This window comes from Acidobacteriota bacterium (assembly GCA_030949985.1).
Lineage (GTDB): Bacteria > Acidobacteriota > Polarisedimenticolia > J045 > J045 > JALTMS01.
This window is the reverse complement of record JAUZRX010000024.1, coordinates 1-55,179: the sequence shown is the minus strand read 5'-3', so window position 1 is coordinate 55,179 and position 55,179 is coordinate 1. Positions and strand designations below refer to the sequence as shown.

Sequence of the window (55,179 nt, the reverse complement as noted above, 5' to 3'; positions counted from 1 at the left end):
CCGAACCGCGGGGCAGATCGAAATTGACGACCAGGTCGATATCGGTCACGTCGATGCCCCGGGCGGCCACGTCCGTCGCCACCATCACGGGCACATCCCCCTTGCGAAAGGCATCGAGCGCCCGCTCCCGATTGTTCTGCGAATGGAGACTGGAAAGGGAGATCACTTCATGACCATGGCGGCGGAGACGCGCCGCCAGTTGGCTGGTCGCCTCGCGGGTCGCCGTGAAGATCAGGGCCTTCTTGCCGCGGTGCCTGTCCATCACCGCTGCCAGGGCCTTTTCCTTGTCGCGTTCCTGAACCCAGTACAGGCAGTGGTCCACCCCGGCCGCGACCCGGGTCTGGGCATCGATACGCACCACCTCCGGTTCATACATGAAACGGGAGGTCAGCTCCTCGATGGGAGGGGGCATGGTGGCGGAGAAGAGCATCGTTTGCCGCGAGAGCGGCAAGCGGGAGCAGATCTTCACCACGTCGTCGATGAAGCCCATGTCCAGCATGCGGTCGGCTTCGTCGAGCACGAGCCAGCGCAGGCGGCGGGGTCGCAGCCAGGCGGAGCTGAGAAAGTCCATCAACCGGCCCGGAGTCCCCACCACGACGTCAGGAAGTTCCCGCAGTTCGTTCTGCTGCCCCCCGAGGGAGGTGCCGCCGTAGAGGACAGCCGTCTTCACTCCCAGGGGTTCACCGATATCGCGCGCCACCGATCCCACTTGCTGAGCCAGTTCCCTGGTGGGGCAGATCACCATCGCCTGGACATCATCGCAGGGCTCGAGAGCATCGAAGATGGGCACCAGGAAGGCCAGGGTCTTCCCCGTCCCGGTCTGGGCCACGCCCGTGATGTCCCGCCCGGCGGTGGCGAGGGGGATGCAGCGGGCCTGGATCGGCGTGGGAGTCTCGAAGCCGGCCCGGGCGAGCACCTGTTTGAGCTCGTCTCGCAGCGGCATCTCGGCAAAGCTTGTCAAAGGGTTGTCTTCCATGGGGTTTTCCGAAAGCCGTGATGATAGCACCCGCGGCGGAACGGGGCCTGTAACCGGGTCAAAACTCCCCCTTCGCTCGAGACCAGCGCAACCGTCGCTGGAGTTGCTGGGAAGACTCGAACCCCTGGATCGTGAAGCTGTAGGTGATTCCCTCCTGGTCCCGCGGGAAGTCGGCGGGCAGGGGCGGCAAGACCGCCCGGATCAGGGCCGTGGCCGAAGCCCGGTCGAGAGTGGGCACGGGAGACGGCGCGAGAATCTCCACCTCGCTGACGTGACCGTCGCGATGGAAGACGAAGTGGATCGTTACCGTGCCGTCCAGGGTAGGCAGGCCGAGCAGGGTCTGGTCGCGCTGGAAACGCAAGACCCGGGCGTGCAGTTCCCTCAGCCAGGCCCGGTAAACAGCGAAATAGATCTTCGTGGAATACTCGGACCAGTTGTAGTCCTTGGAGTCGAACTTCAGGTCACCGAAATAGCCGCCGCTGATCTCGGCGTCGAAATCCAGGGGTCGACGGCGCGGCGCGGGACGATCCCGGCGCACCGGCGGGCGGGAAGGAAAAGGCAGCGCCTCGGGCGCAACGCGCTCGGGGGCGACTTCTTCCCGCTCCCGGGGCGTCGGCCCCTGGCCCTCCTCCAAGGGCTCGCTCGCGCTCTCGGCCTCGGCCGGCGAGTCGGCGGGTTCCACCACAGGCTCGGGCTGCTTCTCGGGCGGGGGCTCCTCCAGCGGTTCAGGAGCCTCTTCCACGGGAGGCTCCTGAACCGCCTCGGGAGGAGTCTCGACAGCCGGCGAGTCGATATCGGGCTCCGGCGGCTGCTCTTCAGCGCCCTCGAGCCGGTCCTCCCCTTCCCTGGGCTCCGGCGGGCCGTGAACCTCCGCCTCGGGTCCCGGCGGGCGATCCGGAGGACGGGGAAGATCGCCCTGGGAGTTCCAGCCGAGCAGGCTCGGGTCGGGATCGGGTGGAGGCGTCTGCGCGGGCTCGGCTTCGGCCGGCTCCGGCACCGCCGGCTCGGGTGCCGGGGGTGCGGGCTGGGGCGGGTCGGCAGGAGCTTCGAGGCTCAAGGGAACGATGATCTCCTCGGCCTCAGGATCGGCATCCACACCGAGCAGGAGCAGCAGCGCCAGCAGAAGATGGATCGACACCGAGATCAGCGCCGCCAGGGTCAGCCGCCGGAACTCGCCGTCCCGCCGGGGGCCCAAGCCGCGCGGCGATGCCTGCCAGGCCGCGCTGCTCACGAGGACTCCAGTGCGGTACGGCAAAGCTGGTGAAACTCGTGTCGCCACCGCTGCATGGGCGCTTCGACCCAGGCGGGATGCACGCGATTGGTCAGCAACACGACCACCCAACCGGCAGCCGGGGCGAGCCACACCGAGGTGCCGGTGAACCCCACGTGGCCGAAAGCGTCTTCCCCCAGGGGCGCTCCGGGACCGTCCTCCCCACACGCCGCTTCGAAGCCCAGGGTCCGCACGCCGCCCGGCCCGCTCGCGGCAGGCTCGGCCAGGCGGCGCCGGGCGGCGGCGGAGAGGAAATCACTGGACCAGCCAAGGGCGGAGGCCAGGCGAAACAGGGCGCTGGCAGTGGAGAACAGGCCGGCATTGCCCGCAGCTCCTCCCAGAAAGGCCGCGTTCCCATCGTGTACCTGGCCCCGGAGCACCTTCCGAGGTCCGGGGACGAGTTCATCGCTGCGGCAGCCGGGACCGGCGAGTGCCGCCTCCCGCAGCCGTCCCCGCTCGGTGGGAGCCACGCGGTCGATGAGCGCGCCGGGTAGCGGAGAAAAGGCGATCTCGTCGGCGTCGAGACCCAGCGGGCGGCGAATCTCCTCGTCCAGCAGGCGAGCGGCATCCTTCCCGGTGGCCCGACACAGGGCCACCAGCGCCAGGATGGGGCCGAGGCAGGAATAGAGCGCTCCACTCCCGGCAGGCCGGTCCGGCGGCAGCGCCGCGATGGTAGCCGCCACCTCCGCAGCTCCGGCCGGCGCCCTGTAGAGAGGCACCCACGCTGGAAGGCCCGCGTCGTGAGTGAGGAGGGAAGCCAGGGTGGGCGTCGCCCCGCCGTAGCCCGTCATCTCGTCGAGCCACGGGTCGAGGGGCTGATCGAGATCCACCTCGCCGCGGTCCGCAAGACGGGCGGCGACCACTGCCGTCAACACGCCCTTGGTCAAGCTGGCCAGGTCATAGAGCGCGTCCGGGCGTGCAGCGACGGACTCGGGCTCCCGCGCCATCGAGCCCACCGCCCCCAGGAAGGCCGGACTCCGGCCGGCGGGGCCAAAAGCATAGACCGCAGATGGAAAGGCGCCGGCGGCAACCTTCCGCTCGAGATAGTCGTGGACCGGAGGGCTGGGGCGGTCCGGCCCGCACGCAGGGCAGGAAGCCATCGAGCCCATCATCCTGCACGATCTCCGAATCTGCCACACGCGGCGGTCGCGGGATGCCGGTCGACGCCCCTCCGGCTCCCCCCAGCGCTCATCGGCCCGAGTTCCCACCTGGCTGGTATCGGCGAAGCTGGCTTTCGATGTCGTCGCGGATCTCGAGGGCCAGTTCGAGGGCCGCCAGGCCGTCCTCCCCCGGCACCGGTACCCGGTCACCGGCGGCCACCGCCTGGCAGAAGGCCGCCAGTTCCCGGCCCAGCGGTTCCCCGGGGGGCAGGGTCAGTTCTTCGCCGACGATGCGGGGGGGAGCGTCCGCTTCGCGCTGCACGCGGAAGGTGCTCGCCGTTCCGTTGACGGTGTCGCAGGCGTGAAAAGCCCCGATCTCGAAGACCCGGACCCGGCGAATCCGTTCCTGGCTGATGCGGGAGGCCGTCAGGTTGGCGGCCGCCCCGTCGGCGAAGCGGAGGCGTACCGATGCGATGTCGATGCGCTCGGTGAGAGCGGCCGTTCCGCTCGCATCGAAGCTCTGCACCTCGGCCCGGGAAAGCAGAACGCGGCACAGGTCGAGGTCGTGAATCATCAGGTCGAGAATCACGTCCACGTCCAGGCTGCGGGGCACGAAAGGCGCCAGGCGATGAATCTCGATGAAACGCGGGTCGCGGGTCTGCCCGAGCAGGGCCGAGACGGCGGGGTTGAAGCGCTCGGTATGCCCCACCATCAGCGGCACGCCCTGCCGACGCGCCAGGGCGACCAGGGACCGTCCCTCCGCGATGTCACCGGCGAGGGGCTTTTCCACCAGGGTCGCAACCCCCGCCGCCAGCAGAACCTCCGCCACCGGCTGGTGCGCGGTGGTCGGTGTGGCGACGGAGGCCAGATCGACCTCGGCGGCCAGGCTCGCCGCGTCGGGAAAGACGCGGCAGCCGTGGCGTGCCGCAATCTCCCCGGCCCGCCGCGGATCGCTGTCGACGATGCCCACCAGGCGAACACCTGGAATCTCGCCATAGATCCGCGCATGGTGTTGGCCCAGCGACCCCACACCCACGACACCTGCACGCAAGGAAACACTCATGGGCTCTGTCCCAGGCGAATCGGAATCACACCGCGACGACTCGAACGGATGAACTCGACCACTTGGCGCACTTCCGCGACGTCGCCGAATGCCTCCTCCACCTCGGCCAGCGCGTGCTCGCGCCGCGTCTCGGGGCGAAAGATCTTCCTCGTCGCTCTTTCGAGGGCCGAAATCGCCTCCCGTGCGAAACCCTTGCGCTTGAGGCCCACTCGGTTGATCCCATAGCACAGCGCCCGATTGCCCACGGTCAGGCAGTAGGGCAGCGCGTCCCGGGTGATGACCGAGTAGCCCCCGATGAAAGCGTGGGGCCCGATACGACAGAACTGATGCACACCGGTGTAGGCACCGATCGTCGCGTAATCGCCCACCTCCACGTGACCGGCCAGGGTCCCGGCGTTGGCGAAGATCACGTGGTCACCGATACGGCAATCGTGGGCCACGTGAGAGAGAACCATGAAGAAGCTGTCGTTGCCGATCCGGGTCAGTCCGCCACCGCCCACCGTGCCCCGGTGCACCTGGCAGCCCTCCCGGAAGACGTTGCGGTCGCCGATCTCCACCCGGGTCGGTTCCCCGGCGTATTTCAGGTCCTGCGGCGCGAAACCGATGGTCGTACCGGGAAAGACGCGATTGTCCTCACCGAGACGAACCTGGCCATCGATGGTCACATGGGGGCCGATCCAGCTCCCACGGCCGATCTCCACCTGGGGACCGATCACGCTGAAGGGGCCGACGGAGACCCCCTCCGCCAGTCGAGCGTCGGGATGCACCACCGCCGAAGGGTGGATGCCCTGGAGCCAGTCGATCACGGAGCCTTCTCCCGCGGGATCATGGCACACAGGAGCATCGCTTCCGCCGCCGTCTCCCCACCGACTCGAGCCACCCCCTTGACCTTGGCCATCCGGGGCCGGAGGCGCTGGACGACGACTTCCAACTCCAGCCGATCGCCGGGCACCACCGGACGCCGGAAGCGACACTCGTCGATACCGCTGAAGAGCAGCAGCTGCCGGGTCGGATCCTCGAGTTCGAGCATGATCAGCGCCCCGGCCGTCTGGGCCAGGGCCTCGACGATCAGCACTCCCGGCATGACGGGCGCGCCGGGAAAATGCCCCTGAAAAAAGGGCTCCCCGATGGTCACGTTCTTGATACCCACCGCCCTCTGGCGGCGCTCGACCTGCTCGACACGGTCGATCAGCAAAAAGGGATAACGATGGGGCAGAAGTTCGAGGATTCTGCCAATGTCCAAGGTGTCCGGCTCGCTCACGAGACCTCCCATGGAAGTAGCCCGCCCCGCGGGGCTCAAGTTTCCTTTCCCGGCGGCCGCGCCTCGACCAGGCGGCGCACCCTGGCCCAGAGCTCCGGCAGGCGGGCCTGGACCGCCATCATCCGCCGCCAGGCCGCGATGGGACGCGCCGGTATGCCCGCCACGACCTCGCCCCGGCCCACGGAGTGGAAAACCGCGGTCTTCGCCGCAACGGCGGCCCCCTCCGCGACTTCCACATGGTCGGCCAGACCCGACTGTCCACCGACCCGGACCCCTCGCCCCAGCCGGCTGCTGCCCGAGAGTCCCGACTGGGCGGCGATCATGGCGTCTTCGCCGACCTCGGCGTTGTGACCGACCTGGACCAGGTTGTCCAGCTTGGCCCGCGCGCCGATCACCGTCCGGCCGAACACCGCGCGATCGATGGTGGCGTTCGCACCGACCTCGGCACCGGCCCCCACCACGACGCGACCCAGGTGGGGCACACGGACGGCACGCCCCTGCTCGTCGTGAGCCTGGCCGAATCCCGGTGCGCCCAGCACCGCCCCGGCGAGAACCAGAGCATCATCACCGATGACGGTACCGGGATAAACCACGACCCGCGGGTGCAACTCGACCCGGGCCCCCAGTTCCACGTTCTCGAGGAGCACCACGCCGGCCCCCAGCCGGCAGCCGGAGCCCACCCGGCAGCCGGCGGCGACCACGACCAGCGGCCCGATCTCCACGTCTTCAGCGATCCGGGCCGCGGGATGCACCACCGCCGAAGGGTGGATGCCCGGCATCAACGCCGCCGCCGGTCGGATCAGCTCCACCGCGCGCGCGAAGTCAGCCTTGGGGCAGGGAGAGAGGATCAGGTTCCCCGACCCTGACGTCCCATCGTCTGGCACGATCACCGCCGCGGCCATCGAGCCGGGCAGTCGATCGCTCAGCCGCGGATCGTAGACCGCCGCCAGGTCCTGCTCGCCGGCGCCGGCCAGATCGGCGACCCCCGTGATGACACGGTCCGGGTCACCCCGCCATGACCTGCCGAGGGCCCCGGCCAGGCGGCCGAGGGTCCACCGCTCCCGGCCGCGCGGTCTCATGACGCCGAGTCGGCTCCCGACCCATCGACGATCTTGATCAGGTCTTCGGTGATGTCGGTCGTGTCGGCATGGTAGATGACCACGCCGATCGGAAGGATCAGGGTATAGCCCTTTTCCCTGCCGTACTTCCTGACCAGCCCCTCCAGCCGCGCCTGCCAATCGGCCTGGGCCTGCTCCACCGCAAGCTGGAACTCGCGCGTGGCGGACTTTTGCAGGCTCTCGAGCTCGATGGTCTTGCGGTCGATCTTCAGGCGCAACTCCCGCAGCTTGTCGTTGCTCACGCTGGCCGCCGTCGCCACCATGTTCTGCTGCATCGCCCTCAGTTCCTGCTGGACACGCTCCAGCTCGTCCTGCTTCTCCGTCTGAAGGGCGTTGAGCCGGGCCTGGATCTTGGCGCCTTCAGCGGTTTCGTTGAACACACGCTGGGCGTCGAACACGCCGATACGAAGGGTCTGGGCCTCCGCCGAGTGAACGCCGAAACCCAGCAGGGCCAGCAGAATCAGGGCCATCGACAGACGTCGCACCATCATCGGTATCTCCTTTTCCTGCACCAGGTAGCGCAAGGAGTGCTGCATCCACGCAGACGAAAACGAGGGGAAAATGGTGAAACGCCCGCATTCTAACGCGAATCGCCCCCGGCTGCCGCGCCCGGGGCCTTTCGTCGTGACCGCGACCCGCGGGGCGGGCCGGGAGCCGGCCCCGCGGCGATCGGCTCACGCGGAGGCGGGAACCCGCTCCGGCGGCGCACCTGCCGCCCCTTCCCGCCCGGGTGGCCGGGAAGGACGGGCTCGACTCCGCGTTGGGATCTCCGCGGGCCGCCTACGCGGTGGCCATGACGTTGCGGAACTCCAGGGTGTCGTCATCCCCGAGCAGCACCTCGATCTCGCCCATCCCCACCAGGTCTCCCTGGATCACCTTCTCGGAGATGGCGTCCTCGAACGCGCGCTGGATGGCCCGGCGCAAGGGTCGGGCGCCATAGGAGCGGTCGGCGCAGGTCGTGCGCACCAACCACTGGTAGACCTCCTCCCTCGGAGCGAGGCGAATGCCCTTGTCGGCGAGGGTGCGATTGAGCTGGCCCACCATCAACTTCGAGATCTCGAGCAACTCCTCGTCGGAGAGGGGATCGAAGACGATGATCTCATCGATACGATTGATGAACTCCGGGGGCAGGGCACGCCGCAGTTCGCTCATCACCATCTCGTTCCGGCCCTTACGCTCCTGGCTTTCCTCGCCGGAGCTGAAACCGAGTCGGCTCTTGTTGACCAGCGCGGCCGAACCCAGGTTGGAAGTCATGATGATGATCGTGTTCTTGAAATCGACCAGGTCGCCGTAGGAGTCGGTGACCTGCCCGTCATCGAGAACCTGCAACAGCAAGTTGAGGATGTCGGGGTGCGCTTTTTCAATCTCGTCGAGCAGCAACACCGAATAGGGCTGGCGCTTGATCCGCTCGGTCAGCTGCCCGCCCTCTTCGTGCCCCACGTATCCCGGAGGGGAGCCGATCATCTTGGCCACGGAGTGCTTTTCCATGTACTCCGACATGTCGAAACGAACCATCGCCCGCTCGTTGTCGAAGAGGAACTGGGCCAGGCTCTTGGCCAACTCGGTCTTTCCCACACCGGTCGGTCCGAGGAAGATGAAAGAACCGACAGGTCGGTTGGGGCTCTTGATGCCCGCCCGCGAACGCCGAATGGCCCGGGACAGCGCCTCGATGGCCTCGTGCTGCCCCACGACACGCTCGTGCAGGTGGTCTTCCATCTTGAGCAGGCGCTCCATCTCCTTCTCGGCGACTCGCGTAATGGGAACACCCGTCCACTTGGAGATGACTTCCTCCACGTCGCTACGCACCACGTCGATGACGGTCTTCGCTTCCTGCTCGGCCTTGCGGCGCAACGCCTCGGCCTCTTCACGAAGGGTGACCTCCTTGTCATGCCAGGTCACCGCCTCGTCGAAGTCCTTCCGGGAGAGAGCCGCCTTCATACCCTCCACCGCGTCCTTGATCTTTCGCTCCACGTCCCGCAAGGCCCGGTAGGAAGTCCGCTTGCGCAACTTGACCCAGGCACCGGCCTCGTCGATGACGTCGATCGCCTTGTCGGGCAGAAAGCGGTCGGTGATGTAGCGATTGGACTGGAAAACCGCCGCGCGAATCGATTCCTCGGTGTAGCTCACACCGTGGAAGCGCTCGTAACGCTCCTTGATGCCCTCGAGCACCTCGATCGTCTGTTCCTCGGTAGGCGGCTGGATCTTGATCGGCTGGAAGCGGCGCACAAGGGCACGATCCCGCTCGATATGCTTGTGGTAGTCGCGGGGAGTCGTCGATCCGATGCACTGCACCTCACCCCGGGAAAGGGCGGGCTTGAGGATGTTGGCAGCGTCGAGAGAACCTTCCGCGGAACCGGCGCCGATCAGCGAATGGATCTCGTCGATGAAGAGAATCACGTCCCGCGCATTGACCAGTTCCTGGATGATGCCCTTCAGGCGCTCTTCGAACTGACCGCGGTACTTGGTTCCCGCGACGACCAGGGACAGGTCCAGCGCGAGGATCCGGCGACCGGTCAGCGAGGGGGGAACCGACCCGTCGGCCACGCGGCCGGCCAGTCCCTCGACGATGGCGGTCTTGCCGACCCCCGGCTCACCGAGCAGTACCGGGTTGTTCTTCCGGCGGCGGGAGAGGACCTGAATCACGCGGTCGAGCTCGACCTCGCGCCCGATCAGGGGATCGAAACCGCCTTCGGCGGCGATACGCGTCATGTCCCGACTGAACTCGTCGAGGAAGGGGGTCTCCTTCTTCTTCCCTTCCGCTGCACCGTTCTTTTCGGCGCTCGTCGATGCCAGGCGCTTGGCCAGGTTGATGATGTCCTCACGCACGGTGTAGAGCCGCATGCCCCGCTCGCCGAGAATGCGGCCGGCGGGAGCGTCGTCCACACGGATCAAGCCCAACAGAACGTGTTCGACGTCCACCGTGGGGGACATCAGACCGCGGGCTTCCTCCTGGGCGCACTCGAGCACGCGCTTGGCCTCTTCGCTGAAGGGAATGTCGACCCCCCGGCCGCCCTGGAGTACCGCGCCTTCCTGGCTCTCGAGTTCGGCACGCAGGAGGTCCACCGAGATGTTGCTGCGGTGAAACAGCTCCCGGGTCAAGCCGTCGTCCTCCCGCAGGAGCCCGACGAGAATGTGCTCGGTCCCGATCACGGGGGCGCCCCGCTGGGTCGCCTCGTAACGGGCCAGGAAGAGGACACGCTTCGCCTTCTCGGTGAACTGCTCGATCATCGCCGCACCTTGTCTCGGGACGCCAGCCGTCCCATGGGGTCAGGAGGGTTCTTCGCTTCCGGCGAACGTGGTGATCTCCACGAGCCGGCCTCGTTCCAAACGTAGGGCACGGTGGCAGCGACGCGCCAGCCTTTCCGAGTGGGTCGCCACGACGAGGGAGAAGCCCAACTCCTGCTGCAACTGGAAGAGGGTGTCGAGGACGCGATCGCCGGTCCGGGGGTCGAGATTGCCCGTGGGCTCGTCGGCCAGCAGGAGCGGAGGCCCGGTGACCAGGGCCCGGGCCAGGGCCACCCGCTGCTGCTCGCCCCCGGAGAGCTGATCGGGGTGGTGCTCGGCCCGTTCAGCCAGGCCCAGCCGCCCGAGCAGATCCCGGGCCCGCCGGAGCGCGTCCGCGCGCCGCCAGCCCCGGATGAGGCCGGCGAGAGCCACATTCTCCGCCGCTGTAAACTCACCAAGCAGCCCATGAAACTGGAAGATGATCCCCACGGCCCCCCTGCGCCACCGGGCGCGGGACGCAGGATCCGAGGGTATCTCCTCCTGTCTGAACAAGAGAATACCCGAATCCGGCCGGTCGAGACCGCCGAGCAGGTTCAACAGCGTCGTCTTGCCGACCCCCGACTGGCCCTGAATCGCCACGGTCTCGCCTTGAAGCAAGCGGAAATCCAAATCTTGCAACACTTTCACGGGAGGTGCGGCCAACCCGCGGCGGCAATAGTCCTTGCACAGACCACGGGCCTCGACCAGGACCTCACTCACCGCGCAAGGCCTCCACCGGATCGAGCGAGGCGGCCCGCCAGGCCGGGTAGAGCGTCGAAAGCAAGGCAACGAGCACAGACACGAAGACCACGATCGCCACATCCTGGGGCCGCACGCTCAAGGCCACATAGGACAGGTAGTAGACATCCGGATCCAGGGGAATCAACTTGAAGCGATCGATCACCCAGCACGCGCCCACCCCCAAGACGGCCCCGGCCAGGGTTCCCACCAGCCCCGTACTCAGGCCCTGGAGGATGAAGATTCGCAGAACGCCCCCGGGAGTCGCCCCCATCGCTGCCAGGACGCCGATTTCCCTGACCTTTTGAATGACCGTCAAAACCAGCGTGCTGATCACGCCCAGGGCCGCGACCAGCACGATCAGGCCCACGGCGAAGAACATCAGCAGTTTCTCGAGCTTCATCGCCGAGAACAGGGCCCGGTTGTGGCGCAGGATATCGTCGACCCGGAAACCCTCTCCCAGGCGCTCCTGGGCCCGCGCTTCGATTTCCTCGAGTCGGCCCAGGTCTTCCACCCGCGCCGCGATCCAGCTCACGTCCTCGCCCATGCCCAGGATACGCTGGGCCTGGTGCAGCGAAATGAAGGCCCAGCCGGAGTCGTACTCGAAATAGTCGGTACGGAAGAAGCCGGCCACGCGAAACACCGACTGGCGCAGGCTCACGCCCCACGGTGTCAGCTTGGGCCGTGGCACCAGGAGCGTGACCGGGTCTCCGCGCAGCACCCCCAGTTCCAGCGCCAGTTCCTCTCCCAGGATCAGCGGCGGCCGCAGATCTTCCGCCTCGCTGCCCAGGTCGTGGAACGACCCCTCCACCATGGTCTGCTCCATATCGGTCACGCGCAGACCCGGCCCGGGATCGATCCCGTTGATGGTCACCCACCGCAATCGCCGGCCGGCCGCCATGATCAACCCCTTGGTGCTGACCACGGGAGCGGCGTCCACCACCCCCGGCACCGCCTTCAGCTCGGTGATCACCTGCCCGGCATTTTCGATCGCCCCCCTCCCCGGAGCCGGAAAGACCAGGAGCTGGGCGTTGGCCGCCAGTATTCGACTGATCATCGCTTCCTGAAAACCGGTGATCAGCGCCAGGGCCACGATCAGGGAGGCCACCCCGACCATGAAACCCAGTGCCGACAGCAGCCCGATCAGCGAGACGAAGCCCTGGCGACGCGTACGCAGGAAACGCCCGGCCACGAAGGGCGCATAGACGGATCGCGTCCTGGCGGCGCGGGCGGCCGAAGCGGCCACGCTCACCGGACCCTTCGGGCGACCCACTGTCCGTGGGGCAGCCCCCCCTGAACCATTTCGAAGGACTGCCAGGTGCCGCGGATCACGCCGCCTTCCTCGTCGAGGAAACCCTCGAGTTCCGCATCGCGGCCACGTTCCGCATCGACCCGTTCGAGCTGGATCTTGTTGCCCACGAAGGTCCCTCGCAGAGAACCGGAGCGCCTGGCGCCCAGCCGGTACTGCCCCGTGACGAGAGTGCCCGACTGGTCGAGATAGAAAGTGCCCGTGGTCCCCGCCGGAAGCCAGGTGACCTCCCAGACGCCGGACAGGATCTCTTCGAAGCCCGGCGTCTCGGCACGGATCTCCGCGATGCGCTGGTCCAGGGCGTCACGCTCGAGCAAGAGCAGGCGCAGGCCGTCGAGCAGGCGCCGCGAGTCGACTTCCAGCTTGTCGTAGCGCTGGCGGACCTCGACGATCTGGTCGCGCAGAGCCTCGAGCTGCTCGAAGGTCAGGTCCCGCACCCGAATCACCTGACGATCCATCTCCGCCTGGGTTTCGATCAACTCCCGGGCCACCGCTGCCCGCTCGACGGCCACCCGGCGATACTCCCGCGAGAAGTCCACGAGCAGCCGGCCCAGGATCCGGGAGCGCTCTTCGAGGGCATGGACCACAGCGGCGCCCTTCTCCCGGTCGAAGGGATTGTCGAGATCCAGACCGTCATCCACCTGGGCATGACCCGCAAGCACCGGCACCAGGACAGCCAACAGAACGGGCAGGAGTCGACGGAGCCAGGGGCGGGGCTCCCACTGATCGAGGGAAAACGAATCCAAGGCTCTCATCGACGACTCCCTTGAGGCGAGGAGGGGCATCCTAGCTTCAGCGCCACCGCAGGGGCAAGACCACGCGACCCCGGCCGGAATTTCATTCGGCTTTGTCCCTGGAAGAGGAGGACGGCGCGGAGGATCGCGGGACCGAGGCGCGCTTGCGACGCCGACCGAACCACGGCCGGAAGAGGGGCGAAAGCAGGTAGAGAAGGATCAGCCCGGGCACGACCCACTCGTAACGCATGATCAACCCGGCGAGAATCGCCGCCCAGAGAGCCAGGGCCCGGTAGGGCCGCGGGCCGAAACGCAGATTCTTGGGGGAGAAGTAGCGCACCGGCGAGATCATCAGCAAGCCGATGACGACGACCAGCAACAGGTAGCCCGGCACGAGGAAGGATGCGAGCGTCTCTCCACCGGTGAACAGGGCGGGACAGGCCACCGCGGCCGCCGCGGTGGGACTGGGTACGCCGATGAAGTCCTTGTGCTCACCCGCCGCCGCGTTGAAACGCGCCAGGCGGATCACGCCGCAAGCAGCGTAGAGGAAACAGGCCCCCCACCCCACCCGGCCCAGATCCGCCAGGGCGAAGTGGAAGGCGATGATCGACGGCGCCACCGCAAAGGAGACCGCATCCGCCAGGGAATCGAGTTCTTCGCCGAAGTCGCTGGTGGTCCCCGTCAAGCGAGCCACTCGGCCGTCGAGGCCGTCCAGCACGGCGGCGGCAAAGATCAGGATCGCCGCGGTCAGCAGCCGTCCCTGGGAAGCCAGCAGGATCGCCAGGTATCCCGCCAACACGTTGCCCAGGGTCAGAGCGCCGGGCAGATAGCCGGCCACACCACGCAAGCGGCCGCGAATCGGCCGTTTCGGGGGCGCGAGGCTCACGCGACGTCCCCGCCGGCCCACACGGCCACCGTGGTCAGGCCGCCCCGCGTCCGGTCACCCGGTCGCACGCGGGGCATGGCCTCGGGAGGCAGATCGAGATCAGTCCGCGACCCGAAACGAATCAACCCGAAGCGAGCGCCCGAGGCGAGTTCGTCCCCCGGCTGCACCCGGCAGACAATGCGGCGCGCGATCACCCCGGCGATCTGGGTCACCCGCACCTCTCCCCGCTCGGTCTCGAGCCATACCTCGTTGCGCTCGTTCTCCGCGGAAGAGGCCTCGAAGTTGGCCGCCAGGTAGCGCCCCGGCAGGTAGCGCACCCGTCGCACCTTGCCGGCCACCGGGCAGCGGTTGATGTGAACATCGAAGACACTGAGAAAAATCGAGATCTTCAGTCGACCGTCGGCCGCCCTCTCGACCCGGGTGACCTTCCCGTCAGCGGGAGCGAGCACCAGGGCCGGGTCCGTCGGGACGCGGCGATCGGGGTCGCGAAAGAAAGCCGCGCAAGCCGCCGCAAGCAGACCGCATCCCACGGCCGCCCAGACCCACCCCGCCAGCAGGGCGAACCCGGCCGCCACCAGCGGGGTCAAGACGAAAGGCCATCCCTCCCGGGCGATGGGGATGCGGCGCGGTGAAGCCCTCCCCGAGTCCGCGGGTGCAAACATGGTCATCTGGCAGTCTTCCTCCGGTTCCGCAGGCTACCACAGCGCCCGGCAGCTGGGCAGATCCGCCCCGACCGGGCCCACCGCTGGAAAAGCCGCTTTCATCCCGGCTCCGAAGCCCGTCTGAGCACCAGGCTCATCAGCAGTGCGGCGCTGCCGTCGGGGTAGTAGCGCGGCCGGCTCCCGACCGGAACGAAACCCTCCGTCTCGTAGAGCCGCACGGCTGCCACGTTCGCCTCGGAGACTTCCAGGTCCACCTGCCGCAGCCCCTCCTGCCGCGCGCGCCCGATCGCCTCCTGCACGAGAAGACGCCCCAGGCCCCGCCGACGATAATCAGGATGCACCGCCAGGTTGAGGATCTCGAGGTTGTCCCCCGTCCGGCGCAAGAAGATGGCCGCACCGACGCACCCGTCCCGGTCGAGCCACCCCAGGACCCGTCGATCGTCCCGATCGGCCAGTTCCTCCTGCACCATGGCCCGACTCCAGGGACGCTCAAAGGCTGCCGCGAGCAAGGCCTCGAGGGCCGCGAGCCGAGAGGGACCGAAGATCGTCACCGCCGCCGGGGACGACGCGACCCGGGCGGGAGCCGGCAGCACGGCATCGGGTGGCACCAGGTAGACCGGCTCCAGGGGCCGCCAGGCGGAGGCGGGCACACAGCCTCCGGCGACCATCTCCGCCAGCACGGCCACCGGAGACACGCTCAGCGGATGGGCTTGCACACCGGCCGGGAAATCGAGCGACGCCCCGGCGGCGGTGGTGGCCACGTCCCGGCCGGCGATCGCTCCCCGGCCGGAGAGAGCCTCCCGGGCGATCACCTCGCCCCGCAGCCTGCCGTCTATCCCCGCCTCGGCGAGCAAGACGCGAAGACGCCCCCAGGGAATGGCCACGAGTGCCGGAAAGCCCAGCCCGGCGCCGAAAGTCAGCACCCGGGGCGCATCGACCCCCAAGCCCGCCAGCCCCGGGATCCCGGCGATCAATCCCTGCGCAAAGCTCAAGGCCACCCGCAGCCCGGTGAACGATCCCGGCCCGCAATCCACCACCACGGCCGAGAGCCGCCGGGCCTCCGGCCGCACCAGCATGGCCGCCGCGGCCGCTCCGAGCCCCCCGCTGGGGCCTTTCTCCCGGCTGACATCCACCGCGGCGACAACCTCGCCCCGGCGAACCAGGGCCACGCCCGGAGGATGCAGCGCCCCCTCCAGCACCAGCACCGCGCCTTCCCCGCGGAGCGCGGCCCCCGTGTCGTAACTCTTTTGCATTGCCCCGGTTTCTCCCAAAAGCTATCTTCGAAGTGAAGCTGCCGCAGCAGCGCGGACTCCCGCGAGACCGGTGCGGCCCCGCCGGAGAATCCGAGCCACAGGAGCCCAGACCATGGCCACCACAGACACCGGCAAGAGCATTCTAGAGGCGATCACCAGCGCACAGAACCGGGAGCAGTTCAAAAAGCAGCACTGGACCGGATCCTTCACCGACTACCTCGGCATGGTGCGCGAGCAACCCCGCATCACGCGCAGCGCCCACGAGCGCCTCTACGACATGATCATGTCCTACGGTACTTCCGAGTACATCGACAACAAGAAGCGGATGACTCACTACCACTTCTTCGACGACCCTCTCGGCGGCGGCATCGACGGTGTCTTCGGGCTCGACATTTCGCTGATGAAGTTGATGAACATCTTCAAGTCCGCCGCCCGGCGCTATGGCACCGAAAAACGCGTGATCCTGCTCCATGGTCCGGTAGGCTCGGCCAAGAGCACCATCGTCCGGCTGCTCAAGAAGGGGCTCGAAGCCTACTCCCGCTCCCAGGAGGGCATGCTCTACACCTTCGGCTGGACCGCCAAGCCCGACGACCCCGGCGCGCCGGTCGATTGGTGCCCGATGCACGAGGAGCCGCTGCACCTGTTGCCGGAATCCACTCGCCCGGCGGTCGTCGAACAACTCAACGCCTCGGGCTCCGACTACCAGGTACGCATCGAGCGCGATCTCTGTCCCTTCTGCCGCCAGCAATTCAGCGAGCTGATGCAGCGCTTCGAGGGCGACCTGGCCCAAGTGCTGGCCCACATTCGAGTCCGACGGCTGATTCTCTCCGAAAAGGACCGCGTCGGCATCGGCACCTTCCAGCCGAAGGATGAGAAGAACCAGGACTCCACCGAACTGACCGGCGACATCAACTACCGCAAGATCGCCCAATACGGCTCCGACTCCGATCCCCGCGCTTTCAACTTCGACGGCGAATTCAACATCGCCAACCGCGGCCTGATCGAGTTCGTCGAGGTCCTCAAGCTGGACGTCGCCTTCCTCTACGACCTGCTCGGCGCCTCCCAGGAGCACAAGATCAAGCCGAAAAAGTTCCCCCAGACCGACATCGACGAGGTGATCATCGGCCACACCAACGAACCCGAGTACCGCAAGCTGCTGAACAACGAATACATGGAGGCCCTGCGGGACCGGACGGTGAAGGTCGACATTCCCTACATCACCAAGCTCAGCGAAGAGATCAAGATCTACGCGAAAGACTTCAACAACGAGCGCATCGGCAAGCACATCGCCCCGCACACGGTCGAGATGGCCGCCATGTGGGCCGTGCTGACGCGGCTGGAAGAGCCCAAGAAGCACAACCTGACGCTGATGCAGAAGCTCAAGCTCTACAACGGCAAGACCCTTCCGGGCTACACCGAAGACAACGTCAAGGAACTGCGCAAGAGTGCGGCCCGCGAAGGGCTCGACGGCATCTCGCCGCGCTATATCCAGGACAAGATCTCCAACGCGCTGGTGGACGACACCGCCAACCATATCAACCCCTTCATGGTCCTCCGCGAACTCGAAGCGGGACTGCGCCACCACTCGCTGATCAGCAACGAGGAGGATCGCGCGCGCTACCGCGAACTGCTCGCCGAGGTGCGCAAGGAGTACGAAGACATCGTCAAGAACGAGGTGCAGCGGGCCATCGCCGCCGACGAGGCGGCGATCTCCCGGCTCTGCGCCAACTACCTGGACAATGTCAAGGCCTATACCCAGCGGGAAAAGGTCCGCAACCCCTACACCGGCCAGGACGAGCCACCCGATGAACGGCTGATGCGCTCGATCGAGGAAAAGATCGACATCCCCGACAACCGGAAAGACGACTTCCGGCGGGAGATCATGAATTACATCGGCGCCCTTGCAGTGGACGAGAAGAAGTTCGACTACCGCTCCAACGAACGACTGCACAAGGCTCTCGAACTCAAGCTTTTCGAGGACCAGAAGGACACGATCAAGCTGACTTCCCTGGTGACCTCCATCGTCGACAAGGAAACCCAGGAGAAGATCGACGTGGTCAAGGCGCGCCTGATCAAGGACTACGGCTACAACGACGAAAGCGCCACCGACGTGCTGCATTTCGTCGCGAGCATTTTTGCCCGGGGCGATGCCAAGGACACGGACTGACGGGCGGGACAGAACGTGGCCCTCAAGATCGACACCGATGTCGGACGCTTCCGCGAAATCGTCCGCGGCAAGGTCCGCGACGAGCTGCGGCGCTTCATGTCGCGCGGCGAGATGCTCGGACGCAAGGGAAAGAACATCGTTTCCATTCCCCTGCCGCGGATTCAAACCCCACGCTTCGTCCACTCCCCCGGCGGTCAACAGCACGTCGGACAGGGAGAAGGCGAGGAAGGCAGCATTCTGGGACCTGCCGGCCAGCAGGGTGACGGCCGGGGCAAGGCCGGCAATCTGCCCGGCGAACACATCCTCGAGGTCGATCTGACCATCGAGGAACTCGCGGAACTGCTGGGCGAAGAACTCGAGCTGCCTCGAATCCAACCCCGGGGCAAGAAGAACATCGAAACCCACTCGGGACGTTACACCGGGATCTCCCACGCGGGACCGGAGTCCCTCAGGCATTTCAAGCGCACCTTCAGGCGGGCGCTGCAACGGCAGATCGCCGCCGGGGTCTATGATCCGAAGAATCCGATCATCATCCCGATCCGCGAAGACAAACGCTACCGGACCTTTCAGACCCATCCCCAGCCCCAGGCCAACGCGGTGATCATCTACGTGATGGACGTCTCCGGATCGATGGGAGACGAGCAGAAAGAAATCGTCCGCATCGCTTCGTTCTGGATCGACACCTGGTTGAGCAGCCAGTACCGCGGCCTGGAAACAGTCTTCGTCATCCATGACGCCCAGGCCCGGGAAGTCGACCGGGACACCTTCTTCAGCACCCGGGAGAGCGGCGGCACGGTGATCTCCAGCTCCTACCACCTCGTGCAGAAAATCATCCAGGACCGCTTTCCTCCCGAGGAGTGGAACCTCTATCTCTTCCAGTTCTCCGACGGCGACAACTGGTCCCAGGGAGACACCGAGTCCTGCGTCAAACTGCTGGCGGAGGACCTTCTCCCGGAACTCAACCTCTTCGCCTACGGCCAGGTGGAAAGCCCCTACGGATCGGGCCAGTACCTGCACGATCTCGAAAAACCCTTCGGTGAAGACGAGCGCGTGGTGCTCACGGTGATCGAGGGCAAGGAAGGCATTCCCGAAGCCATTCGTTCGTTTCTTTCGACGGGGAGATGAGCGATGACGCTGCCGCGGGAACTCGCCGAACTGCAAATGGAAGTCGAAGCCGTCGCCACCCGCTACGGACTCGACACTTTCCCCGTCATCTTCGAGATGGTCGACTATGCGCAGATGAACCAGCTCGCAGCCTATACGGGATTTCCCATCCGCTACCCGCACTGGCGCTGGGGCATGGAGTTCCAGCAACTCGATAAATCCTACGAGTACGGCCTGCACAAGATCTACGAGATGGTGATCAACAACGATCCGACCTACGCCTACCTGCTCGAGGGCAACTCCTTTCTCGATCACAAGCTGGTCATGGCCCATGTCTACGGCCACGCCGATTTTTTCAAACACAACGTCTTCTTCTCCAACACCAATCGCCGGATGATCGACGCGATGGCCAACCACGCCACACGCGTACGGCGTTACCGCGATCAGCACGGAATCGACAAGATCGAACGCTTCCTCGATGACTGCCTGGCCATCGAAGACCTGATCGACCCCCACGCGGCTTTCGAGCAGCAGTACGGCCTGGGTCGGATCGAAGACGTCTCCGAAGCGCCCATCGAAGTCAAGCGCCTGAAGGCCAAGGATTACATGGACGCCTTCATCAACCCGCCGGAGTACATCGAGCGCAAGCGTGCCGCGCTGGAACGCGAGCGTGAACAGCGTCGCGGTTTCCCCGCACGCCCCCAGCGGGACATCCTCGGCTTTCTGCTCAAGCATGCGCCGCTGGAGAACTGGGAGCAGGACGTGCTGGACATCATCCGAAAGGAGTCCTACTACTTCCTGCCCCAGCGCCAGACCAAGATCATGAACGAGGGCTGGGCCAGTTACTGGCACACGACGATCCTGACCCGGCACCTGCTCGACGACACCGAAATCATCGACTTCGCCGATCACCACTCGGGAACCACAGCCGTGCAGCCGGGCCGACTCAACCCCTACAAGCTGGGCCTCGAGCTCTTCCGGGACATCGAGTTCCGCTGGAATACGGGACGATTCGGCCCCGAATGGCGCAGTTGCGACGACATGGCGGAACGGGCCAACTGGAAACGGGAGACCGGCCTGGGGCGGGAAAAGATCTTCGAGGTGCGCAAGGTCCACTCCGACCTGAGCTTCATCGATGAGTTTCTGACCCCGGAATTCTGCCACCAGCACAAGCTCTTCACCTTCGCACGGGACCCCCGCCAGGAGGCCTGGGTGCTGGCCTCCCGCGAATTCGAGAAGGTCAAGCGGGCCCTGCTCTTCCAGTTGACCAATGCCGGCACGCCGATCATCGAGATCGTGGACGGCAACTACCGCAATCGGGCGGAACTGCTCCTGGTCCATCACCACGAGGGTGTCGAACTGCGTCTGGACTGGGCGCAGGAAGTGCTGGCGTCGATCGCCCGCATCTGGCGCCGACCGGTCTACCTGGAGACCATCGTATCCCGTAAGCCCCGCCGCCTGGGCTACGACGGCGACCGACACAGCGAAGAGGAAATCAAGGCCGTCGCCAGCGTCGACTCGGAGTAGAATGGGACCGGGGGGTGCTACGGAGGGCGCCCATGGAAACCGGTTCCTCCGGCCTTTCACTGGAAACGGCATTGCGCGCTCACACCCGGCGGCGCGACGAGCTGCGCAGGCCCGCCGCGGAGCCGGGAGCCCTGCACTGCGTGGCCTGCGCCCATCGCTGCCTGATCCGCCCCGGTCGCGCGGGCATCTGCCGCATCCGCTTCAACGACCGCGGCGCGCTGCAGGTGCCGTGGGGCTGGGTGGCGGGAGGCCTGGCGGCGGATCCGATCGAGAAGAAGCCGTTTTTCCACGTCCGGCCCGGATCACGGGCCCTCTCCTTCGGCCTGCTCGGCTGCGACATGCACTGCGGCTACTGCCAGAACTGGATCACCTCCCAGGCCCCCCGGGAATCCAGCGATCCCGCAAAGATCGTTCCCATGGCCCCCGACCAGATCGCCTCGATGGCCTCGCGCCACGGCTGCGCGGCGGTGGTCAGCACCTACAACGAGCCCCTGATCTCCGCGGAGTGGGCGGCGGACGTCTTCGACCTCTGCCGCGAGAGGGGGATGTTGACCGGCATGGTCAGCAACGGTAACGGAACGGCGGAAGCGCTCGAGTTCCTCGCGCCCCGCCTGGACATGGTCAAGATCGACCTGAAGTCCTTCCAGGACCGGGTTTACCGGCGCCTGGGCGCCGTACTGGACAACGTGCTCGAAACGATCCGGAGGGTGCACGACATCGGGCTCTGGCTCGAGGTCGTCACCCTGGTGGTTCCGGGCCTCAACGACAGCTCCGGGGAACTCGGAAAGATCGCCGAGTTCCTCGTCGCCATCTCGCCCGACATCCCCTGGCATGTCACGGCCTTTCACCCCGATTACAGGATGACCGACCGGGGAGCGACCAGCCCCAGTCACCTCCTGCGAGCCGTCGATGCGGGCCGCAGGGCGGGGCTGCGCTACGTCTATACGGGCAACCTGCCCGGGAGGACGGGAGCCGAATCCACCGTCTGCCCTGCCTGCGAAACGCTGCTGATCGAACGCCACGGCCTGACGGTTCTCCGCCGACACCTCGTCGAGGGCGCCTGCCCGACTTGCGGGACCCCGATTCCCGGTCTCTGGGCGTCCGGCGACAGCGGTCGATCCTCATCGAGCCATTCATAGGTAGAGGCTTCCCCACCGCCGGCCGCGGGCAAAGATCCCCCGGCGGCCCCGGGCCACTGACGGGGCCGGTCCGCGCACCCGGTCGGAGGGCGCGTCAGGAGTGCCGGGGCTGGAGGCCGCGGGTGGCTTCCCGAACCAGGGTTTCGAGGGCGTCCACCCATTGGCCGGGACGCATCAGCGGGTAGGCCACCCGTCGATGCAGGCGCAAAACCCCGGTGGGCAGGTCCACCAGGATCAGGTCCAGCTCGAGGGTCGTGGCCGAGCCCGCGCTCCCCGGGCGCAGCAACTCGTAGTCGGCACGCTCGTCGGGTAGAGGAATCATCTCGTCGGGGGGCAGGGGCAGCCCCCGGTCTGAAGACTCCCCCGAGACGGAAAGCACCGCGAAAGCGACGCTGGCAGCGCCCCGGGCCCGAGACGCCTCCCCCAGGTCGAGAATCGCCCCCCGGCGCCAGCGCCGTGACGACGAGCCCCTGTGCTGGGCCCAGGCGGCCGTCAGCCTCTGCCGCAAGGCGTCGACAATCGCCGGCTCTTCCCGGGCCAGGGACACCCCCCGGCCGCTGAACCCCTCCCTCAGCAGCTTGTCCAGCAGCTCGCCCAGGTCTTCGGCCGCCACCTCCAGGCGAGCCCCCCCGAGCCGGAGCTGCGGAGCGAGCAGCAGCAGGTGCCCACCGATGGCGGGGGGACGATCGAAGACCGGTGGAGGACCACCGGCGCAGCCCCCCGACCCGACCAGGCTGATCGACAGGAAGACGAGTGCGGCAAGGGCCCCAGCGTGTGTCCAGGCCCGGCGGCGGGCGGATTTCATTCCTGCTCTCCTCGCTCCCGGCCGAGAGGAACCCGGGGCATCGTGGCGCGGCTCTCCGCCAAGTATAGAATCCTCCTCCACCCTTGGGAGGAAATCACATGGACCCGCGTCAGATTCTCGAGTCTCTGGGTCTTTCCGGAGATGTTCTCGACGGCCTCGGAGGCCTCGCCGGCGAACAGCGCGCCACCGGTGACGTCCTCGAGTCCCTCAATCCCGCCACCGGCGAGGTGCTCGGCCGGGTGCGTTGCGCCGGCGCCGAACAGACCACCGCCCTGATCGGCGCCGCCCACCAGGCCTTCGACGGCTGGCGGCGGCGCCCGGGCCCCGCCCGGGGCGAGGTGATCCGCGACCTGGGTAACGCCCTGCGGGCGAAAAAGAGCGAACTCGGCGCCCTGGTCAGCCTGGAGATGGGCAAGATCCTCGCCGAGGGCGAAGGTGAAGTGCAGGAGATGATCGACATCTGCGACTTCGCCGTGGGCCTCAGCCGCCAGCTCTACGGGCTGACCATCGCCAGCGAACGGCCGGGGCATCACCTGATCGAGCGCTGGCATCCCCTCGGGGTGGTAGGCATCGTTTCCGCCTTCAACTTTCCGGTGGCGGTCTGGGCCTGGAACGCGGCACTGGCGGCGGTCTGCGGCGACACGATGGTCTGGAAGCCCTCCTCCGAAACGCCTCTGTGCGCCCTGGCCGTACAGAAGATCTGCGACGAGGTGATGGAGCGCCACGACGCCTGGGGCCTGTTCAACCTGGTCATCGGGCCGGGACGGACCGTGGGCGAGACCCTGATCCGCGACGAGCGTGTTCCGCTGATCTCCGCAACCGGCTCGACTCCCATGGGTCGCCATGTGGGCGAGGTGGTCGGCGCCCGTCTCGGACGGACGATCCTCGAGTTGGGAGGCAACAACGCCATCACCGTGCTCGATGACGCCGACCTGGGCATGGCGACCCGCTCGATCCTCTTCGGAGCGGTGGGCACCGCCGGTCAGCGCTGCACGTCCACCCGGCGCGTGCTGATGCAACGGGGGATCGCCAGCGACCTGACCGAACGCCTGCTGGCAGCCTACGGGCAGGTGCGCATCGGCGATCCCCTGGACCCGGCGACCCTGATGGGCCCCCTGGTCAACCAGCGGGCGGTCCAGGACATGCTCGACGCCCTGGACAAGGTGCGCGAGCAGGGGGGCGAAATCCTCTGCGGCGGCAAGGCCCTCGAGCGGCCGGGCTTCTTCGTCGAGCCGACCATCGTCCGCGCGGCCCATGACCTGCCCATCGTCCACGAGGAGACCTTCGCCCCGATCCTCTACCTGATCGAAGTGGACGACATCGACGACGCGATCGCGGTCAACAACGAAGTTCCCCAGGGCCTCTCCTCGGCGATCTTCACCACGAACTTCCTCGCCGCGGAGACGTTCACATCGGCCACCGGCAGCGACTGCGGGCTGGCCAACGTGAACACCGGCACCTCCGGCGCCGAGATCGGCGGCGCTTTCGGTGGCGAGAAGGAGACCGGCGGCGGACGCGAATCCGGATCCGACTCCTGGAAAGCCTACATGCGTCGCCAGACCTGTACGCTCAACTACTCCCCCGATCTGCCCCTGGCCCAGGGAATCCACTTCGGCGACTGACGACACGCCGACCGCGGAGGGGTCAACGCCTCTCCCGGTCGGCGAATGCATCGATCAGGGCCGCCAGGCGGCGAGCGCCGTCCACCGGCATGGCCGCGTAGAGCGAGGCCCTCAGCCCCCCCACCGTGCGATGTCCCGCCAGCCCCACCATGCCTTCCCTGGCCGCAGCCTCGATGAAGGCCTCTTCCCGATCCTTCGAGCGCAGGCGGAAGACCACGTTCACCACCGAGCGGTCCTCGTGCCGCGCGGAGGGCTGGTAGACCTCCGGATGGCGGTCGAGAGCCCCATAGATCAAGGCGGCCCGTTCCCGGGCGCGCCGGATCATCTCGGACCTCCCCCCCTCGGCCTCGATCCAAGCCAGCATCTTCTCCAGCAGGAAAACCAGCGCCGTGGGCGGGGTATTGAGTCGAGAGCCGCTTTGCGCATGATCCCGGTAGCCGAGAACACCCTCGGGCATGCCCTCCGCCGCCTCCAGCAGGGCGCGGCGAATCACCACCACCGCCAGGCCCGCCGGCCCGAGATTCTTCTGGGCCCCGGCGTAGAGCAGGTCGAAGTTCGTCACCGGCAGTTCCCGCAGCAGAATATCGGAGCTGGCATCGGCCACCAGGGGGACCTTCCCCGGAGACGGCAGTACATGGAGCTGTGTGCCGGCGATCGTGTTGTTGGTCGTGATGTGGAAGTAGGCCGCCCGGGGATCGAGAGCCCATTGTCCGGGGGGAGGAATCCGGGCAAAGCCTTCACTCTCGGAACTGGCCACCACGTTGACGGCCCCCGTCAGGGCCGCGTAGCGGGCGGCCCGGCGGGCCCAGTGGCCGGTGACCAGGTAGTCGGCGCTTCTCCCGGGTGGGCGGAGGTTGGCGGGCACCATGGCGAACTGCAGGGTCGCTCCTCCCGGAAGCAGGAGCACCTCGTGGGACGGCCCGACCCCCAACAGGCGGCGCAGCCGCTCGAGAGCCCTTTCGTGGAGTTGGCCGTAGGCCCCGCCCCGATGGCTCCACTCGAGAACGGACAGCCCCCCGCCGGCGCCGGGCAGCAGACCGCCGGAGGCCTCTTCGAGAACCGGGTCGGGCCACAGGGCCGGCCCGGCGCCAAAGGAAAGCAACCGCCTGGCTTCGCTCATTTTTCTCCTACCCGAGCCCCCTTGCTCCCGGGCCGCCGAGGACCGAGATTCTCCGCAAAGTACCGGCGCAGGCCGGAGATGATGATACGATGGGGCGTCTGGCCGGACATGGCGAAGGCCCGGCGCAAAAATTGAACCAGCGCCCGCCCAGGGCGCCAAGGAGGACGCAAGCCACCGGATGAGAAGACCAGGAATCGTAGAACGTCAGGGCCCACCCAAGGTCCGTATCAATCGCATGATCCGCATCAGCCCCGTCCGGCTGATCGATGAAGAGGGCCAGCAGGTGGGCGTCGTCCCGGTCGAAGAAGCCCTCTCCATCGCCCAGTCCAAGGGCCTGGATCTCGTCGAAGTCGCCGCCGATGCCCGACCCATCGTCTGCCGCATCATGGACTACGGGCGGTACAACTACGAGCAGCAGAAGAAGGCTCAGGCCGCCAAGAAAAAGCAGCACCAGGTCGAGGTCAAGCAGATCAAGTACCGGCCTGCCATCGATGAACACGACTTCGAAACCAAGACACGGAAAGTGATCAAGTTTCTCGACCAGGGGCACAAGGTGCGCGTCACCGTGATGTACCGCAAGCGTGAAATGCGCCGCCCCGAAATGGGAGAGATGGTGCTCGACCGCGTGGTGGAAGCGGTCCAGGAGCACGGCATTCCCGAGGACCGTTCCCGCCAGATGATGGGACGGGATCTTTCCGTCACTCTTGCTCCCGTGAAGAAAGAAACGACCTGACCGGCGGCCGGCCCTCGAGCCGTGTCGGCTTCAGGGCGAGCGCGCGACCCAGGCGTGGGCCACCACCCGCGCCAGTTCTTCCTGTCCGCTGGCGCGCAGACGATCGAGGGTTTCCTCGTCCATGCGCGAGAGCAGCCGGTCGGCCGTCACGTGATCACCCTCCTCCCGGGCCGCCCAGGCCCGCAGGAGGGTCCACGAACTCCCCTGGAAGCGCTTGGGCACATGATCGAGGGTGACCAGCGCCAGGCTGGGGCTGCGATCGGCGATCTCCCGTGCCGCCCGGCGCATCAGCGCCACCGTCCGTAGCCGCTGGAGATTTTCCGCCGCTTCCAGCAACTGGTCGAGGTAGGCCTCCCCCTCCCTGGCGCTGCAGGCGGCCTCGTCGGCCTGGTATCCCAGGTCGAGCAAGACCCGCCGAGCGGCGGCGAGTTCGACGGGATCCAGCTTCTCGAGGGGGGCGCACACCCCGCGGTGCAGGGCGACCACCAGCCGCTGGACGAGACGCCGGCGGGCACGGGAGTCCCTCGCCGCCCGGGCGGCGGCGACCAGTTCTTCCCGAGTCTCCAGGAATCGCTGGACCTTCTCCGCCCGCCTCACCAGCAGGGGATCGCTGCGGGAGGCGACCTTCGCGGGAGCGGGCGCGACTTTCCGCGGAGCCCGGCCTCCCGAGGATCGGGGCGACCGACGGGGGGGAGGTGCCGGCACCGGCCGCCTGGCCGCCTCGGGAGAGGAAGTCGCGGCGACGGGCCTCGAGGCCACCTGCCGCCCGGCGCGAAACGCCCTTTCCAGTGCCTCCATTCGGGCTCCGAGAGCAGGATCCCTCGAGAAATGGCGTCCGCCGGAATCCCGCCGGGCGAGAGCCTCGAGAGCCCGGGCCACATCCTTCCCCGCGACGGGATCCGCGGGCGCCAGCCCCTTGCCGGCCAGGGCCCGGGGCAGACCGTCGGACAGGCAGGACAGGGCCCTGGGGACGACCTCACGCACCAGGTAGCCGCGCCACTGGTCGTCCAGCAGATCGGGCCGGAAAAGTTCGTCTCCGCAGCCCTGGGGCATGCCCCCCGCGGGCTGCCACAGCCCCTGCAGGATCTTGCGGAACCGATCCAGCCCCGGGTGGGCCAGCAACCACGTGCCACGCTGGGCGGCAGTGAAGATCTCGCCGCGCAAGGCGGCGAGGGCCTGAGGATCGACGGCCCCGAGACCCTGCGTACGAGCCGCCGCCACCAGCGCTTCCACCCTGCGCGCGACGCTTCCCGCCAGCAGGGCGGCGTGGGTCCGTCGGCGCACTTCCAGCAACCGAGCCAGCTGAACCCGTCCATCATCCACGGCCGCCTGGCGGCGATCGGCTTCCCACGCTCCCCGGCGCGCCGCCCCGCGCCCGCAGGCCCCGCCGGCGGCCAGGCGGTCCGCCGCACGGTGCAGCCAGGCCGCCGCATCTTTCCGCCCCCGCGCCACCTCAGCGCTCCAGGCACGGACCACCTCGCCCCGGGCGTAGAGCCAGGCGCAGCGGAGATCGTCGTCGCAGGCCTCCTTCGCCAGGGCCCGACTCGGTCGACAGCGGGCGGGCAGGCGCTCGAGAGCCGCTCTCGCGGCGGCGCCCGCCTCGACCTCGCCGGCGAGTACGCGCACCAGATCGACCTCCCGCAGGGGCCGCGCCGCGCTCCTGTCCGCAGCAGCGCGGTTCCCCAGGCGGAGCGCCTGGCTCGGCCCCGACACTCCCAGGAGTACGAAGAGAACCCAGACGGCGGGACACCGGAACCTGCCGGGCATGGCACCGAGGCCGCTCATCGTTTTTCTCCTCCAGCCGCACCGAAGAGAGGATCTTCGCGAAGCAGTTGCTCGACGGCCCGCAGGGCGCTGGCGTTGTCGATCCGTGCTCCCGCCCGGTAACGGGCCGCCGCCTTGTCCACGTCGATCAGGACCCGGGTCAGGCGCGTTCCGAAACCAGCGCTGAGCGGATCGGCGGCGGCCAGGGCGTCCAGCCGGGCGAGCGATTCCTCGGCCAGGCGATCGGCCTGGCGGGGCCTCGCCCCCTGGGAAACGATTTCCCGCCGGAGCTCCAGCATCTTCTGCCGTTCCTGGGCCGCCAGCGCCTGGAGGTGCCCGGTGAGCAGGGCCTCGGTCTCGGCGGAACTCTCCCCCGTCACCCTGAGATCGAGCAACCAGGCGATCACGGCCCGCTCCCCGTGCGTCCGCGCCATCAGTGCCGCCTGCCGCGCGATCTCGCCACTGTCCCCGCCCCGACCCATCAACCACCAGCCCAGCAGGCCGCAGAGAAGCAGCCCCACCGCTCCCGCCGCGACAATCCAGGCGCGGCGCACGAAAGGCCGGCGGCCGCCGAGCATGTCCCGGGCCTGGCGCCGGGCCTGCTTCATCAGGGGCAAGGCCCGGTCCTCGGCGCCCAGGCGAACGACCTCCCGGCAGGCCGCCACGGCCCCGAGGGGATCGCCGCGCTCGACCTGCAGGCGAGCGGCTTCCAGGTGTTCGTCGACCTTGCGTTCGATGCGCTCGAGGGCGTCGAGCGCCCTTCGATACTCGGGAACTTGCTCGTCTCCCCCATCTTCGCGCCAGCGATCGAGGGCCGCCCGCAGGGTCGGGAGATGATCGGAAGCCATCGCGGCACAGAGCGCGGAGAGGGCCGCGGACGACGGCGACACCGACCTGTCGGAGCCCCCGGGCCCGGCGTCTCCGACGCCGCCCCTGGAGCGATCGGCGTGACCGGAGAGGGCGGCCAGACCTGCCAGGTCCCGCGCCCTGAGATCGGAAGCGTCCCCGTCACACAGTCCCCACCCGGCGATGGCTACGTGGTCCGCTCCCAGAACCACACGATCGGGCGCCAGTTGACCGTGCCAGCGCCCCCGGCGGTGCTCCCGGCGAAGGACGGTGCTGATCGGATCGAGGAAGGCCGCGCCGGGAGTCCAGCCCTCCGCGAGCCGGTCGGCGAAGAGAGGTCCCTCGGGCACTTCATCGAGGACGATACGTCCGAGGACCGGATCTCTCAGAATGCAGCGCGTCGTGCCCCAGGCTGCGGCGGCCTCCTCGTCGAGTTCGGGGTCTGGAGCGTCGGGCGGCAGCAGGAAGCAAATCGCCCGCCCGTAGGCGCCATCGACGGCGTAGTAGGCTTCGAGGCCGGCAACCTCCGTCAATACCCGCTCGACCCGCCATCCTCCGGCGAACTCGGTACCCGCTTCGATGACGGGGGTGGTCTCGACTCCTCTGGTCGTCCGCACGGTCTCCTCGCGCCGCCGTTCAGCGGTCCCGCACACCTTCCCGGCGAATATAGGTCCCTGCCGCGCGGGAAACACCGCCCCGGCGATGGCGGAGCCGGGGGGCTTCGTGCCATGCTCGGGCCATGGGATTCCGCAGCGCCCGGCTCGCATCGCTTCTGCTGACGACGCTCCTGGCCGCAGGTTGCGGCCCTGCCGACAACGCTGACCGGCGGGCCGGAGCGGAGGACGCCCCGACGGGCGCAGCCCTCTTCCCGGAAGGCGGGCCACGCGCCGGAGCTCTCGCCACCCCGCCCGAGGCCCCGCCCGAAGTGCCCTGGCCGAAATCCTGGAGATTGCTCGACCAGGGTCGCTTCGGCGCAAGCCCGCTGTCGGTGGCGTGGTATCGGCTGGATGCCGGGCAACTTCCGGCGGAAGAGAGCGTCGCGGCCGCTCTCGAGGCCCTGCGAACGATCGTGGGCCGGCCGGAGTTCGAGGATCTCAGCAGACACCCCAGCGAGGAGCAGGCCATCGGCCAGATCCGTGGGACCCTCGCCTGGGCTTCGGTGGAGGCCGGCGGAAACGGCGACGGGACGCGGGTGGTGGTCCTGCTCGAAGCTCTCCCGGGAGTCTGAAAACGTCGTTCCCCTCGACTTCCGGGCCGGCAGGCTATGGCGACGGGAACCAGGCCCGTACCACGGCGAAGTTCCTGGCCAGCTGCTCGAGGTGTGCCTCCCAGGCAGGACCGTTCTCGTCTTTCCCGCAGGCCCGGCGAAGGCCTTCCAGATGCTCCCGGACCTTGCCGTAGTGCCGTGCGTCGCCCTCGGCGAGCAGGCGGGTCGCCAGGTGCTGGTAGATCTTCATAGACGCCCAGGCGCTGCGATCTTCGAGCATCAGCGCGGTCCGCTCCAGGACTGTCGGCGCGGCGGCCAGGATGAAGCCCGGGCTGGCATCGAGGCGATGCGCCAACCGCTCGACCTCCCGGGCCGCCAGGCAAATCTCCACGAAAGCCGTGGCATCCGAACTGGCCTCCGCATGGTCGATCGCCCGGGTCCGCCATTGCCCGCGTTCGTGCTCGCCGGCCGTTTCCTGGAGTCGAGCGAAGGTGTGGGCCCCGGGCTGAGCGACGAAGATCTCCCAGGCGGCCTCGATGGCCTGGCGCCTGCGACCGAGGCGGTGGAGCAGGGAAATCCGCAGGTCCTCGAGGCTGGCCCGGGCCGTGCCGCGGGCCCGGCGACGACCTTTTTCGACCCAGTCCAGGGCCTCGTCGAGCCGGCCCTCTCTCTCCAGGCGGCGGGCAGCCGCCAGCACCTCGACGCCGTGCCCTCCCGACGGGTCGCAGTGCCGCAGAAATTCATCCAGGTCGCCACGGGCCTCGGCGGTTTCCCGCAAGGCCGCCCGAATCCGCTCCGCCAGGGGATCCGCGTGGGTCCAGCCATCCTCTCCGCCCAGGATGGCCGGACGCTGCTGCTGCCGCTGCTCGAGCAACGGCGCGAGCAGGTTCGACAGCGTCTCGAGACCGGTCGGTCCGAGGGTCCCACGGCCCTCGAAGATCAGGCCTCGGGTCAGGGCCCCGGCGTCCTCCATCAGCCAGCCGAAAACCTCGCGAGCCAGGCGCTGGCGGTCCCGCCCGTCGATCTCTTCCCAGCCCTGGATCCAGGTGCGCAGGACTTCCCGCACGAATCCTTCGAGGGCCCCGTCCCGGTCGTCCACTTCGGCCGCCCGAGCCCAGGCCATGGAGGCCAGTTCCAGCAGCAGATCCAGGGCTTGCTCCGGGTGCCCGGAATGGACCAGGCGCCGCACCGAAGCGGCCACCTCGTGCAAGTCCGCGGCGATACGGGCCACCTCGTAGCGATCCAACACGACCCCCGGGCGGAGAGCCGTCTTTCCAGCCTGCCGAAAAAGCCGCAGGTCGATGTCGGTGGGCTCCTCCTGGAAACGCTGGATCCGGGCCTCCACTCCGGCGTCGTCCAGGGCCAACTCGGTCAGCAGGTCCACCAGGCGCTGGCGAGGCCAGCCCAGCAGATGTTCCTGCACTTCCTCCCGGCGGGCCTGGCGCAAGGCGGCCTGCTGGGCGGCGGTGGGTCCCGCAGCGCGGACCCCGCCTTGCGGGGCCGGAGCGCCCGCCTGGTCATCCTCGGCGGTGGCAGGCCCGCTGCCTTCCTCCTCCTGGAGGACGGGGGCCAGGTTTTCCTCGAGGGCGTCGATCAGTTCTCCGTGGCTCGAGAGAGTCAGCAGGATGGCCCCCACATGCCAGCACAGCCCGCGCTCGTAGGGGCAGGAACATTCGGCATCCAGATGCCCCTCCCGCAGGCGAATCACGGCGTGGTAGGGCGTTTCCGACGATCCCGACACGTGAGCCCGCAGGGCGCCCCGCTCGAGCCAGACCTCGTCCACGCGATTTTCGGCCGCGTAAGCCTGGGCACGCCGAACCACCCGCTCCCGCATGAGGATCTCCTCGATCGCGGGTGGGGTCAGCCGGCGCAACATGTCGATCAGGGGTCTAGCGGTCATCTGGGCTTCCTTCTGCCAGTCTGGCGCCCAAGCTAGCACGAGACCAGCACTTCTGACCGAAGTCGGTAGTGGCCCCCCGGCGGGGGGAGATCCTATGTTCTTCCCCGAGCATATGATGGCGCGAGGATGGGCAAGAAAAGCCAGGTGGGCCGCCCTGAGGGGAGACTATTCCACCGCGGGCGATCTCTACCGGCTGGGTGGTGAACTCAGCCAGGCGCTGAAAATGTACCAAAAAGGCCGCCACCATCGCCTCGCCGGCCAGGTCGCCTCGGAACTCGGCGAACACGCCACCGCGACCCGGGAGTACGAGATGGGCGGCATGACTCTCGAGGCCGCCGAGATGGCCCTCCGCTGCGGCGACCGGGAGCGGGCCGCCCGCCTCTTCGTCCAGGCCAACCAGGCCCGGCGGGCCGCCGAGATTCACGAGCAACTCGGACATCCCGAGCCGGCGGCTACGCTCTACGAACACACCGGCGATTTTCTTCGGGCCGCTCGGCTGTTCATCGAGGCCCGCTGCCCGGACAAGGCCGAGCGCTGCCTCGAGAGCCTGTTGCGCTCGGGCAACGTCCGCGTGGACCAGAAAGAGGTGCTGGGCCTGGCGGCCCGGCTCGGGCAACAGTTTCTCGCCAGCGGCATTCCCGACCGCGGGGCCCGCTGGCTCGAACGCTCGGGCCGCTCACGGGACGCCGCCGCCGCCTGGGCCCGGGCCCACCGACCGGAGCGAGCCATCCGCGCCTTTCTCGCCGCGGGCGAAAACGAACGCGCCGCCGAGATCGCCGAGAAGCTCAACCCCGGTGAAATCGACCCCGAACTGGCGGCGGAGGCCTTCCGCGCCGCTTCGCGCTGGGCCGAGGCGGCGGCTCTCTACCTGGAATCGGGACACCCCAGCCAGGCGGCGGGCTGCCTCGAACAACTGGGGTGCTCGGCGGAGGCCGCCTGGGCCCACGAAGCGGCCGGAGACATCGTCGCCGCGGCGGCGGCCATGGAGCGGGCCGGGGACTACGCCGACGCCGCGCGCCATTTCCGCGACGCGGGTTCGGTCCGTGACGCGGCACGCTGCCTGGAGGCCTGCGGCCAGCTGGCGGAGGCGGCGAGGGCCTACGAGGAAGCGGGAGAACGGCTGACCGCTTCCGAACTCTACGAGCGCTGCGGTGACGTGGACGCGGCGGTGCGCGTGCTCCAGGGAATCGCGGCCGACAGCGAGGACGCCACCGCTGCCGCCATGCGGCTGGGCCGACTCTTCGAGCGGCTGGGCATGGACTCGGTGGCGGCGGACCACTATCGCCGGGGGTTGGCGGACCCGGAGCGGGAGCCGGATCCGGAGGGCTGGTACCGCCTGGCCAACGTACTCGAGCGCACCGGCAAGCTGCGGGACGCAGCCACGGCTCTCGGCCGCGTGGTGGCCCTCGAGTTGAACTACCGGGATGCCTCCCAGCGACTGGCCCAGATCGAACGACGTATCGACCAGCAGCCAGGGCCGGCCTCGAGTTCCCCCGACCGCTACACCATCGAGGGGCCGCTGGAGGGCTACGTTCCCGGTCAGGCCTTCCTGGCCATCGACAGCACCATGGAGCGGCGGGTCGTCCTGCGCCGCTTCGCGCCCCCCCTGATTCCCACCGAGTCGGCAGCCGAGAGAATCCTTGCGGATATCCGCCGCATCGCGCGGCTGCACCACCCGGCGATCGCCGCGATTCACGATGCGGGCCGGGACGGGGCGGGAATCTTCGTCGTCGAGGAACATGTCGCCGGCAAGTCCCTGCGGGAGATCCTGTCCAGCGAAGGCCCCCTCGACGTTCCGCGATCGATCCAGGTCATCACACGCCTGGCCGAGGCCCTGGACTACGCCCACGGACTGGGCCTGCTGGCCCGCAACCTGCGACCGGAAAATATCATCATCAGCACATCGTTCGAGGCCCGACTGATCGACTTCGGCATCGGCCTGCGTCACTCGGACGATCCGACCCTCCCTGCCGCTTACCGCTCCCCGGAGTCCCTGCGCGGTGAGCGCTGCGACCCGTCTTCGGATATCTATCTGCTGGGCGTGCTGGCCTGGGAGATGCTCACCGGTACGCTCCCTCCCCCGCCCCGCGGCGCCGAAGCCCCGCGGCTGCCGGAGCGGGCGGGCCACCCGATCCCGGACCTGCTCCAGCGCGTGGTGCGAGGCTGCCTGGTTCCCGATCGTTCCCATCGGCTCGGCTCGGCCCAGCAGCTTCTCGAAGAGTTGCACGGTACCCACCTGCTGCCCGGCGCCTTGCTGGCCAACCGCTACGAGATCCTCCGGGAAATCGGGCGCGGCGGCATGGGTACGGTCTTCGCCGCACGGGACCTGGTGCTCGAGGAACCCGTTGCGCTGAAGGTACTCTCCGGTCCCATCGGCGAGACGGTGGAAAAGCGTTTCATCCAGGAAATCCGACTCACGCGCCAGATCAACCATCCCAACATCGTGCGGGTCCACACCTTCGAACGCTGGCGCGAGCTGCGCTTCATCGTCATGGAGTACATCGACGGAGTGGACCTGCGCCAGTGGGCCGGCAACCGTCATCCCATTCCCCTCGGCCAGGTGCTCGAGTTCATCTCCGGCGTGGCCTCGGGCCTGGCCGCCGCCCACCGCTTGGGCATCGTTCACCGGGACGTCAAGCCTGAAAACGTCCTGCTCGACCAGGAGGGGCGGCCCCGGCTGGTGGACTTCGGCATCGCCCGCCAGGGCGACGTGCACCTGACCCGCGAAGGACTGGTGATGGGCTCGCCGGCCTACATGGCCCCGGAACAGATCCGCGGCGAAGCCGCGGACCAGCGCGCCGATCTCTACGCCATCGGCGTACTGACCTATTTTTTGCTCACGGGCCGGGAACCCTTCGCATCGGACAACGTGGCGGAGGTGTTGCGGCTGCAAATCGAAGAGCCGCCGCCACCGATTTCCCGATTCCGGGAAGGCATCCCGCAACCGGTGGAAGAACTGGTCACACGCCTGCTCTCGAAAGATCCCAATCAGCGCCCCGCAAGCGTCTTCTCGCTGCTCGAAGAGCTGACCGCGGTGCGGGCCCGGATCGCCGTCGTCACCGCCTGAGTCCCCGACGCCCCGCTCTCGGGGGCAATTCCCAAAACGGGGACGCAGCGATGCAACAAAAAACACACGCTCCAGCGCGAGGTTTCGCGGTTGTCGCCTCCCACGTCGCCTTTTTCCGCCCCGGGCCCTTTTCTTTCCTACCCCGTCGGGGGCACTCTGGGGCTACCGAAAAAACATATTCAAGGAGGACTCGCGATGCATCCCCGCCAGCAGACCCTGCGTTCAACTCTCGGCCGCGCCCTGCGCCACATCCGCCTTGAAGGCCGACTCTCGCTCGACGACGTGGAACGGGCCACCCGCGGCGAAGGCGTCCGTGTCACCCGTTCCCATCTCTCCCGGGTGGAAACGGGCCAGGCCGACATCACTCTTTCCCGCTATCTCAGCCTGCTGCGCGCCCTGGGCGAGGGCGTCGGAGAAACCACCGCACGCCTGGCGGCCCTGCTCGATGAAGATCTTCTGGAGGGCGCGGGGGGACGGGTCCGGTGGCGTCAGGCACTGGCGGCCGGCGATCTGCTCGGGGCCACACGGGTGCTGCGAGCGCTGCACGCCAGGAGCCAGCCCGCCCTCGACCGCCCCAGTCTGCGCAGCTGGGGCCGGGCCGAAGCCGCCCTCGGCCGCTGGAACGCGGCCTGCCACGTACTCCGCCTGGCCCTGCCCTCCGCCCCATCCCGGGGCGACGTGCTGGCCCTGGCCACCGCCCAGATCGGGGGCGGACAGGCCGCGGTGGCGGGCCTGCTGGTCGCAGGCCTCAGGCCGGATCCTCTCACCCGCCTGGTGGGCGCGATCAGCCATCTCGCGACGGCGCACTCAAAGCAGGCCCTCGAGCTGGCCGAAGCGATCGGCACCGCGGACGATGCGCCGACTGACGACGATGTGGCGGCCCTGGCCACGACGGTGCGTGCCGAGGTCTATCGTCGCCAGGGACGTCGCCGCGCGGCATGGACCCTCGGCCGACGCGCGCTGCAGATGGGCTCGCCGAAAACTCCGGTCCGCATCGAGTCCCTGCGCACGGCCGCCCGCTGCGCGGCACTTGCCGGACGATGCGGTGAGGGGCTGAAGTGGTCGCGCCGGGCCATCGCCCTGAGCCGGGAACTGGCTCTGCCGGCCCTCCGGGGCGCAGCCCTGCTCGACCAGCCGGAACTCTACCTGCGCCAGGGAAATCGCAGCGAGGCCGGCGCCCTCCGACGACGCGGCAGGCTGGTCTTGCGGCGCTGTACGGCGGATCCCCGCTGGGATACCACCCTCCCCCTGCACGGCGTGCTCAGCCTCTGCCGGCCGCCCGCTTGAAGAGCGCGTGGCGGAGAAGCCTGTCCATCTACGGGCTCACCGAGCCCGCGAGGTCAGAAGGCTCACCCACCACCGCCGCCGCCCCCGGCGCCGCAAGTGGGCGAGGTGCTGCACGACGGGGCGGCACCGCCGGAGGTGGCGAAGGAGGAGAGCTTCTGCACCAGCTCATGGCTCCCGCAGCGAGGGCATTGCAGCCCTTCGGCTCCCTGACCCATGCGCCGCAACGCCTCGAGACTCTCGCCGCACTCCTTGCATTGAAACTCGTAGATCGGCATGGTTCCAGCTCCCACCGGCGCCCTCCCGGGCGGAGGGTCCACCGGCACCGAGGAAGATTATTCGCTCAAACCGAGCCGGGGCGCCAACTGGTCGAGGCACTCCACGCACTCGTCTCCAGAGATGCAAAATCCGACGAAAGGGATACCGGCCGCCTGCGCCGCCAACCGATCGTTGTCCGTATCCCCCACCATCACCGAACCCGGGACGCCGTGCCCCAGCCGTTCGAGGGCGAGTTCGAGCAATTCCGGTGCCGGTTTTCCCCGTTGCACCTCGTCTCCACAGGCCACGACATCGAAGAACTCTCCCAGCGGCCGCCCGTCCGCCTGCACGCCGGCCAGCAGGCGTCGGGTCATGGCCGCCGGCGAGTTGGTCACCACCGCCGTGGGGATCCCTCGCCGCCGCAACAGGGTCAGCAACGCCCCCACACCGGCCATTGGTTTCACCTTCTCCAGGTGGCGGGCGAAGCCCTGGTCGTATTCCCGCGCCAGCCGCGCGGGGTCCGTACCCGGGAAAAAAGTACGGCAGTCCGCCAGAATTCCCTGGCCCCAGGTGCGCCGGATCGGTTCCGGTCCCAACGGCGCCAGACCCCGATGCCGGCGGCAGGCGTCGAGCACCGCGACCCACGCGTCGAAAGTCTCCACCAGCACCCCGTCGAGATCGAAAAGCAGCACCTCGGGAGGCCGCGGCAGCCGCCGAGCGCCGGGGGGGAGCTCAGTCCGGTCGCTGGGCATGGAGTTCCTGCAGACAGCGGAAGCTCAGATTCTGAGCCTGCCGCGTACGAATCGCCCTCACCGCCGAAGCGGCGCCGGTCAGGGTCGTGATCAACGGGATCCGGCGCTGGAGAGCACTGAGTCGAATCGCCCGTTCGTCGTAGAAAGAGGGTGCACCGAGGGGCGTGTTGATCACCACCTGCACATCGCCGCTGAGCAGCCGGTCCACCACGTGCGGACGACCCTCGTTGACCTTGAACACCGTTTCCACCTCGAGCCCGTGGCCCCGGAGAAACTCGGCGGTGCCCGCCGTGGCCAGCAATACGAAACCCAGTTCGACCAGGTCCTGGGCCACAGCCAGCAGACCCGGCTTGTCACGGTCGTGCACCGAAAGGAAGGCGCGTCCTTCCGTGGGCAGATCCTCACCGGCCCCCCACTGCGCCTTGAGAAAGGCCTCGCCGAAATCGACGCCGACGCCCATCACCTCCCCGGTGGACTTCATCTCCGGCCCCAACACCGGATCCTCGCCGGGAAAACGCGCCCAGGGCAGCACGGGCTCCTTGATGAACACCGCGCCCTCCACTTGCCTTTCGCGCACGCCCAGCTCCTCGAGGCTCCGGCCCAGCATGACCCGCGTCGCCAGCGCGGCCAGCGGAAGCCCCGTCGCCTTGGCGACGAAGGGTACGGTCCGGGAAGCCCTCGGATTGACCTCCAGCACGTAGACCGTATCGTCCCGGATCGCGAACTGGATATTGACCAGGCCCCGCACATTCAAGGCCAACGCCAGCTCCCGGGTGATGCGCCGCAACTCGTCCTCGTGCCGCCGCACCGTCTCGTGGTAGGGCGGGATCACGCAGGCGCTGTCCCCCGAGTGGATTCCCGCCTCCTCGATATGCTGCATCACCGCCCCGACGACCACCTGCTCGCCGTCGCAGAGCGCGTCGACATCGATCTCGAATGCGTCTTCGAGAAAACGATCGAGCAGTACCGGATGTTCCGGAGAGGCCTCGACCGCCTTGCGCGTCATCACCGACAGCGATTCCTCGTCCCAGCAGATGAACATCGCGCGCCCGCCGAGAACGTATGACGGCCGCACCAGCAGGGGGAAGCCGATACGACGAGCGATGTCCCGGGCTTCTTCGAGGGACCGGGCTGTGCCCCACTCCGGGGCCTTGATCCCCAGTTCGCCCAGCAGCGCACCGAATCGCTCGCGGTCCTCGGCCAGGTCGATACTCTCCGGCGAGGTGCCCAGGATCGGCACACCCGCCTCCTTGAGCGGCAGCGCCAACTTGAGCGGGGTCTGACCGCCGAATTGGACGATCACGCCGTCGGGCTGCTCCCGATGGACGATCTCCAGCACGTCCTCCAGGTTCAACGGTTCGAAGTAGAGCCGATCCGATGTATCGAAATCGGTCGACACGGTTTCCGGGTTGCAGTTGACCATGATCGACTCGACGCCTTCCTCACGCAGCGCGAAAGAAGCATGACAGCAGCAGTAGTCGAACTCGATCCCCTGCCCGATCCGGTTCGGCCCCGAGCCCAGAACCATCACCTTTTTCCGATCCGTGGGCTCCGCCTCACATTCGTCTTCGTAGGTCGAGTAGAGATAGGGTGTATGCGCCTCGAACTCCGCCGCGCAAGTGTCCACCCGCTTGAACACCGGTCGCAGACCGATATCCCAGCGCCGCCGCCGCACGTCTTCTTCCCTGGAGTCGAGCAGAACCGCCAGCTGCCTGTCGGAAAAACCGAAGCGCTTGGCACGTCGCAGCAATTCCTCGGGAACGCTGTCGAGACGGAACGCACGCAGCCGGCCTTCCACCCCGACGAGCTCTTCGATTTGCTTGAGGAACCACGGGTCGACCCGCGTGATCCGGGAAATTCGCTCGACACTCTCTCCGGCCAGCAACGCATGCTTGATGTAGAACAAGCGCTGCCAGTTCGGAGTCGCCATGCGTTCGTTCAGGCGCGCCGGTTCAACGACTTGGGTCCCATCTCCGCCGAGCCCGAAGCGGCCGGTCTCGAGGCTCCGCAACGCCTTCTGCAGCGCCTCCGGAAAGGTGCGCCCGATGGCCATCGCTTCGCCTACCGAGCGCATCTGGGTTCCGAGGTCGGGGGCGGTCGACGGGAATTTCTCGAACGCCCACCGGGGGACTTTGACCACGACGTAGTCCAGTGAAGGCTCGAAGCTTGCCGGCGTTTCCCTGGTGATGTCGTTGGGTATCTCGTCGAGGGTGTAACCGATGGCAAGTTTGGCGGCGATGCGCGCAATCGGAAATCCGGTCGCCTTGGAGGCCAATGCCGACGACCTCGAGACCCGCGGATTCATCTCGATAACCAGCATTCTGCCGCTTTCCGGATCGATGGCGAACTGGATGTTACTGCCCCCGGTTTCCACCCCGACGGCACGAATGATTCGAATCGCAGCGTCACGCATCAACTGATATTCACGGTCGGTCAACGTCTGGGCCGGCGCGACGGTGATCGAGTCGCCCGTGTGCACACCCATCGCATCGAAGTTTTCGATACTGCAAATGATGACGACGTTGTCCGCCTCGTCACGCATCACCTCCAGTTCATATTCCTTCCAGCCGATGATCGACTCCTCGATCAGGACCTGACCGATCGGCGACAGGTCGATCCCCTGGCCGGCGATCGCGGTCAACTCCTCGTCGTTCCAGGCAATGCCCCCGCCGCTACCACCCAGCGTAAAAGACGGCCGAATCACCAGCGGAAACCCGATCGCGTCACGGATCTCCCGCGCCTCGTCGAGGTTTGTCGCGAAACGCCCCCGCGGCATTTCCAGCCCGACGCCCGCCACGGCAGCGAGGAACTTCTCGCGATCTTCGCAAACCTCGACAGCCTTGCGGTTGACCCCGATCATCCGCACCCCGAACTCTTCGAAGACGCCGGCCTCATCGAGGTCCACCGCCAGGTTCAGTGCGGTCTGTCCTCCGACGGTCGCCAGCACTGCGTCCGGTCGTTCGCGCGCGATGATGCCCCTTACGGAAGGGACCGTCAGCGGCTCCACATATGTTCTTTCCGCCACTTCGGGATCAGTCATGATTGTCGCCGGGTTCGAATTGACCAGGACGACTTCGATGCCCTCTTCCTGCAAGGCCTTGCATGCCTGTGTGCCGCTGTAGTCGAACTCACAGGCCTGGCCGATCACGATCGGTCCGGATCCAATGACAAGGACTTTCTTTATTGCTGTCCGTCGCGACATCCCCGCCCTCTCAGCCTGATGGGATCAAGAAAAAGGGCCGCCCGCGGGCGACCCTCCCTTTTTCTGCCTCGGATTTCCGCCCACGGCGGTTTCTACTCCCCCCGGCGACGCCGGGATCACGCCTCTCATGGAGATGACCTACTCACCGTCCTTGCGCGAGACCAGTTCGATGATCGCCATCTCGGCGTTGTCGCCACGTCGCGGCATCATCTTCATGATTCGCGTGTAGCCGCCCGGTCGATCCGCAAAACGCGGAGCGATCTCGTCAAACAGATGCTTGACGACCGTCCGGCTGTGCAATTCCCTGGCCACGATCCGCCGCGAATGAACGCTGTCCTTACGCGCGCGGGTGATCAGGCGCTCGGCGTAGGAACGCAGTTCCTTGGCATTGGCCAGCGTGGTTGTGATGCGCTCGTGGACGAAGAGTGCGGTAGCCAGGTTACGCAGGGTCGCCCTGCGATGCTCCGACTTTCTCCCGAGCTTCCTGTATCCCCAGCGATGTCTCATCGATCCTCAACCTCTGCCATCAGGCCTGGTTTGCGGCGCCACCGCCGCCGAGTCGCATACCCAGGGAGAGACCCATGTCGGCCATCATCTCCTTGATCTCGTTCAGCGACTTCCGCCCGAAATTCTTCGTCTTGAGCAACTCCGGCTCCGTCTTCTGCACCAGATCCCGCACGGTTTCGATTCCGGCGTTCTTCAGGCAGTTGTAGGAGCGTACCGACAGATCGAGCTCGTCGATCGAGCGGTCCAGGTGTTCGCGGAGCTTCTCGTCCTCGGTGTCCTGCTGCTGGTCGTCTTCCTCGACCCGGTCCTCGAAATTGATGAAAATTGAAAGATGATCCTTGAGCAGCTTGGCCGCCGCCGCCACAGCATCGACCGGTGCGATGGAGCCGTCGGTCCACACTTCCAGGATCAACTTGTCATAGTCTGTCGAACGACCGACACGGGCCGGGTCGACGGTATAGTTCACCCTCCGCACGGGCGAATGGACCGAGTCGATCGGAATATACCCCAGCGCCAGATCATCGTCCATGTTCAGGTCGGCGGGAATGTATCCCCGGCCCGGCTTGATCCTCAGTTCCATTTCGAGAGCACCCTCGTCGGAGAGGGTGGCGATGACGGCGTCCGGATCGAGAATCTCGATATTGGAGCCGGCTTCGATGTCCCCGGCAGTCACCGTCTTCGGGCCCTTGGCGTTGATGCGCACCGTCTCCACCCGGGGAATGTGCAGCCGGAACGGAATCCGCTTGAGGTTGAGGATGATGTCGGTCACATCCTCGATCACTCCGGGAATCGAGGAGAATTCGTGCAGTACCCCCTCGATCTTCACCGCCGTCACAGCAGCTCCCTCGATCGAGGAGAGCAGGATCCGACGCAGGGCGTTGCCGATCGTCGTCCCGAATCCCTTTTCATAGGGCTGAGCGGTAAAAAGGCCATACTCGCCAGTCAGGCTGGCGCGGTCGACCTCGAGGAACTTCGGCTTTTGGAAACCCGTCTCGATCATCGTACCTCCGTCCGGGCGCGCGTGGCACCCCGAGGGACCCGGCGCGCCGTCCAGCCCGGCCGCCGGTGCGTCCGCATCACTTCGAATAAAGCTCGACGATCAGGTTTTCCTGGATCGGCATCGCGATGTCTTCCCGCGTCGGCAGAGCCATCACGGTACCCTTGAACTGAGCCGCATCGAGCGAGAGCCAGCGCGGAATTCCACGTCCCTCGGCCGTGTCCAGGTTACCTTGGATCACAGCGTTCTTCCGGCTGTTTTCACGCAGTTCGATCACGTCATCCTTGCGCACCTGGAACGAGGCGATATCCACCTTTCGCCCGTTGACCGCGAAATGCCCGTGATTGACGAACTGCCGAGCCTGGGCCCGGGAGGTCGCAAAACCCAGCCGGTAGACCACGTTGTCCAGGCGACGCTCGAGCATCGTCAGCAGATTCTCGCCGGTCACGCCTCGGGCGGCGGCAGCCTTACGGAAGTAGATCCGGAACTGGCTCTCGAGAACACCGTAGATCCTCTTGACCTTCTGTTTCTCGCGCAACTGCAGGCCGTAGCCCTGCAGCTTGATCCGACGCCGGCCATGCTGACCGGGAGCGTAGTTGCGGCGCTTGATGGCGCACTTGTCCTTGAAGCAGCGCTCACCTTTCAGGAAAAGCTGCGCGCCTTCCCGCCGACAGAGCCTGCAAACTGAACCGATATAACGTCCCATCTGCCAGCCCTCCTCAGACCCGGCGCCGCTTGGGCGGCCGGCAACCGTTGTGCGGAATCGGTGTGACGTCCTTGATCGAGCGAACGTCGAGACCCGAGGCGGCAAGCGCCCGGATCGACGATTCCCGCCCCGCACCGGGCCCCTGGACACGCACGTCCACGGTCCGAACCCCGTGCTCCCTTGCCAGGTTGCACGCCTGCTGAGAAGCCATCTGGGCCGCGAAGGGCGTACCCTTGCGCGAGCCCTTGAAGCCGACCCGTCCTGCGCTCGACCACGCCACCACGTTCCCCACCGGGTCGGTGATGGTCACGATCGTGTTGTTGAAGGTCGCCTGGATGTGGCACACGCCGTGGGGTACGTTCTTCTTCTCTTTGCGGCGCGTGGTCCTCTTGCCCTTGCCACCTTTCGCCATGCTCTCTACTCTCCGTCGCCTGCCGTGGCAGGCTCGCAGCGGTTCGGCCAACGACTCGGGGCGCGCTCGAGGTCTACCGCCATAGACCGTACCCTGCTTCCATGAGCAGGGCCCCGCCCCCGCGGGTGTCGACTACCCACCCTACTTGCGTACTTTCTTCTTTCCAGCCACAGCCACCCGCGGACCCTTCTTCGTCCGCGCGTTGGTATGCGTCCGCTGCCCCCGCACCGGCAGGCTCATGCGGTGCCGCATACCCCGGTAGCAACCGATCTCGATCAGCCGCTTGATGTCCATCTGAATGTTCTTCCGCAGATCTCCCTCGACCCGACCCTCATCCTGGATGATCTGCCGAATCCGCCGCGCCTGATCTTCGGTGAGATCCTTGACGCGCACATGGCCGGGGCATTCCGCCTTGGCCAGAATGCTGAGCGACCGCGTCAGGCCGATTCCGTAGATGTAGGTCAGAGCGATGTCAATTCGCTTCTGCAGGGGAAGATCAACACCGGCGATGCGTGCCATACTGCGTTCTCCTAGTCGCTTGGGTCCGGACGGCGCTGGCCGTCAACCCTGCCGCTGCTTGTGCTTGGGGTTCTCGCAGATCACCCGGACCACACCCTTGCGCCGGACAATCTTGCACTTGTCACACATCTTCTTGACCGATGCTCTGACTTTCATCATTCACCTCGTCGCTTTCCACCCGGGTACAGCCCCCGTCCTGCGGAAAGTTCCTACTTGTAGCGGTAGACAATGCGTCCCCGGTTCAGATCATACGGAGAAAGTTCCACCAGAACCCGGTCCCCGGGCAGAATGCGAATGAAGTTCTTCCGCATTCTGCCCGAGATATGGGCCAACACCTTGTGGCCGTTCTCCAGCTCGAGCCGGAACATCGCATTCGGCAAGGTTTCAATCACCGTTGCCTCTACCTGGATGGCCTCTTCCTTGGCCAAGGCCCTACTCCTTTACCGCGCCGCTCATGCGGCGGCGGCCTTTTGCCGGGAACGCCGGCCCTGCAACAGCAGAACTCATGCGCCCTCAGCCGCGGTACGGTCCAGAACCGCCTCAATACGCGCGAACACCTCTTCGATCGACCCGGTACCATCGATCGTCCGGAGCAGCCCGCGCTTCTGGTAAACTCCCGCCACGGGCTCCGTGCGCGCACGGTAGACCCGAAGCCGTTCCTCGATGGTCTCCCGGTTGTCGTCCTTCCGGCCTTCGATCGTGGCCCGCCGCAGCAACCGCTCGACAAGCTCCCGATCCGGTACATCCAGCATCAGGACGCTGTCGATGCGCCGCGCGTTCCCGAGGACCTGGTCGAGAATCTCGACCTGGGCGACAGTTCGCGGGAATCCATCGAGCAGAAATCCGCCCCGGGCATCCTTTTCGGCCAGGCGCTGGGCAACGAGTTCGCCCATCACTTCGTCCGATACGAGATGCCCGCGTTCGATGATCTTCTTGACTCTCAGGCCGAGTTCCGAGCCGGAGCCCACGGCGACGCGCAGCATTTCCCCGGTGCTGATGTGGGGAATCTCCCGCTGCGCGCTGATGCGTGCCGCCTGGGTTCCTTTGCCCGCCCCCGGTGGGCCGAAGATCAACAGGTTCAACGGCTTATCTCCTCCCTCGCAAGCGCGTGCCTTTCAGGAAGCCATCGTAGTGCCGCATGACCAACTGGCTCTCGATCTGTTGCACCGTGTCCATCGCCACGCCTACCACGATCAGCAGTGACGTACCCCCGAAGTAGAACTTGACGTTCATACCATTGAGGACGAAACCCGGGACCATGCGCTCGAAGAACTCACCGATCGCCGCCGGTTCGAGCAGATGAAGCGGGATTCCGCTGATCAGGAAAATCGGCAGCAGCGAAATCGCCGAAAGGTAAATGGCTCCAGCAAAGGTCAGCCGGGTGAGCACCGTATCGATGTAGTTCGCCGTCTGCTTGCCCGGCCGCACCCCGGGAATGAAACCACCGACCCGCTTCATATTGTCGGCGGTGTCCATCGGGTTGAAAATAATCGAGGTGTAGAAGAAGCAGAACAGCACGATCAGAACGATGTAGAGCAGGTCCCACAGCGGCATGTTGTAGTTCAACTGCCGGTTGAGCATCCCGAAGACAGGATTCGGAAAACGCTGGTAAAGCGCTGTAATCAGGGTCTGAGGCAGCGCGAGCAGCGAAGATGCGAAAATGACCGGGATCACGCCACCAGTGTTGACTTTCAGCGGCAGGAAGGTCGCGGTTCCGCGCATCATGCGCCGCCCACGCACGCGACTCGCGTACTGAATCGGTATCCTCCGCTGAGCCCGCTCGATGAAAACAACCGCGGCGACAACGGCAACCATCACGAGCAGTAGCAGGACCGCTACGATGATGCTGCGCTCGCCGCGCAGAAGCTCCTGCACCATCGCTCGGGTCCCGCCGGGGAGCCCGGCGACGATGCCGGCGAAGATGATCAGTGAAATACCGTTTCCGATGCCGCGTTCGGTAATCTGCTCACCGATCCACATGATGAAGGCGGTACCCGTGGTCAGGGTGATGATCGTCAACAGCCAGAAGGTCGGGCCCGGATTCGGCACGATCGGATCTCCGGTCGCATCGATCTTCGTGACCCAGACGCAGATTCCGACGGCCTGGATGATCGAGAGCAGCACGGTTCCGTAGCGCGTCCACTGGGTGATCTTCTGGCGTCCGGCCTCGCCTTCCTTCTGTAAGCGTTCGAGGTACGGCCAGACCACGGCCAGCAGCTGCAGAATGATCGACGCCGAAATGTACGGCATGATCCCGAGAGCGAAAATCGTCAGGTTGCTGAAATTCCCGCCGGTGAACATGTCCACCAGCCCGAAGACACCACCCTGGTTGGCCTGAAACCAGCTCTCGAGAGCCTGCAGGTCGATACCGGGGATCGGAATAAAAGCACCAATCCGGTAGACGCCGAGCATACCGAGTGTGAAGAGCACTCGTTTGCGCAGGTCCGGTATGCGAAAAATGTTCTGCAGACTTTCGATCATGACTCGGCCGCCTCGCCTCCGATGATCACCACCTTGCCCCCGGCGCCTTCGATCTTGCTGCGCGCGCCGGCGCTGACCTTGTGCACATGTACGGTCAGGGGGCGATCGATCTCACCTTTGCCCAGGAGTTTGATCCGCAGGGTCTCCGACCGCCGCAACAGGCCCTTGTCGACCAGCGCCTCGGGGGTGACCTCGGCTCCGGAATCGAAGCGTCCGAGACGCCCTACGTTCACCTCTGCGTAGTCCTCACGAAAGATGTTCGTGAATCCACGCTTGGGAACACGCCGCACGAGGGGCATCTGTCCGCCCTCGAAGCCCCAGCGCCGGGAGTAGCCGGACCTGGACTTCTGGCCCTTTTCTCCCCTTCCGGCGGTCTTCCCCGTGCCGGAACCAGGTCCACGACCGATCCGCTTGCGCTTCTTCCGGGAGCCCGGGGCCGGGCCGATATCGTGCAATCTCATGGATCTAAACCTCCGGTTCGCCTCAGCGCTCGGTGTTCTCGTCGAGGATACGGACGAGATGGGGAATTTTGCTCACCATTCCACGGATGCAGGGGTTGTCAGGACGTTCGACGACACGATTGATCTTGCCCAGGCCCAAGGCGGCCAAGGTCTGCTTCTGACGCCGCGGAAACCCGATGCCGCTGCGATACTGCTGGATCCTCAGCTTTCCCTGCTCGCTCATCCCTCACCTCCGCCGGGACCACCACCGATCGAGGGCGCGGTCGGGCCCGCGGTAGCCTGTACGTGTTCGAGAGGAACGCCCCGAAGCTTGGCGATTTCCCGCAGGTCTCGGAGCTGCTGCAGTCCGTCGAGAGTGGCGCGAACGACGTTGTGCGGATTCTGCGTCCCGATGCACTTGGTCAGCACGTCCTGGACGCCGAGCGTTTCGAGGATCGCGCGTACGGCCCCACCGGCGATCACGCCCGTGCCGGGAGAAGCCGGCTTGAGCAACACCCGGCCGGCTCCATGCCTGCCGACGACCTGGTGCGGGATGGTCGTTCCCCTCAAAGGAATCTTCACCATGGCGTGCTTGGCTCGCTCGATCCCTTTGGAGATCGCCGAGGGCACTTCCTTGGCCTTGCCCATGCCAAAGCCCACACGCCCCTTGCCATCACCAACCACGACCAGCGCCGAGAACGAAAAGTTCTTTCCGCCCTTGACGACCTTCGTCACCCGATTGATGAAGACGACCTGGTCTCTGAGGTCCGAGCCGTCGCGATCTGATCTATCGAAAGCCACTTCATCCTCCGCCGCGGCCGTAGCCGGTCAGAACTTGAGCCCACCTTCACGGGCCGCGTCGGCGAGGGCCTTGACCCTGCCGTGAAACAGGAACCCGCCCCGGTCGAAGACCACGGTCTCGAGTCCCTTCTCTCGCAAACGCTCGGCGATCAGCCGCCCGACTTCGGCGGCGGCTGCCTTGCTGCCGCTCGATCCACCCTCGATCCTGCAGCTCTTCTCGAGAGTCGAGGCGGCGGCCAGCGTGGCGCCGGCCTCATCATCGATCGCCTGCACCGCGATATGCCGGTTGCTGCGAAAAACGGACAGACGCGGCCGGTCGGCGGTTCCGCGGATTTTCCCCCGGATCCTCCTGCGCACTTTGACGCGGTCTGCCTTTCGATCCTTACGAGCGTACATCGCTTCTCACCCCGCTACTTTCCGGCGGCCTTGCCCGGCTTGAGATGAATCCGCTCTTCCTTGTAGCGAACGCCCTTGCCCTTGTAGGCATCGGGCGGACGCAAGGCGCGGATTTCCGCGGCCACCTGGCCGATCTTCTGCTTGTCGATCCCGCTGAGAACGATCACCGTGTTCCGCTCCTCCACCCGTGCGGAGATCCCCTCGGGAAGCGGGTATTCCACCGGATGCGAGAAGCCCAGGCTCAGGGTCAGGCCATTGCCCTTGGCCTCGGCACGATAACCGGTTCCCACCACCAACAAGGTGCGCTCGTAGCCTTCCGAAACGCCCTTGACGGCATTGGCCAGCAGGGCGCGGGTCAAACCATGCAGCGCCCGCTGCCGGGGCGAATCGTCTCGCCGGGAGCACCGGGCCACTCCGTCCTCGACCTTGACTGAAATACCCGCGGCGACAGGCACGGCCAGGTTGCCCTTCGGCCCCTTCACCTGCACGTGGTCCGCCTTCATGTCCAGGCTGACCCCTCCAGGCAGGGCTACGGGTGCATTTCCAATTCTCGACATCCCGCTTCCTCCCTACCAGACGTCACAGAGGCGTTCGCCGCCGACACCATGCTGGCGGGCGGAACGTCCGTCCAGTACGCCCTTGGAGGTGGAGAGAATGGTGATCCCCATTCCACCCAGCACGTCCGGGATCTCCTTCCGGCCGATATAGACGCGGCGGCCGGGCCGGGAGATCCGGCGCAGCCCGCTGATCACGCGCTCGCCCTCCGGTCCGTACTTCAATTCCACGTGAAGAACACCCTGCGCGCCGTCGTCCTCGTGACGAAAGTCACTGATGTAACCCTCGCTCTTGAGAATCTGCGCGATCTCCCGCTTGATTCGCGAGGAGGGCAAGACCACCGTGCGATGCTCCGCCATCAGCGCATTCCGGATGCGCGTGAGCATGTCCGCGATCGGGTCAGTCATCGACATCGATCACCCCTTTCCGTTCCCAGGTCCTACCAACTCGCCTTGCGGACACCAGGAACATAGCCCTGCAGGCTGAGTTCCCGGAAGCACACACGACAAAGCTGGAATTTCCGCATATAACCGCGCGGCCGACCGCAACGCCGGCACCGGTTTCTCACGCGGACCGCATATTTCGGCTTCCTGTGCAACAGGGCCATCTTGGCCTTCGTCGCCATGGGGCTCTCCTCCTCGTCCCTGTCAGTTCGCAAACGGCATGCCGAGCCGCCGGAGTAGCGCCTTGGCCTCGGCATCAGCCGTGGCCGAAGTCACGATCGTGATGTTCATTCCAATGGCTCGGCTGACCTTCGCGTAGTTCACTTCGGGGAAGATGAGTTGATCCTTCACCCCAAGCGTGTAATTACCCCGGCCATCGAATGCCTTGCCCGAAATGCCGCGGAAGTCCCTCACACGTGGAAGAGCCAGGTTCACCAGGCGGTCGTAGAACTCCCACATCCTGTTGCCGCGCAGGGTCGCGGCCAGGCCGACCGGCATCCCTTCGCGCAGCTTGAAGTTGGAGATCGACTTCCTGGCCCGCCTGACGGTGGGCTTCTGCCCGACGATCGCCGTGAGTTCCTCGGTCGCCTCATCGAGCAGCTTGGGCTCCCGCGACGCCTCTCCAAGACCCATGTTGACAACGATCTTGTTGAGCCGCGGCACGGCCATCGGATTCTTGATGGAAAACTCCTCCATCAGGGCCGCCCGGATTTCTTCCTCGTAAATCCTGCGAAGACGCGGATACTCCGACATCGCCTTCCTCACCTATCCAGCTCGGCGCTGGACCGCCTGGCGATCCGCACCTTGCGCTTGACGCCGTCGCTATCCAGGAACTTGTGACCGACACGCGTCGGCTTACCGCTCTCTGGATCGACGGGCAGCAGGTTCGAGACATGGATCGGAGCCTCTTGCTCGAGGATCCCACCCTGGATTCCCTTTTGCGGGTTGGCGCGCATGTGCTTGCGAATCATCCCCACACCTTCGACGATCGCTCGATTGCCGATGATGTGCAGCACCTTGCCGCGCTTGCCCTTGTCCTTGCCGCTGATCACCGCGACCTGGTCACCCTTGCGAATGTGCATCGTCTACCTCACAGGACCTCGGGCGCCAGGGAAACGATCCGCATGTACTGCTTCTCACGCAATTCCCTGGCCACCGGCCCGAAAACACGGGTGCCGATCGGCTCACCGGCGTCGTTGATCAAGACGGCGGCATTCTCGTCGAATTGGATGTAGGAACCGTCCTTCCGTCGATTCGCGTGCCGCGTACGCACGATCACGGCCCGCACCACCGCGCCCTTCTTGACGGTTCCGTCCGGACTGGCCTCCTTGACACTGGCCGTAATGACATCCCCCAAGCCACCATACTTGCCGGAGTTGCCGCCGCGCAGCCGGATCGCCATTACCTTTTTCGCGCCGGAGTTGTCCGCGACCTTGAGGATCGATTGCATTTGAATCATGGCTATCCCCTATGCCCGTTCGGCGCGAGCGATCACCTTGTGCAGGCGCCAGCGCTTGCGAGCCGACAACGGCCGGGACTCGATGATTTCCACCTTGTCACCGGCCTGGCAGGCCTCGTTTTCGTCATGGACGAGATAGGTCTTCGAACGCCGGATGTACCGCTTGTAAATCGGATGCTTGATGTATCGCTCCACACGGACCTTGGTCGTCTTGGCACCGGAGCGGCCGATCACGGTACCGACCTTGCTCTGGCCCTTGCCCCGCGTCTTTTGCGATTCGCTCATCAGCCGTTCTCCTTCTCGTCGCCCCGCCGCTCGCTCAGCAAGGTCAGCACACGGGCCAGATCGTGCCGCGTTTCCCGCAGCTTGTGGGGCTTCTCGAGCTGGCCGGTGGCCTTCTGCAGCCGCAGGTTGAACAGCGCCCGGCGCAACTCTCCGGCCTCCCGGTGCAACTCGTCGGTCGTCATGTCGCGAAGCTTGCTCGTTTTCATCGGTTCATCACCCCGTCACCCGCCGCCTAGACCGGCCGACGCTTGACGAATCGGACCGGGATCGGAAGTTTGCTCGCCGCGAGCTTCATCGCCCGGGCCGCCACGTCTTCGGCCACGCCCTCAATTTCGAACATCACCCGCCCGGGCCGCACGACGGCCACCCAGTGATCCGGCGCGCCCTTACCCTTGCCCTGCCGGGTTTCGATCGGCTTCTTGGTGACAGGCTTGTCGGGGAAGACCCGGATCCAGATCTTTCCACCTCTCTTGACCGAACGGGTCATCGCAACTCGAGCCGCCTCGATCTGCCGTGCGGTGATCCATCCCCGTCCCATCGCCTTGAGGCCGAACTCGCCGAAAGCAACCGTGTTGCCGCGCTGGGCGTTGCCCTTCATACGGCCGCGCTGCTGCTTGCGGAACTTCGTTCTCTTCGGTTGCAACATCGTCCTGAGCCCTCCGACCGCCTAGCGCTGGCGTCCACGGGGAATGACGACCTCGGTCTGCTCCCCTTTGTAGATCCAGCACTTGACGCCGATCACTCCGTAGGTCGTCTTCGCCCTGGCGTAGCCGTAGTCGATATCGGCCCGCAGGGTGTGGAGCGGAAGCTGCCCGACCAGATACCACTCCGAACGGGCGATTTCGTGACCGCCCAGGCGTCCGGAACAGCGCACCTTGATCCCCTTGGCGCCGAAACGCTGGGCCGACTCGACGGCCTTGCGCATGGCCCGACGGAAGGCGATCCGGCGCTCCAGCTGGGCCGCAATACCTTCCGCGACCAGTTGCGCGTTCAGCTCCGGCTTATCGACCTCGAGAATATTGATGAAAACCTCTCGGCCCGTGCGCTTTTTGAGATCGGCACGGAGCTTGTCCACCTCCGCTCCCTTGCGTCCGATGATGATGCCCGGCCGCGCGGTATAGAGGTTGACCTTCAGCTTGTGCTCGCCAGCCCGTTCGACGGAGATGTCGGCGATACCGGCATGGTAGAGCCGCTTCTTCAACTCGTCCCTGAGCTTGAGATCCTCGTGGAGGAAATCCCCGTATTTCTTCTTTTCGATCCAGCGGCTGCGCCACGTGCGGTTATAGCCGAGCCGGAATCCGTAAGGATGTACTTTCTGACCCATCTCGCGTCCTCGCTCCTAACGAACCCGGCTACTTGCCGGCTTTGCGCAAGTCAAGCTCGATCGTGACGTGACTACGCCGCTTGAGTACGGGGAAGAATCGCCCCATCGTGCCGGCACGGCCTCGCTTCTCCTGGGGGCCCTTGTCCACCCAGATCCGCGAAACGTAGAGCCGATCGACATCGATCCGCTCTTCACGGTTCTCCGCGTTGGCGATGGCGGAGTTGAGCAGCTTTTCGAGGCTTCGGGCAACCCTCTTGGGGCTCGTCTTCAGGATGCCCAACGCCTCGCCCACGTCGCAGCCCCTCACCTGGTCGGCGACCAGGCGGGTCTTCTGTGGGCTTGCCTTGAGGTAGCGCAATTTGGCATGCGCAATCATTTCGCTCTCCTTCGGCTTCCGGCGTCCGCCCTACCTGCGGGCCCGCTTGTCTTTCTTGCCGCCGTGTCCGCGGTAGGTCCGCGTAGGCGCGAATTCACCGAGCTTGTGCCCCACCATGTTCTCCGTGACGAAAATCGGGATGAACTTTCGGCCGTTGTGGACGGCGAAGGTATGCCCAACCATCTCCGGAGTGATCGTCGAACGGCGCGACCAGGTCCGAATCACCTTGCGCTCCTTCGACTCGTTCATCTGCTCCACCTTTTTCATCAGGTGGTCGTCGACGAAGGGCCCTTTCCAGATCGAACGTGCCACGGCTGCCTCCGCTACTTCTGCCCGCGACGGCGGACGATGAACTTGTCCGTGCGCGGATTGTTGCGAGTCTTGTGCCCCTTGGTCGGTACGCCCCATGGCGTCACCGGATGGCGCCCGCCGGAGGACTTGCCCTCGCCGCCGCCGTGGGGATGATCGATCGGGTTCATCGCCACACCGCGAACCACCGGGCGACGCCCCTTCCAACGCATCCTGCCGGCTTTGCCGATACTCACGTTGCCGTGCTCGACATTGCCGACCTGCCCGATGGTGGCGCGGCAGGTCGTGAGCACCAGCCGAACTTCACCGGAGGGCAGGCGGACATGGGCGTAGCGCCCCTCCTTGGCCAGCAACTGAGCGCTGGCTCCCGCGGAGCGGGCCATCTGCCCCCCCTTTCCGGGCCGCAACTCGATGTTGTGCACGACGGTTCCGACGGGGATCTTTTTCAGCGGCAGGCAATTGCCGAGAACGATGTCGGCGGCATCGGAGGACAGCACCTCCTGGCCCGGCTTCAGCCCCACCGGCGCAAGGATGTACCGCTTTTCACCGTCCGCGTAGGCCACCAAGGCGATGTTCGCGCTGCGGTTCGGATCGTATTCGATGGAAACGACCTTCCCCGGCACATCGAACTTGTCGCGCTTGAAATCGATGACGCGATAGCGCCGCTTGTGCCCCCCGCCACGGTGCCACATGGTCACGCGCCCACTGCTGTTGCGCCCGCCGGAACGCTTCTTCGGCTCGAGCAACGGCTTGTAGGGCGTGGTGGTCGTGATCTCGGGCGAGATCAGGACCTCCATCTGCCTGCGTCCGGGGGATGTCGGCTTGAATTTCTTGACTGGCATCCTTAGGGCCCTTCGCTGTGCGCCACGGAGGCGATCAGCCTTCAAGGAAATCGATGGTCTTGCTCGACGGTTTGAGGGTCACATAGGCCTTCTTGCGCGAAGCCCGGTAACCCTCGAAACGACCGTAGCGGCGCTTCTTGCCCCGCACATTGGCGGTTCTCACGTGCAGCACCTCTACGCCGAAGATCTGCTCCACGGCCTGTGCAACCTGAATCTTGTTCGCCCGGGGATCCACGTCGAAGACGTAGGTCTCGCCCGACTTCTTCCAGCGCTGGGCCTCTTCCCGCAGGCGCGTCGCCTTTTCGGTCAACCGGGGCCGCCGCAGCACTTCCCAAACACTCAGCTCACTCATCGCGCCAGCACCTCCCCGAGTTGCTCGGCCGCCGCCTGGGAAATCACGACGGTTTCGAAATTGAGCACGTGGTAAGCATGGAGCTGCATAACCCGGATCGCACCGATGGACGGGTGATTCCGCGAAGCCAGCTCGATCTTTTCGTTCTCGCCGTCGAAGACCAGCAGCGTCTTTCCCGCCAGGCCCAGGTCCTTCCGCACCAGGCGATCGAGGTCCTTCGTCTTGTGACTGTCGACGTTGAGGTTCTCGACGACCACCAGGCTCTCACCACGCAATTTGTCCGAGAGGGCCGAGGCCAACGCCCGACGGCGCGCCTTCCGGGGAAAACGGTAGGCATAGTCTCTCGGCTGCGGACCATGCACCACACCACCGCCGCGCCAGATCGGCGAGCGCATCGAGCCCACCCGTGCCCGGCCGGTACCCTTTTGGCGCCACGGCTTCTTCCCGCCGCCGCTGACTTCGACGCGGTTTTTGGCCTTGTGGGTGCCCCGACGCGCGCAAGCCAGGTAGTGGTGCACGGCTTCGTGCAACAAGTGGCGCTTCCACGGGTAATCGTAGACAGCATCGGGAAGATCGATGTTTGCCACGCTCTTCCGCTTCAGGTTCACAACAGCAACATCAGCCATCGCTCTCTCTCGCCGGCCGCGCGCTAGCGCTTGAAGTTGGCCGTGTTGGGCTTGCGGATCAGCACCAAGCTGCCCCGCGCGCCGGGTACCGAGCCCTTGACGAGAATCAAATTCTGTTCGGCGTCGACCCGCACGACCTCGAGACCCTTCGTCGTCACCCGGGTGTCACCCATCTGCCCGGGAAGCCGCATACCGGGAAAGACCCGCGAGGGATAGGCCGACTGCCCTACCGACCCCGGCGCCCGGTGAAACATCGATCCGTGGGTCGCCCGTCCGCCGCCGAAGTTGTGCCGCTTCATCACGCCCTGGAAGCCGCGCCCCTTCGTCGTACCGACGATCTCGACCTTCTGGCCCGCCTCGAAGATCTCACAGGTCACCGTCTGCCCCGGAGCCGACTCGTCGTCACCGGAAACGGTGAACTCGCGCAGAACCCGCGTCGGAGGCAGGTCGACCTTGGCGAAGTGCCCGCGCTTGGGCTTGTTGGCTTGCCGGTCGGGACCTTTTTCCACGAGGCCGAGTTGAGCGGCCTCGTAGCCGTCCCGCTCGATCGTCTTACGCTGCACGACAACGCAGGGACCCGCCCGCAGCACCGTCACGGGCACCGCCCGACCGTCCTCCAGGAAGACCTGCGTCATGCCGATCTTCTTGCCAATCAGTCCGTTGACCATTCTCGGCGTCTCCAGCTCAGGTTCCGTAAGCCTTGATCTCGACGTCCACGCCGGCGGGAAGATCCAGCTTCATCAGCGCATCCACCGTTTCCGGCGTCGGGTCGAGAATGTCGAGCAGCCGCTTGTGCGTGCGGATCTCGAACTGCTCGCGGGATTTCTTGTCGACATGCGGTGAACGCAGAACGGTGTAGACGCTCCGCATGGTGGGCAGGGGAATCGGGCCCGCCACGGTCGCGCCGGTGCGCCGCGCCGTATCGACGATCTCGGTGGTCGACTGGTCGAGGATTCGGTGATCGTAAGCCTTGAGTCGAATCCGAATCTTGTCTGAAGTCATCGTCTGCGTCCTCGCGTCAGGGGCCACCCGCCGGGGCGGCGCGCCGAAGCGGAATCCATCTCGGCGAAATCGCCCCTACTCGATGATCTCGGTGATGGTGCCGGCACCCACGGTGCGGCCACCCTCACGAATCGCGAAGCGAAGCCCCTTGTCCATCGCGATCGGCTTCTGCAACTCGCCCACCACCTCCAGGCGGTCGCCGGGCATCACCATCTC

General features: G+C 66.4%; 63 protein-coding genes (1 of these 63 only partly in view). 9 read left to right on the top strand and 54 right to left on the bottom strand.

Annotated features, from left to right (window positions below):
* From Q9Q40_07425 to Q9Q40_07355, 15 genes are all read right to left on the bottom strand, one after another.
* On the bottom strand, nt 1-976 hold the 5' portion of the coding sequence (locus Q9Q40_07425; GenBank protein MDQ7007047.1) for a DEAD/DEAH box helicase. It extends 275 nt beyond the left edge of the window; only the first 976 of its 1,251 coding nucleotides appear in the window; its start codon is at nt 974-976; the stop codon falls past the left edge of the window.
* Nucleotides 977-1,034: 58 nt separating this feature from the next.
* Nucleotides 1,035-2,207 (bottom strand): energy transducer TonB, encoded by a 1,173-nt coding sequence (locus Q9Q40_07420; GenBank protein ID MDQ7007046.1) that lies wholly within the window; start codon nt 2,205-2,207, stop codon nt 1,035-1,037.
* A complete protein-coding gene (locus Q9Q40_07415) occupies nt 2,204-3,358 on the bottom strand; it encodes a serine hydrolase domain-containing protein (protein MDQ7007045.1) in 1,155 nt (384 codons plus the stop codon). Before Q9Q40_07415 ends, Q9Q40_07420 begins: the two co-directional genes overlap by 4 nt.
* A gap of 76 nt (nt 3,359-3,434) precedes the next feature.
* Entirely contained in the window at nt 3,435-4,409 is a 975-nt protein-coding gene (locus Q9Q40_07410) for a Gfo/Idh/MocA family oxidoreductase (GenBank protein ID MDQ7007044.1), read from the bottom strand.
* Nucleotides 4,406-5,215: an acyl-ACP--UDP-N-acetylglucosamine O-acyltransferase gene (gene lpxA, locus Q9Q40_07405; GenBank protein MDQ7007043.1), complete on the bottom strand. Its 810-nt coding sequence runs from the start codon at nt 5,213-5,215 to the stop codon at nt 4,406-4,408. The genes Q9Q40_07410 and lpxA overlap by 4 nt, the downstream gene beginning before the upstream one ends.
* A complete protein-coding gene (gene fabZ, locus Q9Q40_07400) occupies nt 5,212-5,670 on the bottom strand; it encodes a 3-hydroxyacyl-ACP dehydratase FabZ (GenBank protein MDQ7007042.1) in 459 nt (152 codons plus the stop codon). Before fabZ ends, lpxA begins: the two co-directional genes overlap by 4 nt.
* Before the next feature lie 35 nt (nt 5,671-5,705).
* Nucleotides 5,706-6,749 carry a UDP-3-O-(3-hydroxymyristoyl)glucosamine N-acyltransferase gene (lpxD, locus tag Q9Q40_07395; protein MDQ7007041.1) on the bottom strand — a complete coding sequence of 348 codons (1,044 nt, stop codon included), beginning with the start codon at nt 6,747-6,749 and terminating at the stop codon, nt 5,706-5,708.
* Nucleotides 6,746-7,279 carry an OmpH family outer membrane protein gene (locus Q9Q40_07390; protein ID MDQ7007040.1) on the bottom strand — a complete coding sequence of 178 codons (534 nt, stop codon included), beginning with the start codon at nt 7,277-7,279 and terminating at the stop codon, nt 6,746-6,748. Before Q9Q40_07390 ends, lpxD begins: the two co-directional genes overlap by 4 nt.
* Before the next feature lie 289 nt (nt 7,280-7,568).
* Nucleotides 7,569-10,016 carry an ATP-dependent Clp protease ATP-binding subunit gene (locus tag Q9Q40_07385; GenBank protein ID MDQ7007039.1) on the bottom strand — a complete coding sequence of 816 codons (2,448 nt, stop codon included), beginning with the start codon at nt 10,014-10,016 and terminating at the stop codon, nt 7,569-7,571.
* Nucleotides 10,017-10,055: 39 nt separating this feature from the next.
* Nucleotides 10,056-10,772: an ATP-binding cassette domain-containing protein gene (locus Q9Q40_07380; GenBank protein MDQ7007038.1), complete on the bottom strand. Its 717-nt coding sequence runs from the start codon at nt 10,770-10,772 to the stop codon at nt 10,056-10,058.
* The gene (locus Q9Q40_07375; GenBank protein ID MDQ7007037.1) at nt 10,765-12,042 is read right to left on the bottom strand and encodes an ABC transporter permease; all 1,278 of its coding nucleotides are present in this window, start codon (nt 12,040-12,042) and stop codon (nt 10,765-10,767) included. The genes Q9Q40_07380 and Q9Q40_07375 overlap by 8 nt, the downstream gene beginning before the upstream one ends.
* Nucleotides 12,039-12,854, bottom strand: coding sequence for a hypothetical protein (locus Q9Q40_07370; protein ID MDQ7007036.1), 816 nt, complete (start codon nt 12,852-12,854; stop codon nt 12,039-12,041). Before Q9Q40_07370 ends, Q9Q40_07375 begins: the two co-directional genes overlap by 4 nt.
* Before the next feature lie 82 nt (nt 12,855-12,936).
* A complete protein-coding gene (gene pssA, locus Q9Q40_07365; protein MDQ7007035.1) occupies nt 12,937-13,719 on the bottom strand; it encodes a CDP-diacylglycerol--serine O-phosphatidyltransferase in 783 nt (260 codons plus the stop codon).
* Complete coding sequence (locus tag Q9Q40_07360; protein MDQ7007034.1) at nt 13,716-14,387, bottom strand: phosphatidylserine decarboxylase; 672 nt, start codon at nt 14,385-14,387, stop codon at nt 13,716-13,718. Before Q9Q40_07360 ends, pssA begins: the two co-directional genes overlap by 4 nt.
* 92 nt (nt 14,388-14,479) lie before the next feature.
* Complete coding sequence (locus tag Q9Q40_07355) at nt 14,480-15,634, bottom strand: GNAT family N-acetyltransferase (GenBank protein MDQ7007033.1); 1,155 nt, start codon at nt 15,632-15,634, stop codon at nt 14,480-14,482.
* A gap of 112 nt (nt 15,635-15,746) precedes the next feature.
* On the opposite strand from Q9Q40_07355, the gene Q9Q40_07350 reads away from it, so the two are divergent.
* The 4 genes from Q9Q40_07350 to amrS are packed head-to-tail and all read left to right on the top strand — an operon-like array spanning nt 15,747 to nt 21,571.
* The gene (locus Q9Q40_07350) at nt 15,747-17,801 is read left to right on the top strand and encodes a serine protein kinase (protein MDQ7007032.1); all 2,055 of its coding nucleotides are present in this window, start codon (nt 15,747-15,749) and stop codon (nt 17,799-17,801) included.
* Nucleotides 17,802-17,816: 15 nt separating this feature from the next.
* The gene (locus tag Q9Q40_07345; protein ID MDQ7007031.1) at nt 17,817-18,926 is read left to right on the top strand and encodes a DUF444 family protein; all 1,110 of its coding nucleotides are present in this window, start codon (nt 17,817-17,819) and stop codon (nt 18,924-18,926) included.
* Between the two features lie 3 nt (nt 18,927-18,929).
* On the top strand, nt 18,930-20,432 hold the full coding sequence (locus tag Q9Q40_07340) for a SpoVR family protein (GenBank protein ID MDQ7007030.1): 1,503 nt from the start codon (nt 18,930-18,932) through the stop codon (nt 20,430-20,432).
* Between the two features lie 32 nt (nt 20,433-20,464).
* Nucleotides 20,465-21,571, top strand: coding sequence for an AmmeMemoRadiSam system radical SAM enzyme (amrS, locus tag Q9Q40_07335; GenBank protein ID MDQ7007029.1), 1,107 nt, complete (start codon nt 20,465-20,467; stop codon nt 21,569-21,571).
* 94 nt (nt 21,572-21,665) lie between these two features.
* On the opposite strand, the gene Q9Q40_07330 is transcribed toward amrS, so the two are convergent.
* Nucleotides 21,666-22,376, bottom strand: coding sequence for a hypothetical protein (locus Q9Q40_07330; protein ID MDQ7007028.1), 711 nt, complete (start codon nt 22,374-22,376; stop codon nt 21,666-21,668).
* 98 nt (nt 22,377-22,474) lie between these two features.
* Between Q9Q40_07330 and Q9Q40_07325 the strand changes: the two genes are divergently transcribed.
* A complete protein-coding gene (locus Q9Q40_07325) occupies nt 22,475-23,998 on the top strand; it encodes an aldehyde dehydrogenase family protein (protein MDQ7007027.1) in 1,524 nt (507 codons plus the stop codon).
* Nucleotides 23,999-24,020: 22 nt separating this feature from the next.
* On the opposite strand, the gene serC is transcribed toward Q9Q40_07325, so the two are convergent.
* Complete coding sequence (serC, locus tag Q9Q40_07320) at nt 24,021-25,118, bottom strand: 3-phosphoserine/phosphohydroxythreonine transaminase (GenBank protein MDQ7007026.1); 1,098 nt, start codon at nt 25,116-25,118, stop codon at nt 24,021-24,023.
* Between the two features lie 178 nt (nt 25,119-25,296).
* Between serC and infC the strand changes: the two genes are divergently transcribed.
* Nucleotides 25,297-25,851, top strand: a complete 555-nt coding sequence (infC, locus tag Q9Q40_07315; protein MDQ7007025.1) for a translation initiation factor IF-3 — start codon at nt 25,297-25,299, stop codon at nt 25,849-25,851.
* 30 nt (nt 25,852-25,881) lie between these two features.
* Here the strand turns inward: infC and Q9Q40_07310 are convergent, their stop codons facing one another.
* Nucleotides 25,882-27,636 carry a hypothetical protein gene (locus tag Q9Q40_07310; GenBank protein MDQ7007024.1) on the bottom strand — a complete coding sequence of 585 codons (1,755 nt, stop codon included), beginning with the start codon at nt 27,634-27,636 and terminating at the stop codon, nt 25,882-25,884.
* Entirely contained in the window at nt 27,633-29,078 is a 1,446-nt protein-coding gene (locus Q9Q40_07305; protein ID MDQ7007023.1) for a hypothetical protein, read from the bottom strand. Before Q9Q40_07305 ends, Q9Q40_07310 begins: the two co-directional genes overlap by 4 nt.
* 308 nt (nt 29,079-29,386) lie before the next feature.
* Here Q9Q40_07305 and Q9Q40_07300 point away from each other — a divergent pair, with 308 nt between their 5' ends.
* Nucleotides 29,387-29,689, top strand: a complete 303-nt coding sequence (locus tag Q9Q40_07300; GenBank protein MDQ7007022.1) for a hypothetical protein — start codon at nt 29,387-29,389, stop codon at nt 29,687-29,689.
* 34 nt (nt 29,690-29,723) lie between these two features.
* Here Q9Q40_07300 and Q9Q40_07295 read toward each other — a convergent pair whose 3' ends face one another.
* On the bottom strand, nt 29,724-31,568 hold the full coding sequence (locus Q9Q40_07295; GenBank protein ID MDQ7007021.1) for a hypothetical protein: 1,845 nt from the start codon (nt 31,566-31,568) through the stop codon (nt 29,724-29,726).
* A gap of 115 nt (nt 31,569-31,683) precedes the next feature.
* Here Q9Q40_07295 and Q9Q40_07290 point away from each other — a divergent pair, with 115 nt between their 5' ends.
* Together Q9Q40_07290 and Q9Q40_07285 are read left to right on the top strand one after the other, a co-directional pair.
* Nucleotides 31,684-34,635, top strand: coding sequence for a serine/threonine-protein kinase (locus Q9Q40_07290; GenBank protein MDQ7007020.1), 2,952 nt, complete (start codon nt 31,684-31,686; stop codon nt 34,633-34,635).
* Nucleotides 34,636-34,830: 195 nt separating this feature from the next.
* The gene (locus Q9Q40_07285; GenBank protein ID MDQ7007019.1) at nt 34,831-35,922 is read left to right on the top strand and encodes a helix-turn-helix transcriptional regulator; all 1,092 of its coding nucleotides are present in this window, start codon (nt 34,831-34,833) and stop codon (nt 35,920-35,922) included.
* 62 nt (nt 35,923-35,984) lie between these two features.
* Here the strand turns inward: Q9Q40_07285 and Q9Q40_07280 are convergent, their stop codons facing one another.
* The 34 genes from Q9Q40_07280 to tuf all read right to left on the bottom strand — a co-directional run.
* Nucleotides 35,985-36,212, bottom strand: a complete 228-nt coding sequence (locus tag Q9Q40_07280) for a zinc ribbon domain-containing protein (protein ID MDQ7007018.1) — start codon at nt 36,210-36,212, stop codon at nt 35,985-35,987.
* 42 nt (nt 36,213-36,254) lie between these two features.
* A complete protein-coding gene (locus Q9Q40_07275; protein ID MDQ7007017.1) occupies nt 36,255-36,929 on the bottom strand; it encodes an HAD-IA family hydrolase in 675 nt (224 codons plus the stop codon).
* Entirely contained in the window at nt 36,910-40,131 is a 3,222-nt protein-coding gene (gene carB / locus Q9Q40_07270) for a carbamoyl-phosphate synthase large subunit (protein ID MDQ7007016.1), read from the bottom strand. Before carB ends, Q9Q40_07275 begins: the two co-directional genes overlap by 20 nt.
* 138 nt (nt 40,132-40,269) lie before the next feature.
* Nucleotides 40,270-40,638 carry a 50S ribosomal protein L17 gene (rplQ, locus tag Q9Q40_07265; protein MDQ7007015.1) on the bottom strand — a complete coding sequence of 123 codons (369 nt, stop codon included), beginning with the start codon at nt 40,636-40,638 and terminating at the stop codon, nt 40,270-40,272.
* 19 nt (nt 40,639-40,657) lie between these two features.
* On the bottom strand, nt 40,658-41,638 hold the full coding sequence (locus Q9Q40_07260) for a DNA-directed RNA polymerase subunit alpha (GenBank protein ID MDQ7007014.1): 981 nt from the start codon (nt 41,636-41,638) through the stop codon (nt 40,658-40,660).
* A 76-nt stretch (nt 41,639-41,714) separates the two neighbouring features.
* Entirely contained in the window at nt 41,715-42,341 is a 627-nt protein-coding gene (gene rpsD / locus Q9Q40_07255; GenBank protein ID MDQ7007013.1) for a 30S ribosomal protein S4, read from the bottom strand.
* Between the two features lie 13 nt (nt 42,342-42,354).
* On the bottom strand, nt 42,355-42,753 hold the full coding sequence (rpsK, locus tag Q9Q40_07250; protein ID MDQ7007012.1) for a 30S ribosomal protein S11: 399 nt from the start codon (nt 42,751-42,753) through the stop codon (nt 42,355-42,357).
* A gap of 141 nt (nt 42,754-42,894) precedes the next feature.
* Nucleotides 42,895-43,272: a 30S ribosomal protein S13 gene (gene rpsM / locus Q9Q40_07245; protein ID MDQ7007011.1), complete on the bottom strand. Its 378-nt coding sequence runs from the start codon at nt 43,270-43,272 to the stop codon at nt 42,895-42,897.
* A 42-nt stretch (nt 43,273-43,314) separates the two neighbouring features.
* Nucleotides 43,315-43,428, bottom strand: a complete 114-nt coding sequence (rpmJ, locus tag Q9Q40_07240; protein ID MDQ7007010.1) for a 50S ribosomal protein L36 — start codon at nt 43,426-43,428, stop codon at nt 43,315-43,317.
* Between the two features lie 53 nt (nt 43,429-43,481).
* Nucleotides 43,482-43,700, bottom strand: a complete 219-nt coding sequence (gene infA, locus Q9Q40_07235) for a translation initiation factor IF-1 (GenBank protein MDQ7007009.1) — start codon at nt 43,698-43,700, stop codon at nt 43,482-43,484.
* A gap of 75 nt (nt 43,701-43,775) precedes the next feature.
* Nucleotides 43,776-44,354: an adenylate kinase gene (locus Q9Q40_07230; protein ID MDQ7007008.1), complete on the bottom strand. Its 579-nt coding sequence runs from the start codon at nt 44,352-44,354 to the stop codon at nt 43,776-43,778.
* A gap of 4 nt (nt 44,355-44,358) precedes the next feature.
* Entirely contained in the window at nt 44,359-45,753 is a 1,395-nt protein-coding gene (gene secY / locus Q9Q40_07225) for a preprotein translocase subunit SecY (protein MDQ7007007.1), read from the bottom strand.
* Nucleotides 45,750-46,214, bottom strand: coding sequence for a 50S ribosomal protein L15 (gene rplO, locus Q9Q40_07220; protein ID MDQ7007006.1), 465 nt, complete (start codon nt 46,212-46,214; stop codon nt 45,750-45,752). The genes secY and rplO overlap by 4 nt, the downstream gene beginning before the upstream one ends.
* Before the next feature lie 22 nt (nt 46,215-46,236).
* Complete coding sequence (gene rpmD / locus Q9Q40_07215; GenBank protein ID MDQ7007005.1) at nt 46,237-46,437, bottom strand: 50S ribosomal protein L30; 201 nt, start codon at nt 46,435-46,437, stop codon at nt 46,237-46,239.
* Complete coding sequence (rpsE, locus tag Q9Q40_07210; GenBank protein MDQ7007004.1) at nt 46,434-46,994, bottom strand: 30S ribosomal protein S5; 561 nt, start codon at nt 46,992-46,994, stop codon at nt 46,434-46,436. Before rpsE ends, rpmD begins: the two co-directional genes overlap by 4 nt.
* Nucleotides 46,995-47,021: 27 nt before the next feature.
* Nucleotides 47,022-47,390 carry a 50S ribosomal protein L18 gene (gene rplR, locus Q9Q40_07205; protein ID MDQ7007003.1) on the bottom strand — a complete coding sequence of 123 codons (369 nt, stop codon included), beginning with the start codon at nt 47,388-47,390 and terminating at the stop codon, nt 47,022-47,024.
* 14 nt (nt 47,391-47,404) lie between these two features.
* Nucleotides 47,405-47,947: a 50S ribosomal protein L6 gene (gene rplF / locus Q9Q40_07200; protein ID MDQ7007002.1), complete on the bottom strand. Its 543-nt coding sequence runs from the start codon at nt 47,945-47,947 to the stop codon at nt 47,405-47,407.
* 12 nt (nt 47,948-47,959) lie between these two features.
* On the bottom strand, nt 47,960-48,358 hold the full coding sequence (gene rpsH / locus Q9Q40_07195) for a 30S ribosomal protein S8 (GenBank protein MDQ7007001.1): 399 nt from the start codon (nt 48,356-48,358) through the stop codon (nt 47,960-47,962).
* A gap of 26 nt (nt 48,359-48,384) precedes the next feature.
* Nucleotides 48,385-48,570, bottom strand: coding sequence for a type Z 30S ribosomal protein S14 (locus Q9Q40_07190; protein MDQ7007000.1), 186 nt, complete (start codon nt 48,568-48,570; stop codon nt 48,385-48,387).
* A gap of 22 nt (nt 48,571-48,592) precedes the next feature.
* Nucleotides 48,593-49,141 carry a 50S ribosomal protein L5 gene (gene rplE, locus Q9Q40_07185; protein ID MDQ7006999.1) on the bottom strand — a complete coding sequence of 183 codons (549 nt, stop codon included), beginning with the start codon at nt 49,139-49,141 and terminating at the stop codon, nt 48,593-48,595.
* Nucleotides 49,142-49,149: 8 nt separating this feature from the next.
* Nucleotides 49,150-49,470, bottom strand: coding sequence for a 50S ribosomal protein L24 (rplX, locus tag Q9Q40_07180; protein MDQ7006998.1), 321 nt, complete (start codon nt 49,468-49,470; stop codon nt 49,150-49,152).
* A gap of 8 nt (nt 49,471-49,478) precedes the next feature.
* Nucleotides 49,479-49,847 (bottom strand): 50S ribosomal protein L14, encoded by a 369-nt coding sequence (rplN, locus tag Q9Q40_07175; GenBank protein ID MDQ7006997.1) that lies wholly within the window; start codon nt 49,845-49,847, stop codon nt 49,479-49,481.
* 9 nt (nt 49,848-49,856) lie between these two features.
* Nucleotides 49,857-50,132: a 30S ribosomal protein S17 gene (gene rpsQ, locus Q9Q40_07170; GenBank protein ID MDQ7006996.1), complete on the bottom strand. Its 276-nt coding sequence runs from the start codon at nt 50,130-50,132 to the stop codon at nt 49,857-49,859.
* Nucleotides 50,132-50,338, bottom strand: coding sequence for a 50S ribosomal protein L29 (gene rpmC / locus Q9Q40_07165; protein ID MDQ7006995.1), 207 nt, complete (start codon nt 50,336-50,338; stop codon nt 50,132-50,134). Before rpmC ends, rpsQ begins: the two co-directional genes overlap by 1 nt.
* Before the next feature lie 26 nt (nt 50,339-50,364).
* Entirely contained in the window at nt 50,365-50,778 is a 414-nt protein-coding gene (rplP, locus tag Q9Q40_07160; protein MDQ7006994.1) for a 50S ribosomal protein L16, read from the bottom strand.
* 21 nt (nt 50,779-50,799) lie between these two features.
* Nucleotides 50,800-51,456 (bottom strand): 30S ribosomal protein S3, encoded by a 657-nt coding sequence (gene rpsC, locus Q9Q40_07155; GenBank protein ID MDQ7006993.1) that lies wholly within the window; start codon nt 51,454-51,456, stop codon nt 50,800-50,802.
* 28 nt (nt 51,457-51,484) lie between these two features.
* Complete coding sequence (gene rplV / locus Q9Q40_07150) at nt 51,485-51,832, bottom strand: 50S ribosomal protein L22 (protein MDQ7006992.1); 348 nt, start codon at nt 51,830-51,832, stop codon at nt 51,485-51,487.
* A gap of 30 nt (nt 51,833-51,862) precedes the next feature.
* Nucleotides 51,863-52,144, bottom strand: coding sequence for a 30S ribosomal protein S19 (rpsS, locus tag Q9Q40_07145; protein ID MDQ7006991.1), 282 nt, complete (start codon nt 52,142-52,144; stop codon nt 51,863-51,865).
* Between the two features lie 11 nt (nt 52,145-52,155).
* On the bottom strand, nt 52,156-52,983 hold the full coding sequence (gene rplB, locus Q9Q40_07140) for a 50S ribosomal protein L2 (GenBank protein MDQ7006990.1): 828 nt from the start codon (nt 52,981-52,983) through the stop codon (nt 52,156-52,158).
* Nucleotides 52,984-53,017: 34 nt separating this feature from the next.
* A complete protein-coding gene (gene rplW, locus Q9Q40_07135) occupies nt 53,018-53,335 on the bottom strand; it encodes a 50S ribosomal protein L23 (GenBank protein MDQ7006989.1) in 318 nt (105 codons plus the stop codon).
* The gene (gene rplD / locus Q9Q40_07130) at nt 53,332-53,961 is read right to left on the bottom strand and encodes a 50S ribosomal protein L4 (GenBank protein ID MDQ7006988.1); all 630 of its coding nucleotides are present in this window, start codon (nt 53,959-53,961) and stop codon (nt 53,332-53,334) included. The genes rplW and rplD overlap by 4 nt, the downstream gene beginning before the upstream one ends.
* Before the next feature lie 23 nt (nt 53,962-53,984).
* Nucleotides 53,985-54,629, bottom strand: coding sequence for a 50S ribosomal protein L3 (rplC, locus tag Q9Q40_07125; GenBank protein MDQ7006987.1), 645 nt, complete (start codon nt 54,627-54,629; stop codon nt 53,985-53,987).
* A 16-nt stretch (nt 54,630-54,645) separates the two neighbouring features.
* A complete protein-coding gene (gene rpsJ / locus Q9Q40_07120) occupies nt 54,646-54,963 on the bottom strand; it encodes a 30S ribosomal protein S10 (protein ID MDQ7006986.1) in 318 nt (105 codons plus the stop codon).
* Nucleotides 54,964-55,038: 75 nt separating this feature from the next.
* On the bottom strand, nt 55,039-55,179 hold a 141-nt coding region (gene tuf, locus Q9Q40_07115), incomplete at its 5' end, for an elongation factor Tu (protein MDQ7006985.1).

Coding starts and splice junctions, on each gene's coding strand:
- Q9Q40_07415 (MDQ7007045.1), bottom strand. CDS start 3,358: ATGATGGGCTCGATGGCTTCCTGCCCTGCGTGCGGGCCGGACCGCCCC.
- Q9Q40_07410 (MDQ7007044.1), bottom strand. CDS start 4,409: ATGAGTGTTTCCTTGCGTGCAGGTGTCGTGGGTGTGGGGTCGCTGGGC.
- lpxD (MDQ7007041.1), bottom strand. CDS start 6,749: ATGAGACCGCGCGGCCGGGAGCGGTGGACCCTCGGCCGCCTGGCCGGG.
- Q9Q40_07390 (MDQ7007040.1), bottom strand. CDS start 7,279: ATGATGGTGCGACGTCTGTCGATGGCCCTGATTCTGCTGGCCCTGCTG.
- Q9Q40_07385 (MDQ7007039.1), bottom strand. CDS start 10,016: ATGATCGAGCAGTTCACCGAGAAGGCGAAGCGTGTCCTCTTCCTGGCC.
- Q9Q40_07370 (MDQ7007036.1), bottom strand. CDS start 12,854: ATGAGAGCCTTGGATTCGTTTTCCCTCGATCAGTGGGAGCCCCGCCCC.
- Q9Q40_07360 (MDQ7007034.1), bottom strand. CDS start 14,387: ATGACCATGTTTGCACCCGCGGACTCGGGGAGGGCTTCACCGCGCCGC.
- Q9Q40_07355 (MDQ7007033.1), bottom strand. CDS start 15,634: ATGCAAAAGAGTTACGACACGGGGGCCGCGCTCCGCGGGGAAGGCGCG.
- Q9Q40_07350 (MDQ7007032.1), top strand. CDS start 15,747: ATGGCCACCACAGACACCGGCAAGAGCATTCTAGAGGCGATCACCAGC.
- Q9Q40_07340 (MDQ7007030.1), top strand. CDS start 18,930: ATGACGCTGCCGCGGGAACTCGCCGAACTGCAAATGGAAGTCGAAGCC.
- amrS (MDQ7007029.1), top strand. CDS start 20,465: ATGGAAACCGGTTCCTCCGGCCTTTCACTGGAAACGGCATTGCGCGCT.
- Q9Q40_07330 (MDQ7007028.1), bottom strand. CDS start 22,376: ATGAAATCCGCCCGCCGCCGGGCCTGGACACACGCTGGGGCCCTTGCC.
- Q9Q40_07325 (MDQ7007027.1), top strand. CDS start 22,475: ATGGACCCGCGTCAGATTCTCGAGTCTCTGGGTCTTTCCGGAGATGTT.
- serC (MDQ7007026.1), bottom strand. CDS start 25,118: ATGAGCGAAGCCAGGCGGTTGCTTTCCTTTGGCGCCGGGCCGGCCCTG.
- infC (MDQ7007025.1), top strand. CDS start 25,297: ATGAGAAGACCAGGAATCGTAGAACGTCAGGGCCCACCCAAGGTCCGT.
- Q9Q40_07310 (MDQ7007024.1), bottom strand. CDS start 27,636: ATGAGCGGCCTCGGTGCCATGCCCGGCAGGTTCCGGTGTCCCGCCGTC.
- Q9Q40_07295 (MDQ7007021.1), bottom strand. CDS start 31,568: ATGACCGCTAGACCCCTGATCGACATGTTGCGCCGGCTGACCCCACCC.
- Q9Q40_07290 (MDQ7007020.1), top strand. CDS start 31,684: ATGGCGCGAGGATGGGCAAGAAAAGCCAGGTGGGCCGCCCTGAGGGGA.
- Q9Q40_07285 (MDQ7007019.1), top strand. CDS start 34,831: ATGCATCCCCGCCAGCAGACCCTGCGTTCAACTCTCGGCCGCGCCCTG.
- Q9Q40_07275 (MDQ7007017.1), bottom strand. CDS start 36,929: ATGCCCAGCGACCGGACTGAGCTCCCCCCCGGCGCTCGGCGGCTGCCG.
- carB (MDQ7007016.1), bottom strand. CDS start 40,131: ATGTCGCGACGGACAGCAATAAAGAAAGTCCTTGTCATTGGATCCGGA.
- rplQ (MDQ7007015.1), bottom strand. CDS start 40,638: ATGAGACATCGCTGGGGATACAGGAAGCTCGGGAGAAAGTCGGAGCAT.
- Q9Q40_07260 (MDQ7007014.1), bottom strand. CDS start 41,638: ATGATCGAGACGGGTTTCCAAAAGCCGAAGTTCCTCGAGGTCGACCGC.
- rpsD (MDQ7007013.1), bottom strand. CDS start 42,341: ATGGGACGTTATATCGGTTCAGTTTGCAGGCTCTGTCGGCGGGAAGGC.
- rpsK (MDQ7007012.1), bottom strand. CDS start 42,753: ATGGCGAAAGGTGGCAAGGGCAAGAGGACCACGCGCCGCAAAGAGAAG.
- rpsM (MDQ7007011.1), bottom strand. CDS start 43,272: ATGGCACGCATCGCCGGTGTTGATCTTCCCCTGCAGAAGCGAATTGAC.
- rpmJ (MDQ7007010.1), bottom strand. CDS start 43,428: ATGAAAGTCAGAGCATCGGTCAAGAAGATGTGTGACAAGTGCAAGATT.
- secY (MDQ7007007.1), bottom strand. CDS start 45,753: ATGATCGAAAGTCTGCAGAACATTTTTCGCATACCGGACCTGCGCAAA.
- rplO (MDQ7007006.1), bottom strand. CDS start 46,214: ATGAGATTGCACGATATCGGCCCGGCCCCGGGCTCCCGGAAGAAGCGC.
- rpmD (MDQ7007005.1), bottom strand. CDS start 46,437: ATGAGCGAGCAGGGAAAGCTGAGGATCCAGCAGTATCGCAGCGGCATC.
- rplR (MDQ7007003.1), bottom strand. CDS start 47,390: ATGTACGCTCGTAAGGATCGAAAGGCAGACCGCGTCAAAGTGCGCAGG.
- rplF (MDQ7007002.1), bottom strand. CDS start 47,947: ATGTCGAGAATTGGAAATGCACCCGTAGCCCTGCCTGGAGGGGTCAGC.
- rpsH (MDQ7007001.1), bottom strand. CDS start 48,358: ATGTCGATGACTGACCCGATCGCGGACATGCTCACGCGCATCCGGAAT.
- Q9Q40_07190 (MDQ7007000.1), bottom strand. CDS start 48,570: ATGGCGACGAAGGCCAAGATGGCCCTGTTGCACAGGAAGCCGAAATAT.
- rplE (MDQ7006999.1), bottom strand. CDS start 49,141: ATGTCGGAGTATCCGCGTCTTCGCAGGATTTACGAGGAAGAAATCCGG.
- rplX (MDQ7006998.1), bottom strand. CDS start 49,470: ATGCACATTCGCAAGGGTGACCAGGTCGCGGTGATCAGCGGCAAGGAC.
- rplN (MDQ7006997.1), bottom strand. CDS start 49,847: ATGATTCAAATGCAATCGATCCTCAAGGTCGCGGACAACTCCGGCGCG.
- rpsQ (MDQ7006996.1), bottom strand. CDS start 50,132: ATGAGCGAATCGCAAAAGACGCGGGGCAAGGGCCAGAGCAAGGTCGGT.
- rpmC (MDQ7006995.1), bottom strand. CDS start 50,338: ATGAAAACGAGCAAGCTTCGCGACATGACGACCGACGAGTTGCACCGG.
- rplP (MDQ7006994.1), bottom strand. CDS start 50,778: ATGTTGCAACCGAAGAGAACGAAGTTCCGCAAGCAGCAGCGCGGCCGT.
- rpsC (MDQ7006993.1), bottom strand. CDS start 51,456: ATGGGTCAGAAAGTACATCCTTACGGATTCCGGCTCGGCTATAACCGC.
- rplV (MDQ7006992.1), bottom strand. CDS start 51,832: ATGATTGCGCATGCCAAATTGCGCTACCTCAAGGCAAGCCCACAGAAG.
- rplB (MDQ7006990.1), bottom strand. CDS start 52,983: ATGCCAGTCAAGAAATTCAAGCCGACATCCCCCGGACGCAGGCAGATG.
- rplW (MDQ7006989.1), bottom strand. CDS start 53,335: ATGAGTGAGCTGAGTGTTTGGGAAGTGCTGCGGCGGCCCCGGTTGACC.
- rplD (MDQ7006988.1), bottom strand. CDS start 53,961: ATGGCTGATGTTGCTGTTGTGAACCTGAAGCGGAAGAGCGTGGCAAAC.
- rplC (MDQ7006987.1), bottom strand. CDS start 54,629: ATGGTCAACGGACTGATTGGCAAGAAGATCGGCATGACGCAGGTCTTC.
- rpsJ (MDQ7006986.1), bottom strand. CDS start 54,963: ATGACTTCAGACAAGATTCGGATTCGACTCAAGGCTTACGATCACCGA.